Origin of the sequence: Micromonospora sp. DT178 (assembly GCF_049841695.1) — a bacterium.
Classification (GTDB): Bacteria; Actinomycetota; Actinomycetes; order Mycobacteriales; family Micromonosporaceae; genus Micromonospora.
In genome coordinates this window covers 56,168-113,838 of sequence record NZ_JBNCKV010000019.1, presented here as the reverse complement: position 1 = coordinate 113,838, position 57,671 = coordinate 56,168, and the positions used below count along the sequence as shown (strand labels likewise).

General features: G+C 74.2%; 51 protein-coding genes and 1 pseudogene (2 of these 52 running past the window's edge). 47 read left to right on the top strand and 5 right to left on the bottom strand.

The features are described from left to right. Window positions 1-39, bottom strand: partial view of a hypothetical protein gene (locus ACLQ22_RS27470; RefSeq protein WP_425694844.1) — the 5' end (the start) only. It extends 630 nt beyond the left edge of the window; only the first 39 of its 669 coding nucleotides appear in the window; it begins with the start codon at window positions 37-39; its stop codon lies off the left edge, out of view. Between the two features lie 194 nt (window positions 40-233). Here ACLQ22_RS27470 and ACLQ22_RS27465 point away from each other — a divergent pair, with 194 nt between their 5' ends. The 5 genes and pseudogenes from ACLQ22_RS27465 to ACLQ22_RS27445 all read left to right on the top strand — a co-directional run bounded on the left by ACLQ22_RS27465 (window position 234) and on the right by ACLQ22_RS27445 (window position 5,935). Beyond that, a complete protein-coding gene (locus ACLQ22_RS27465) occupies window positions 234-1,004 on the top strand; it encodes a hypothetical protein (protein ID WP_425694843.1) in 771 nt (256 codons plus the stop codon). 121 nt (window positions 1,005-1,125) lie between these two features. Then, complete coding sequence (gene aspS / locus ACLQ22_RS27460) at window positions 1,126-2,931, top strand: aspartate--tRNA ligase (protein ID WP_425694842.1); 1,806 nt, start codon at window positions 1,126-1,128, stop codon at window positions 2,929-2,931. A 148-nt stretch (window positions 2,932-3,079) separates the two neighbouring features. Beyond that, window positions 3,080-3,879, top strand: a pseudogene (locus tag ACLQ22_RS27455) (sugar nucleotide-binding protein). Between the two features lie 83 nt (window positions 3,880-3,962). Continuing rightward, complete coding sequence (locus ACLQ22_RS27450; RefSeq protein WP_425694841.1) at window positions 3,963-4,553, top strand: helix-turn-helix domain-containing protein; 591 nt, start codon at window positions 3,963-3,965, stop codon at window positions 4,551-4,553. Beyond that, window positions 4,550-5,935: an MFS transporter gene (locus tag ACLQ22_RS27445; RefSeq protein WP_425694840.1), complete on the top strand. Its 1,386-nt coding sequence runs from the start codon at window positions 4,550-4,552 to the stop codon at window positions 5,933-5,935. The genes ACLQ22_RS27450 and ACLQ22_RS27445 overlap by 4 nt, the downstream gene beginning before the upstream one ends. 13 nt (window positions 5,936-5,948) lie before the next feature. Here the strand turns inward: ACLQ22_RS27445 and ACLQ22_RS27440 are convergent, their stop codons facing one another. Continuing rightward, window positions 5,949-6,689, bottom strand: coding sequence for a GNAT family N-acetyltransferase (locus ACLQ22_RS27440; protein ID WP_425694839.1), 741 nt, complete (start codon window positions 6,687-6,689; stop codon window positions 5,949-5,951). A gap of 165 nt (window positions 6,690-6,854) precedes the next feature. Here ACLQ22_RS27440 and ACLQ22_RS27435 point away from each other — a divergent pair, with 165 nt between their 5' ends. The 20 genes from ACLQ22_RS27435 (at window position 6,855) to ACLQ22_RS27340 (ending at window position 32,359) form a co-directional block, all read left to right on the top strand. Continuing rightward, window positions 6,855-7,076, top strand: a complete 222-nt coding sequence (locus ACLQ22_RS27435) for a hypothetical protein (RefSeq protein ID WP_089000992.1) — start codon at window positions 6,855-6,857, stop codon at window positions 7,074-7,076. A 76-nt stretch (window positions 7,077-7,152) separates the two neighbouring features. Further along, complete coding sequence (locus tag ACLQ22_RS27430) at window positions 7,153-8,658, top strand: replication-associated recombination protein A (protein WP_425694838.1); 1,506 nt, start codon at window positions 7,153-7,155, stop codon at window positions 8,656-8,658. A 3,095-nt stretch (window positions 8,659-11,753) separates the two neighbouring features. After that, complete coding sequence (locus ACLQ22_RS27425) at window positions 11,754-12,377, top strand: hypothetical protein (protein ID WP_366644391.1); 624 nt, start codon at window positions 11,754-11,756, stop codon at window positions 12,375-12,377. A gap of 149 nt (window positions 12,378-12,526) precedes the next feature. After that, complete coding sequence (locus ACLQ22_RS27420; protein ID WP_089000990.1) at window positions 12,527-12,988, top strand: DUF948 domain-containing protein; 462 nt, start codon at window positions 12,527-12,529, stop codon at window positions 12,986-12,988. 27 nt (window positions 12,989-13,015) lie between these two features. After that, entirely contained in the window at window positions 13,016-13,321 is a 306-nt protein-coding gene (locus tag ACLQ22_RS27415) for a hypothetical protein (RefSeq protein WP_121395286.1), read from the top strand. Further along, entirely contained in the window at window positions 13,318-15,996 is a 2,679-nt protein-coding gene (gene alaS / locus ACLQ22_RS27410; RefSeq protein WP_425694837.1) for an alanine--tRNA ligase, read from the top strand. Before ACLQ22_RS27415 ends, alaS begins: the two co-directional genes overlap by 4 nt. Before the next feature lie 72 nt (window positions 15,997-16,068). Further along, a complete protein-coding gene (gene ruvX, locus ACLQ22_RS27405; protein ID WP_425694836.1) occupies window positions 16,069-16,530 on the top strand; it encodes a Holliday junction resolvase RuvX in 462 nt (153 codons plus the stop codon). Continuing rightward, window positions 16,527-17,729, top strand: coding sequence for an endolytic transglycosylase MltG (gene mltG / locus ACLQ22_RS27400; protein WP_425694835.1), 1,203 nt, complete (start codon window positions 16,527-16,529; stop codon window positions 17,727-17,729). Before ruvX ends, mltG begins: the two co-directional genes overlap by 4 nt. After that, a complete protein-coding gene (locus ACLQ22_RS27395) occupies window positions 17,729-18,553 on the top strand; it encodes a shikimate dehydrogenase (RefSeq protein ID WP_425694834.1) in 825 nt (274 codons plus the stop codon). The genes mltG and ACLQ22_RS27395 overlap by 1 nt, the downstream gene beginning before the upstream one ends. A 154-nt stretch (window positions 18,554-18,707) precedes the next feature. Beyond that, complete coding sequence (locus ACLQ22_RS27390; protein ID WP_425694833.1) at window positions 18,708-20,408, top strand: glycosyl hydrolase; 1,701 nt, start codon at window positions 18,708-18,710, stop codon at window positions 20,406-20,408. A 221-nt stretch (window positions 20,409-20,629) separates the two neighbouring features. Continuing rightward, complete coding sequence (locus ACLQ22_RS27385; protein WP_425694832.1) at window positions 20,630-22,558, top strand: hypothetical protein; 1,929 nt, start codon at window positions 20,630-20,632, stop codon at window positions 22,556-22,558. A 94-nt stretch (window positions 22,559-22,652) separates the two neighbouring features. Then, window positions 22,653-23,204, top strand: coding sequence for an acyltransferase (locus ACLQ22_RS27380; protein WP_121395275.1), 552 nt, complete (start codon window positions 22,653-22,655; stop codon window positions 23,202-23,204). Then, window positions 23,197-24,819 (top strand): lipopolysaccharide biosynthesis protein, encoded by a 1,623-nt coding sequence (locus ACLQ22_RS27375; protein ID WP_425694831.1) that lies wholly within the window; start codon window positions 23,197-23,199, stop codon window positions 24,817-24,819. The genes ACLQ22_RS27380 and ACLQ22_RS27375 overlap by 8 nt, the downstream gene beginning before the upstream one ends. A gap of 117 nt (window positions 24,820-24,936) precedes the next feature. Then, entirely contained in the window at window positions 24,937-26,175 is a 1,239-nt protein-coding gene (locus tag ACLQ22_RS27370) for an O-antigen ligase family protein (RefSeq protein WP_425694866.1), read from the top strand. Window positions 26,176-26,306: 131 nt separating this feature from the next. Further along, window positions 26,307-27,878, top strand: a complete 1,572-nt coding sequence (locus ACLQ22_RS27365; protein ID WP_425694830.1) for a lipopolysaccharide biosynthesis protein — start codon at window positions 26,307-26,309, stop codon at window positions 27,876-27,878. 8 nt (window positions 27,879-27,886) lie between these two features. After that, window positions 27,887-28,789 carry a sulfotransferase domain-containing protein gene (locus ACLQ22_RS27360; protein WP_121398854.1) on the top strand — a complete coding sequence of 301 codons (903 nt, stop codon included), beginning with the start codon at window positions 27,887-27,889 and terminating at the stop codon, window positions 28,787-28,789. Continuing rightward, window positions 28,786-30,045, top strand: coding sequence for a hypothetical protein (locus ACLQ22_RS27355; RefSeq protein WP_425694829.1), 1,260 nt, complete (start codon window positions 28,786-28,788; stop codon window positions 30,043-30,045). The genes ACLQ22_RS27360 and ACLQ22_RS27355 overlap by 4 nt, the downstream gene beginning before the upstream one ends. A gap of 225 nt (window positions 30,046-30,270) precedes the next feature. Next, window positions 30,271-30,753 carry a UDP-N-acetylglucosamine--LPS N-acetylglucosamine transferase gene (locus ACLQ22_RS27350; RefSeq protein ID WP_121395268.1) on the top strand — a complete coding sequence of 161 codons (483 nt, stop codon included), beginning with the start codon at window positions 30,271-30,273 and terminating at the stop codon, window positions 30,751-30,753. 74 nt (window positions 30,754-30,827) lie between these two features. Next, complete coding sequence (locus tag ACLQ22_RS27345) at window positions 30,828-31,442, top strand: glycosyltransferase (protein WP_425694865.1); 615 nt, start codon at window positions 30,828-30,830, stop codon at window positions 31,440-31,442. Beyond that, entirely contained in the window at window positions 31,439-32,359 is a 921-nt protein-coding gene (locus ACLQ22_RS27340; RefSeq protein ID WP_425694828.1) for a glycosyltransferase family 2 protein, read from the top strand. Before ACLQ22_RS27345 ends, ACLQ22_RS27340 begins: the two co-directional genes overlap by 4 nt. 8 nt (window positions 32,360-32,367) lie before the next feature. On the opposite strand, the gene ACLQ22_RS27335 is transcribed toward ACLQ22_RS27340, so the two are convergent. Continuing rightward, window positions 32,368-33,024 carry a TetR/AcrR family transcriptional regulator gene (locus ACLQ22_RS27335; protein WP_425694827.1) on the bottom strand — a complete coding sequence of 219 codons (657 nt, stop codon included), beginning with the start codon at window positions 33,022-33,024 and terminating at the stop codon, window positions 32,368-32,370. 132 nt (window positions 33,025-33,156) lie between these two features. Between ACLQ22_RS27335 and ACLQ22_RS27330 the strand changes: the two genes are divergently transcribed. The 3 genes from ACLQ22_RS27330 to ACLQ22_RS27320 all read left to right on the top strand — a co-directional run bounded on the left by ACLQ22_RS27330 (window position 33,157) and on the right by ACLQ22_RS27320 (window position 36,134). Continuing rightward, window positions 33,157-34,167 carry a hypothetical protein gene (locus ACLQ22_RS27330; protein ID WP_425694826.1) on the top strand — a complete coding sequence of 337 codons (1,011 nt, stop codon included), beginning with the start codon at window positions 33,157-33,159 and terminating at the stop codon, window positions 34,165-34,167. Between the two features lie 226 nt (window positions 34,168-34,393). Beyond that, window positions 34,394-35,572, top strand: a complete 1,179-nt coding sequence (gene aroC / locus ACLQ22_RS27325) for a chorismate synthase (protein ID WP_425694825.1) — start codon at window positions 34,394-34,396, stop codon at window positions 35,570-35,572. 58 nt (window positions 35,573-35,630) lie between these two features. Further along, the gene (locus tag ACLQ22_RS27320; RefSeq protein WP_425694824.1) at window positions 35,631-36,134 is read left to right on the top strand and encodes a shikimate kinase; all 504 of its coding nucleotides are present in this window, start codon (window positions 35,631-35,633) and stop codon (window positions 36,132-36,134) included. A gap of 167 nt (window positions 36,135-36,301) precedes the next feature. Here the strand turns inward: ACLQ22_RS27320 and ACLQ22_RS27315 are convergent, their stop codons facing one another. Continuing rightward, the gene (locus ACLQ22_RS27315) at window positions 36,302-37,030 is read right to left on the bottom strand and encodes an alpha/beta fold hydrolase (protein WP_425694823.1); all 729 of its coding nucleotides are present in this window, start codon (window positions 37,028-37,030) and stop codon (window positions 36,302-36,304) included. Window positions 37,031-37,111: 81 nt separating this feature from the next. Between ACLQ22_RS27315 and ACLQ22_RS27310 the strand changes: the two genes are divergently transcribed. From ACLQ22_RS27310 to nusB, 5 genes are all read left to right on the top strand, one after another. After that, a complete protein-coding gene (locus tag ACLQ22_RS27310; RefSeq protein ID WP_425694822.1) occupies window positions 37,112-38,077 on the top strand; it encodes a helix-turn-helix transcriptional regulator in 966 nt (321 codons plus the stop codon). 149 nt (window positions 38,078-38,226) lie between these two features. Further along, the gene (aroB, locus tag ACLQ22_RS27305; RefSeq protein ID WP_425694821.1) at window positions 38,227-39,303 is read left to right on the top strand and encodes a 3-dehydroquinate synthase; all 1,077 of its coding nucleotides are present in this window, start codon (window positions 38,227-38,229) and stop codon (window positions 39,301-39,303) included. Then, window positions 39,300-39,731, top strand: coding sequence for a type II 3-dehydroquinate dehydratase (gene aroQ, locus ACLQ22_RS27300; protein ID WP_425694820.1), 432 nt, complete (start codon window positions 39,300-39,302; stop codon window positions 39,729-39,731). Before aroB ends, aroQ begins: the two co-directional genes overlap by 4 nt. Window positions 39,732-40,504: 773 nt before the next feature. Beyond that, window positions 40,505-41,062 (top strand): elongation factor P, encoded by a 558-nt coding sequence (gene efp / locus ACLQ22_RS27295; RefSeq protein WP_121395249.1) that lies wholly within the window; start codon window positions 40,505-40,507, stop codon window positions 41,060-41,062. Window positions 41,063-41,085: 23 nt separating this feature from the next. Further along, window positions 41,086-41,496, top strand: coding sequence for a transcription antitermination factor NusB (gene nusB / locus ACLQ22_RS27290; protein WP_172896683.1), 411 nt, complete (start codon window positions 41,086-41,088; stop codon window positions 41,494-41,496). Between the two features lie 130 nt (window positions 41,497-41,626). Here the strand turns inward: nusB and ACLQ22_RS27285 are convergent, their stop codons facing one another. Further along, complete coding sequence (locus ACLQ22_RS27285; protein WP_013285505.1) at window positions 41,627-42,115, bottom strand: transcriptional regulator BldD; 489 nt, start codon at window positions 42,113-42,115, stop codon at window positions 41,627-41,629. A gap of 284 nt (window positions 42,116-42,399) precedes the next feature. On the opposite strand from ACLQ22_RS27285, the gene pyrR reads away from it, so the two are divergent. The 14 genes from pyrR to ACLQ22_RS27215 form a co-directional block, all read left to right on the top strand. Then, the gene (gene pyrR / locus ACLQ22_RS27280) at window positions 42,400-42,984 is read left to right on the top strand and encodes a bifunctional pyr operon transcriptional regulator/uracil phosphoribosyltransferase PyrR (RefSeq protein WP_425694819.1); all 585 of its coding nucleotides are present in this window, start codon (window positions 42,400-42,402) and stop codon (window positions 42,982-42,984) included. Beyond that, entirely contained in the window at window positions 42,981-43,907 is a 927-nt protein-coding gene (locus ACLQ22_RS27275) for an aspartate carbamoyltransferase catalytic subunit (RefSeq protein ID WP_121395245.1), read from the top strand. The genes pyrR and ACLQ22_RS27275 overlap by 4 nt, the downstream gene beginning before the upstream one ends. Next, window positions 43,904-45,181 (top strand): dihydroorotase, encoded by a 1,278-nt coding sequence (locus ACLQ22_RS27270; protein WP_425694818.1) that lies wholly within the window; start codon window positions 43,904-43,906, stop codon window positions 45,179-45,181. The genes ACLQ22_RS27275 and ACLQ22_RS27270 overlap by 4 nt, the downstream gene beginning before the upstream one ends. A 58-nt stretch (window positions 45,182-45,239) precedes the next feature. Beyond that, window positions 45,240-46,403, top strand: a complete 1,164-nt coding sequence (carA, locus tag ACLQ22_RS27265; protein ID WP_425694817.1) for a glutamine-hydrolyzing carbamoyl-phosphate synthase small subunit — start codon at window positions 45,240-45,242, stop codon at window positions 46,401-46,403. Beyond that, window positions 46,396-49,767 (top strand): carbamoyl-phosphate synthase large subunit, encoded by a 3,372-nt coding sequence (gene carB, locus ACLQ22_RS27260; RefSeq protein WP_425694816.1) that lies wholly within the window; start codon window positions 46,396-46,398, stop codon window positions 49,765-49,767. Before carA ends, carB begins: the two co-directional genes overlap by 8 nt. A 19-nt stretch (window positions 49,768-49,786) precedes the next feature. Next, window positions 49,787-50,806, top strand: coding sequence for a quinone-dependent dihydroorotate dehydrogenase (locus tag ACLQ22_RS27255; RefSeq protein WP_425694815.1), 1,020 nt, complete (start codon window positions 49,787-49,789; stop codon window positions 50,804-50,806). Next, a complete protein-coding gene (locus ACLQ22_RS27250; protein WP_425694814.1) occupies window positions 50,803-52,077 on the top strand; it encodes an adenosylmethionine--8-amino-7-oxononanoate transaminase in 1,275 nt (424 codons plus the stop codon). Before ACLQ22_RS27255 ends, ACLQ22_RS27250 begins: the two co-directional genes overlap by 4 nt. A gap of 109 nt (window positions 52,078-52,186) precedes the next feature. Beyond that, the gene (pyrF, locus tag ACLQ22_RS27245) at window positions 52,187-53,026 is read left to right on the top strand and encodes an orotidine-5'-phosphate decarboxylase (RefSeq protein ID WP_425694813.1); all 840 of its coding nucleotides are present in this window, start codon (window positions 52,187-52,189) and stop codon (window positions 53,024-53,026) included. A gap of 175 nt (window positions 53,027-53,201) precedes the next feature. Continuing rightward, entirely contained in the window at window positions 53,202-53,519 is a 318-nt protein-coding gene (gene mihF, locus ACLQ22_RS27240; protein WP_007458370.1) for an integration host factor, actinobacterial type, read from the top strand. 25 nt (window positions 53,520-53,544) lie between these two features. Continuing rightward, on the top strand, window positions 53,545-54,078 hold the full coding sequence (locus ACLQ22_RS27235) for a guanylate kinase (RefSeq protein ID WP_425694812.1): 534 nt from the start codon (window positions 53,545-53,547) through the stop codon (window positions 54,076-54,078). Window positions 54,079-54,122: 44 nt separating this feature from the next. Next, window positions 54,123-54,386, top strand: coding sequence for a DNA-directed RNA polymerase subunit omega (rpoZ, locus tag ACLQ22_RS27230; RefSeq protein ID WP_007075826.1), 264 nt, complete (start codon window positions 54,123-54,125; stop codon window positions 54,384-54,386). Between the two features lie 14 nt (window positions 54,387-54,400). After that, window positions 54,401-55,609, top strand: a complete 1,209-nt coding sequence (gene coaBC, locus ACLQ22_RS27225; RefSeq protein ID WP_425694811.1) for a bifunctional phosphopantothenoylcysteine decarboxylase/phosphopantothenate--cysteine ligase CoaBC — start codon at window positions 54,401-54,403, stop codon at window positions 55,607-55,609. Between the two features lie 88 nt (window positions 55,610-55,697). Then, window positions 55,698-56,891, top strand: a complete 1,194-nt coding sequence (metK, locus tag ACLQ22_RS27220; protein ID WP_121395227.1) for a methionine adenosyltransferase — start codon at window positions 55,698-55,700, stop codon at window positions 56,889-56,891. A 71-nt stretch (window positions 56,892-56,962) separates the two neighbouring features. After that, window positions 56,963-57,671: the beginning of a primosome assembly protein PriA gene (locus ACLQ22_RS27215; RefSeq protein WP_425694864.1), read on the top strand. Its footprint extends 1,346 nt past the window's final position; only the first 709 of its 2,055 coding nucleotides appear in the window; the start codon lies at window positions 56,963-56,965; its stop codon lies beyond the right edge, outside the window.

Genomic DNA, 57,671 nt, shown 5'->3' with positions numbered 1-57,671 from the left:
CCGGCGGGGGGAGTCCGTGCCGGTCGACGGCTCGGTCATGGGGATTCACCTGCGCAAGATCGAGGGGCGGTTCATTATCCCGACTCGGCGGTGACGAGGCGTTCCCGAACGGTGACGGGTTGCCGACAGCGATCTTGCCGGCTTTCTGGGATAAATACGCGCCCGTGCCCCGCCGCCACCCGTCGCACGACGCCGGACGGCGGCCGGACGGCCACCGACGTGAGGAGCACGAGATGACCTCGGACCAGCAGGGCCCCCCGCTGCCGCCGCCTCCCGTCCCGGGCGGCCCGGCCGGGCCGAAGCCGCGCGGAGGCAGCCGCTGGCCCCTGGTGGCGGTCGGCGCCGCCGCGCTGGCCGTCGTGCTCGGCCTGCTGGCCACGGTGCTGTCGCTGCGGGCGCTCGACCAGGCCAACGACGCCCGGGACATCGCCCAGGCGGCCGGGGCGGGCCGGGTGGACGAGCGGCCGGGCGCCGACGAGCCGGCGGAGACATCGACCGCTCCGGCACCGGCGACGACCGGGGCGGAGCCGCCGCCGCCGGAGCCGAGCCTCAGCGGGGGCGCCGAGCCGACGCTCGACCCGCGGACCCAGTTCAAGGAAAAGTACGTCGACGAGCGCCTCACGCTGCGGGCCAACTGCGGCACAGACCTGGACATCGACCTGGACAAGCCCGAGGTGCGGGTCAGCGACGGCGAGGAACTGCGGTTCACCGCCCGTTGCGGTGGGAACTCGTCGTACTTCAACCTGGCCAGCAGGGCGAGGGGCGCCCAGGTCGACGCCACGGCGCTCAGCGCCGCGGACTGCGACGAGCGGATCGCGAAGGGTGCCATCGGCACGGACATCAACATCCCTGCCCGCAAGGGCGTGGTGCTGTGCATCCGGACCTCCCTGACCGAGGCCCGGGAGCGCGGCGACACCTGGAAGATGGCCCTGGTGCAGGTCACCGACGTCAACGACGACGGCACGGTGGTGCTGACCGCGAAGGCCTGGGACATTCCGCTGTAGGGGCGGGAACGGACCCGCGTCGCCGGCCGGACCCCGCCTCCCTCACCCCGCAACGGGGGGCGGGGGAGGGCTGACAGAATGCCAGGGGTAACGGTGTACCGCAGATGAGGAGACGCTAGTCGTGATCCGTACCCATGACGCCGGCAGCCTGCGCGCGACGGACGCCGGCACCACGGTGACGCTCGCCGGGTGGGTGGCCCGCCGGCGCGACCACGGCGGCGTGATCTTCGTCGACCTGCGCGACGGCTCCGGCGTGGTCCAGGTGGTGTTCCGCGAGGAGGACGCGCACGCGCTGCGCAACGAGTTCTGCGTCCGGGTGACCGGCGAGGTGACCCGCCGCCCCGGGGGCAACGAGAACCCGGAGCTGCCGACCGGCGAGATCGAGGTGACCGCCGCCGAGCTGGAGGTGCTCTCCGAGGCGGCGCCGCTGCCCCTGCCGGTGGACGACCAGGTCGAGGCCGGCGACGACATCCGGCTGCGCTACCGCTACCTCGACCTGCGCCGCAGCGGCCCGGCGAAGGCGATGCGGCTGCGCTCGCGGGCCAACCAGCTCGCCCGCACGGTGCTGCACGAGCGCGACTTCCTGGAGATCGAGACCCCGACGCTGACCCGCTCCACGCCGGAGGGCGCGCGCGACTTCCTGGTGCCGGTGCGCCTCCAGCCCGGCAGCTGGTACGCGCTGCCGCAGTCGCCGCAGCTGTTCAAGCAGCTGCTGATGGTCGGCGGCATGGAGCGGTACTACCAGATCGCCCGCTGCTACCGCGACGAGGACTTCCGCGCCGACCGGCAGCCCGAGTTCACCCAGCTCGACATCGAGATGTCCTTCGTCACCGAGGACGACGTCATCGACCTCGGTGAGGCGATCGTCTCGGCGCTGTGGAAGGACCTGGCCGGCCACGAGATCTCCCGGCCGATCCCGCGCATCACCTGGCACGACGCGATGGCCCGCTACGGCTCCGACAAGCCCGACCTGCGCTACGGCGTCGAGCTGACCGAGCTGACCGACTACCTGCGCGGCACCGAGTTCCGGGTCTTCGCCGGCGCGATCGACGCGGGCGGCTACGTTGGCGCGGTCGTCATGCCCGGCGGCGCGTCGCAGAGTCGCAAGGAACTCGACGGCTGGCAGGACTGGGCCAAGGCGCGCGGCGCGCGCGGCCTGGCGTACGTGGTGCTCGACGCCGAGACCGGCGAGGCGCGCGGGCCGGTGGCGAAGAACCTCTCCGCCGAGCACCTGGGCGGGCTCGCCGACGCGGTCGGCGCGAAGCCGGGCGACGCGGTCTTCTTCGCGGCCAGCACGAACACCCGCGAGGCGCAGGAGCTGTTGGGCGCGGCCCGCATCGAGATCGCCAAGCGCGCCGGGCTGGTCGACGAGAGCGCCTGGGCGTTCTGCTGGGTGGTCGACGCGCCCATGTTCGAGCGTACGGACGAGGGCGGCTGGACGGCCGTGCACCACCCGTTCACCTCGCCGAACGCCGAGTGGGTCGACCGGTTCGAGGAGGCGCCGGACCGGGCGCTGGCGTACGCGTACGACATCGTCTGCAACGGCAACGAGATCGGCGGCGGCTCCATCCGTATCCACCGGGGCGACGTGCAGAAGCGGGTCTTCGACCTGCTCGGCATCACTCCCGAGGAGGCGCAGGACAAGTTCGGCTTCCTGCTGGAGGCGTTCAAGTACGGCGCCCCGCCGCACGGCGGCATCGCGTTCGGCTGGGACCGGGTCTGCATGCTGCTCGCCGGCGCGGACTCGATCCGCGAGGTGATCGCCTTCCCGAAGACCCGGGGTGGCTTCGACCCGCTGACCGGCGCGCCGACGCCGATCACCGGCCAGCAGCGCGCCGAGGCCGGCATCGACGCCAAGCCGAAGGCCGCGGCGGCGCCGCACACCGGCACGGCCGGCCCGGCCGCCCCGGTCGCCGACCCCACCTGACCGACGCCTCCCGGGCCCGGGCCCGGGCTCCCGGGCCCGCCCCGGCTCGCGCTCGTGTGTCGATCAAGAGGTTTGCGTCATGATCTGCGCGACGACATGACGCAAACCTCTTGATCGTCCGTGGGAGTGCAGTGCGGAGGGGACGGACATGACGCTGCTCGTGGTGGGAGCCAGCGGGTACCTCGGCGGCGAGGTCTGCCGGCGGGGGAGCGGGTGGTGGGGACGTACCACTCGGGCCGGGTCGAGGTGCCGGGCGTCGAGACGCGCCGGCTCGACGTGACGGACCGGGCCGCCGTGCGCGAGCTGGTCGCCCGCGTCCGCCCCGAAGCCGTGGTCGGCACCCCCTACCGGTACGGCGACTGGGCGGTGACCGCCGACGGGGCCGCCCACGTCGCGTACGCCGCCGCCGAGGCGGGAGCCCGGCTGGTGCACATCTCCAGCGACGCGCTGCACGCCGGACGCCCCGAGCCGTACGGCGACGACGAGCCACCCAGCCCGGTGTTCCCGTACGGGGCGGCCAAGGCGGCGGCCGAGACGGCGGTGCGCGTCCTCGACCCGGGCGCGGCGCTGGTGCGTACCTCCCTGATCGTCGGGGAGGGGAGCAAGCAGATCCAGCTCTGCCGCGACGCGCTCGCCGGCCGGGCGAGCCTGTTCACCGACGAACTGCGCTGTCCGATCGACGTCACCGACCTGGCCGCCGCCGTGCTGGAACTGCTCGGCACCGACTACGCCGGCCCGCTCAACGTGGCCGGTCCGGACGCGGTCAGCCGCGCGGAACTGGGCCTGCTGGTCGCCGCGCACACCGGCATCGACCCGGCCGGCATGAAAACCACCGCCGGCGCCGCCGCCGGCGTGCTCCGTCCGGCCGAGGTGCGCCTCGACTCCACCCGTGCCGCCGGACTGCTCCGCACCCGCCTGCGCGGAGTGCGTGAACTACTGACCCCCTGACCCGCCCGGGCCCCGTGCCGATGACGCACAGTTTCTATGCATAACTATTGTGCAGGGAAACTGTGCACAGCTATTGTGCATCCATGGAGAACGAGCGACCCACCGCCCCGCGTACCGTCCGCCTGGACGCCCGGCAGGTGCGCACCCTCGCCCATCCGCTGCGGATGCGGCTGCTCGGCACGCTGCGCGTGGACGGTCCCGCCACCGCGACCACGCTGGCCGGGAAGCTGGACACCAACACCGGGGCGACCAGCTACCACCTGCGCCAGCTCGCCGAGGTGGGACTGGTGACGGAGGACCCCGACCGGGGCACCGGCCGGCAGCGGTGGTGGCGGGCGGCGCACGACATCAGCAACTTGGAGCCGACCGACTTCGACGACGACCCGGACGCCCGGGCGGCGGTGCAGTGGATCCAGGCCGACCAGGTGCGGCTGCTGGCCGAGCAGGCCGAGCGCTGGATGGCCGTCGCACACGGCTACTCCCGGCAGTGGCGCGACGCCGCCGGGATGAGCGATGTGCTGCTGAGGCTCGGCCCGGCACGCCTGCGGGCCCTCAACGACGAGGTGTGGCAGCTGCTCCAGCGCTACCGCGACGAACCGGTGGCCGACGAGCCGGAAGCGGAGTCGGTGCTCTTCTTCCTGGCCGCCTTCCCCCGGGTGGAGGAGGGGCGGTGAGCGCGCTGTCCGTACGCCAGGTCCGGCGCCGCTTCCTGGTGCTGCACGGGCTGCGCTGGCTGCCCACCGGCCTGATGGTCCCGGTGATGATCCTGCTCATGCAGGAGCGCGGCCTGACGCTGTCGCAGATCGGCCTGGTGACGGTCGCCCAGGGCCTCGTCGTGCTGGCCCTGGAGCTGCCCACCGGCGGCCTCGCCGACGCCCTCGGGCGCCGCCCGGTGCTGGTGGTGGCCTGGCTGGTCAACCTCGGCTCGCTCGCGCTCTTCGCCGTGGCCGACTCGTTCGCGCTGTTCTTCCTGGTCTGGGCGTTGCAGGGGGTATTCCGGGCGCTCGACAGCGGCCCGATGGAGTCCTGGTACGTCGACGCCACGCTCGCCGCCGACCCGGACGCCGAGTACGAACCGGGCCTCGGCCACGCCGGCACCGTCGTCGGCGTCGCCATGGCCGCGGGCGCCCTGCTCGGCGGCGGCCTGGTCGCGCTGGGGCCGATCGGGCCCATCAGCGCGCTGACCGTGCCGGTGCTGGTCGCGATCGCGCTCCAGGCGGCGGCCCTGGTCGCCCTGTTGGTGCTGCTGGTCGAGGTCCGCCCGGGCAGCGGCGCCGGCGCGCTGCGGGCGTCGGTCGCCGAGGCGCCCCGGATGGTCGGGCAGGCGTTCGGGCTGCTGCGCCGGTCCCGGGTGCTGCTGGCCCTGGTCTGCGTGGAGTTGTTCTGGGGCTTCGGAATGGTCACCTTCGAGTCGCTCCTGCCGGTCCGGCTGGCCGAGGTGGTCGGCGACCCGGACCGGGCGGCGGCGCTGCTGGGGCCCGCCAGCTCGGCGGCCTGGCTCGCCGGGGCGGCCGGCGCGGCGCTCACCCCGCTGCTGCTGCGGTGGCTGGGCGCCGCGCCGAGCGCCGCCCTGCTGCGGATCGTGCAGGGCGCGACCATCGTCGGGATGGGCCTGCTGGCCGGGCCGGTCGGGGTGCTGGTCGCCTACCTCGCCTGCTACACCGTGCACGGGGCGTCCAACCCGCTGCACATGGGGCTGCTGCACCGGCAGGTCGACGGCCCCTACCGGACCAGCGTGATCTCGCTGAACTCGATGATGGGCCAACCCGGGTTCGCGGTCGGCGCCATCGTGCTGACCGCGCTCGCCGACACGGTCAGCGTCAGCGCCGCGATGCTGGTCGGCGCCGTGGTGCTGGCCCTCGCCGCGCCGCTCTACCTGCCGGCCTGGCGGGCCCGCCACCGCGCCCCGGCCACCGAGGCGGTCCCGGGTGCTGGTCCGGTCCCGGGTGTTGGTCCGGTCCCGGCCAGCGATGCGGTCCCGGGCGCCCGTACCGGGTCGGGTCCGGTCCCCGACGCGGTGGCGGCGCCCGCCTCCGCCCCGACGCAGGGCACCTGACAGCGCCGGGCACTCAGGCCAGGTGCACCGAGCTGCGGGCCAGGGCGCCGGTGAAGCCGAGCCGCCGGTAGAGCCGGATCGCCCCGACGTTGACGCTGTAGACGCCGAGCGCGACGGTGTCGTGGCGGGCGAGCAGGGCCCGGGTCATCGCGGCGGTCAGCGCCGCGCCCAGTCCCCGCCCCCGCAGGTCGGGGGCGACGGTCAGTCCGGCGAGGAAGCCGATGTCTCCCCGGCTGCGGTCGGCGCCGCAGGCGACGAGCCGGTCGCCGTCGCGGATGCCGTACCAGTCGACGATCCGCGGGTCGCCCGGGCGGGAGGTGGTGGTCGGGAACGCCTCGTCGATGAGGGAGGTCAGCGCCGGGTGGTCGGCTGCGGTGAGCCGGACCACCCGCTCCTCGTCGGGCTGGCGCGGCGGCGCGACGGTGGTCCAGAGGAAGTCCCACTCGTCGTGCCGGGCCACGGCCAGCCGGCCGGGCAGCGCCGCCGGGTCGAGCCGCGGCAGGTGCAACCACTGGCCGGGCCGCAGCGCGTCCCGCGCGACCAGGTCGGCGAAGAGCTCGACCGCCGGCCCGGGGGCGCCGATCGCGCCGCCGCGCGGGCCATGCTCCGCCGGCAGCAGCCAGCCCACCGAGGTGCCGCGCCGCCAGCCGCGCGGCACCTCGCCGCGGGTGAGCGCGTGCCGGGCGTACGGGTGGTGACCGGCGGCCGCCAGGATGGCGTCCCGCCCCTCCAGGACCTGGTCGGCGATGATCATGTCAGCAAGCCTAGGACGCGCTCCGGCCTCCTGCCGGCGGACCCGGCGTCCGGCCGCCGGCAAAACCTGCCCGGAGACCGTGCCGCTCCACGGTGGAGATTGGCGAGCGGACCGATTGGGTACATCCCGCGCCGACCCACTGGGAACCCCCACCGGAGGAACGCCATGCTCGCCATTCTCGCGGCGGTCGTTTTCGGCTTCGCCCTGCTCATCGACCTGCTGGACACCAACTTCGGTGCTCCCGACCTGTTCAACTGGAACACCCTCGTGCTGATCGGCCTGCTGCTGCTCTCCCTCTACCTGGCCGGGGTCGGCCGGGGCCCGCGCGGCGGTGGCGGCGGCGGTGGCGGCCGGTGGTACCGGGGCCGGCGCCCCGGCCGCGGCTGACCGCAATCGATCATCGCGGGCCCGGTCCCACGGCGTGCTTCCGGCGCCGTGGGCCGGGCCCGGTACTGTTCCCGTGATGGAGTCCGACGCCCTCTTCTCCCTCGGTGAACCCGCCGGAGCGCCCCCCACGCCCGCGGGTTCCGTCGGTGTGGACGGGTTCACGGCGGTGGGGGAGGACTCGCCGCTGCCCGTCCGGATGCGCCCGCGCAGCATCGACGAGCTGGTCGGGCAGGACCACCTGCTCGCGCCGGGTGCCCCGCTGCGCCAGCTCGTCTCGGCCACGGCGCCGATGTCGGTCATCCTCTGGGGCCCGCCCGGCAGCGGCAAGACGACCATCGCGCACCTGGTGGCGCGGGCCACGGACCGCCGGTTCGTCGCCATGTCGGCCCTCACCGCCGGGGTCAAGGACGTGCGCGCGGTGATCGAGACCGCCCGCCGCCAGCGCCGTTCCGGCGGCCCGCAGACCGTGCTCTTCATCGACGAGGTGCACCGGTTCAGCAAGACCCAGCAGGATTCGCTGCTCGCCGCCGTCGAGGACCGCACGGTCACGCTGCTCGCGGCGACCACCGAGAACCCGTACTTCTCGGTCATCTCGCCCCTGTTGTCGCGGTGCGTGCTGCTCACCCTCCAGCCGCTGGACGACGCGGCGGTGCGCGACCTGCTGCGCCGCGCGGTCGCCGACGAGCGTGGCCTCGGCGGCGCGCTCACCCTCGAGGCCGAGGCCGAGGACCATCTCGTACGCCTCGCGGCCGGCGACGTACGCAAGGCGCTGACGGCGCTGGAGGCGGCGGCGGCCTCCGCCACGGCCCTCGGCGCCGGGCGGATCGACCTCGCCACCGCCGAGCAGGCGGTCGACGTGGCGGCCGTGCGCTACGACCGGGCCGGCGACGCCCACTACGACGTGACCAGCGCCTTCATCAAGAGCATGCGCGGCTCCGACGTGGACGCCGCGCTGCACTGGCTGGCCCGGATGCTGGTCGCCGGCGAGGACGCCCGGTTCATCGCCCGTCGCCTGGTCATCTTCGCCAGCGAGGACGTCGGCATGGCCGACCCGACCGCGCTGAGCGTGGCCACCGCCGCCGCCCACGCCGTGGAGTACGTCGGGCTGCCCGAGGCGCAGCTCAACCTCGCCCAGGCGGTGATCCACCTGGCCACCGCGCCGAAGTCCAACTCGGCGACCACCGCGATCGGCGCGGCCATCGCCGACGTGCGGGCCGGCCGGGGTGGGCCGGTGCCGCGCGGGCTGCGCGACGCGCACTACTCGGGCGCGAAGGGCCTGGGGCACGGGACCGGTTACCGCTATCCCCACGACGACCAGCGCGGCGTGGTCACCCAGCAGTACGCCCCCGACGATCTCGCCGGCACCGACTACTACCGGCCCAGCCAGCACGGCGCCGAGCGCTCGGTCGCCACCCGGCTGCCGTTGCTGCGCCGTATCGTCCGGGGGCTGCCCGCTCCGGCCGCGCCCTCGGCGGCGGCGGTCGGGAGCGGTTCGGCGGACAACGGCCGCCGACAGACGGACACGGGCGGCGCCGACGCGGCGCGAGAGGGCGGCAGTGACACCGCCGGGGAGGGTCAGTAGTGAAATCGCGTGGTTCGGAGCGACCGGAGGACGGCCCCGAAGAGCGGCGCGAGTCCCGCGCCAAGGGTCGCCGCTGGGGGCGGGGCAAGGCCGAGGCCGAGCCCGAGGAGCCGATCAGCGGCGAGGAGTTCGGCTGGATCGACGACCTGCGCTCGGCCAAGCAGCAGCGCACCGAGCTGGGGCCGGACGGGCTGGAGCCCGCCTCGCCTCCCGGCCCGCGTCCGGGTGACCCGACGGCTCCCGGCCCTGCCGGGCCGCCGCCCCACCGCGGCCCCGGTCCGGCCGCCGCGCCCCCGGTACGCCGCGGCGAGGCCGAGCCTCCGCGCTCGCGCCCGGTGGACGGACCCTGGCCCGGTGCGCCGGAACCACCCCGGCCGGCCGGGCCCGCCGCCCCCGGGGCCGTCCCTCCGCACCAGCCCGTCCGTCGACCCCCGGCGGCCGGTCGTCCGCAACCCGGTCCGGACGGCCCGGACCGACGGCCGCGCCCCGTTCCGGGCGCCCCGACGGGTCCGCAGGCCGGTCCGCCGGCGGGCCCGCCCGCCGGCACCGCGACGGGCCCGCAGGCGGCTCCTCCGGCCGGCGCACCGGCCGGCCCGCAGCCGGTTCCCCCGCCGCATCCGCAGGCCGGCTTCCCGGCAGCTCCGCAGGCCGACCCGCGGACCGGGCCGCAGCCCGGTCCGGCCGCCGGCCCCACCGCCGGGCCGCCGCCCGGCACGTCCCCGCGCACCCACGCCGGCGCGCCGACCGGACCGCGTCCGGGTGCGCCGGTGCCCCCGCACTCCGACGCGCCGCACCCGGCCGGGGCGGTGCCCGGGCACCGCCCCGACGGCCGGGCGGCGGTGCCGGGCGGTACGCCGCCACCGGGTGCCGCCGGGCGGCCCGGCGGTGCCGTGGGCGCCGCCCGGGTCGGCGTCCCGGACCCCGGTGCCCCCCAGCCGCCAGCCGGTCCGCCGACCGGTGAGCTGCGTGGCGCCCCGGCCGACGCACGTGACCCCCGGTCCGGCCGGATGCGGCGGAGCCACGTCGGCGCCGGCGTGCCCGTCCCGACGGACGGCACCGGACCCGTGCCGACGGCAGCCCCGCCGGTGCCGGACGGCGACGGGGCCGACCGGGGTCGACGCCCCGGTGGGCCGACCGGCCGACGCCGCGCCGCCGAGGAAGACGTGCCGCCGGTACCCCGCTCGGGCAACGCCCCGCCGGTGCCCGGCTCGGGCAACGCCCCGCCGGTGCCCGGCTCCGGAAACGCTCCGCCGGTACCGCGCTCCGGAAACGCCCCACCCGTGCCCGGTGCGCCCGCCGCGCCTCCCGGCGTCGGGGTGCAGCCGCCCCACGACCCCGCCCCCCGCGGCCGACGCGCCGCACCCGACGACGTCGAGGTCACGGGTCGGGGCCGGCGTGCGGCCGGCGACGACGAGACCTCCAGCCGGGCCGGACGCGCTGCGGTCGGCGGTCAGCCCCCCGCGCACCGTGGGGACGACGGGGTGGTCCCGACCCCGGGCCGCCCCGCCGTCCCGGACGAGACGGAGAACCCGCCGCACGCGCCGCGCCCGGCCGACGGGGAAGCGGGGCGGCGACGCCAGCCCGGTGACTCCCGGGCCGGCCGACCGGAGCGCCCGGCCGACTGGCTGCGGCAGGCCGGCCGTGCCCACCACACCGATCCCGCCCTGCCGACGATCAAGCGGTCGGCGCCGCCCGCTCCGGGCGCTCCGTCGCCGGCGCCGCCCGGGCCGGGGCAGCACGGCGCCGGGACCGGCGACATCCCCGTGGGCCGGGCGCGGCCCGGCGCGCAGCCGCCGCGACCCACCGACGCCACCGAACCTGGGCGGTCGGCGGGCCGGGTCCGACCCGTCGCCGAGCCGCCCCGACCCGCCGACACCCCCCATCCCGGGCCGCCGGCCAGGGGCGCCGCCCGCCCCACGCCGGCGGGGCCACCGCCGCCGCCCGGCGCCCCGACCCCAGCCGGCCGGGCCCATCCCGACCCGACCCGCCCCGACCCCACCCCGGCCGGACCCGCGCGGGGTGCCGCGCGTCCCGACCCCGGCCTGGCGGGTCCCGCGCGTCCCGACCCTGGCCTGGCGGGTCCCGCGCGGGGTGCCGCGCGTCCGGACGCCGGCCTGGCGGGTCCCGCGCGTCCCGATCCTGGCCTGGCGGGTCCCGTGCGGGGTGCCGCGCATCCTGACCCTGGCCTGGCGAGTCCCGCGCGGGGCGCCGCGCGTCCCGATCCCGGCCCGGCCGGTCCCGCGCGGGGTGCCGCGCGTCCCGACCCTGGCCTTGCGGGTCCAGCGCGTCCCGACCCCGGCCTGGCGGGTCCGGCGCGTCCCGACCCCGGCCTGGCGGGTCCGGCGCGTCCCGACCCTGGCCTGGCGGGTCCCGCGCGGGGTGCCGCGCGTCCCGACCCTGGCCTCGCGGGTCCGGCGCGGGGTGCCGCGCGTCCCGACGCCGGCCCGGCCGGTCCCGCGCGGTCCGTCGCGCCGTCACCCGGCACCGCGGCCGGGCCGTCCGCGGCCGGGTCGTCCCCAGCCGCCGCGAGCCCGAGCGCGCCGCCCGGTCCGCGCCGCCCCGGGCCCGGCCCGCACGGCCCCGAGGCGCCGTCGGGCCTCGCCGGTCCGGGGGCGAACCCGTCCGCACCGGGCGGGGCCGGACAGACCTCGTCCGGCCCGGTCCGTCCGGCCGCCACTCCGTCGGGCCCGGCCCGGCCCGGCGCGAGTTCCGGTGCCGTCCGACCGCCGGCCGGCGGTCGGGACCGGCCCGAGCCGACGTCCGGCGACGGCCCCCGACCCGGCCCCGTCGGTCCGCCCGGGGTGGCCCGGGCGGCCGCCCCGGCGCCCCGCCCCGGGCCCGAGGACCGCGCCGCCGGCCGGGCGATCCCGCCACACCGCGAGCCGGGGCGGCCGGAGCCGTCCGGCGTCGCGCCCGTGCCGCCGCCGGGTGCCGCGGGCGAGCCGGTGGTGGCGCGGGCCGCCGCGGCGGTCGTACCGCCCGCCGAGCCGGCCGACGGCGCGGCGCTGCGCCGGCCAGCGGAGCCGGAGTCGCCGGACGACGACGCGGCCGGCCCCGGCGGGCTGCGCGGCGCACGGTCCGAGCTGCGTCGCCGGATGCGTGAGCGGCGGCGGCTGCGGATGGGCATCCTCGCCCTGGTCAGCGTGGTGCTGCTCGGCGCGATCCCGCTCTACTTCGGCATCCGTACGCTCAGCCGCGATCCGGTCTTCGACACCCTCGACGAGCTGGACGTGCCGGGTTGGGCGGCGGTGCAGACCGTCGACGACGTCAGTGGCAGCCGGTGGTGCCTGCTCGACTGCCGGCTGCGCGAACGCACGGCCACGTCCGAGCGGTCGCCGGCGGAGACGGCACAGGTCTACGAGCGGGCGCTGGCCGACGACGGTTGGCGGCCGTGGAAGGTGAGCCGTTGCCCCGAGCAACCGGCGAAGGGGAGCTACACGTGCTGGCGCCGGGACGAGCTGACCCTCGACCTGTGGGTGCGCGAGCCCGCCTGCGTGCCGCCCCCGGTGGACGGGGAACCGGCGGTCGTGCCGTCGCCCGACCCGGCGACCGCTGCGGAGCAGTGCTCCGGCTCGTTGGTGTCGGTGAAGGTCCGCAACGCGATCGACGACGAGCGGACCCGGCCCCAGCCCACCACCGACCCGTCACTCACCGGCGAGGATCCCTTCCCGACGGTCAGCGAGGATCCGCTCGCGACACCGACACCCTCACCGTCCTGAGCCGGTTTCCATCACGGACGGTAGGGTCTGGGGCTGGCGGACCGCCAGCTCCCGCCGGCCCCTCGCGGGTGCCGGACGGCGGTGTGGGCAGGACGGTCGCGCGTTCCGGGGGCGTCGGGTTCCCGGAACTCTGCTTGAGGAGGACAGGCGTGGGCTTTTTCGAGGTCGCGGCGCTGATCGCGGCGATCGCGTTCGCGATGCTGGTGTTGATCCTGACGCTGCCCATCCTGCGGCTGCGGCACACCGTGGACGCCACCACCCGGATGATCAACGACCTCAACGACCGGACCGCGCCGCTGCTCGGCGACGTGAACACCACCGTGAAGAACGTCAACACCGCCCTGGAGCAGGTGCAGACCTCCCTCGACGGGGTCAACCTCCAGCTCGCCAAGGTCGACACCATGACCAGCCACGCGCAGAACGTCACCGCCAACGTCGCGAACCTGGCGACCGTCGTCTCCGCCGCCGCCGCCAACCCGTTGGTCAAGGTGGCCGCGTTCGGCTACGGCGTACGCAAGGCCGCCTCCGCCCGGCGGCACGCCGAGACCGAGCGCGAGGTGCGCGACACCATCAAGCAGCAGCGGCGGGCCGCCAAGCGCGGCAACCGCTGACCCGCCACGACCAGGAGGAGCTCGGAGATGAGGCGGTTGTTCTGGCTCGGCATCGGGTTGGCCGTGGGCGTGGTGGTGGTCCGCAAGGCCACCCGCACCGCGCAGGCGTACACCCCGGCCGGCATCGCCAGCACGGTGACCGAATCCGCTGGCGGGCTGGCGGAGTCGCTGCGTAGCTTCGTGGAGGACGTCCGGATCGCGATGGCCGAGCGCGAGCAGGAGATCCACGAGGCGTTCGCCCAGGGCGAGGCGTTCGACGACCAGTTCGCCGAGCTGCGGGAGGACCCGCGCCTCGGCGACCGAGAGATCTTTCCGGAGGAACACCAGCGATGAAGACGGCGGAGATCAAGCGGCGGTACCTCGCCCACTTCGAGGCGAACGGCCACACCGTGGTGCCGTCCGCTCCGCTGCCCGCCATCAGCGACCCGAACCTGCTGTTCGTCAACGCCGGCATGGTGCAGTTCGTCCCCTACTTCCTGGGGCAGCAGACCCCGCCGTACCGGCGGGCGGTCAGCGTGCAGAAGTGCATCCGCACGCCCGACATCGACGAGGTCGGCAAGACCAGCCGGCACGGCACGTTCTTCCAGATGAACGGCAACTTCTCCTTCGGTGACTACTTCAAGGACGGGGCGATCCCGCTCGCCTGGGACCTGGTCACCAAGTCCCAGGAGCAGGGCGGTTTCGGCCTCGACCCGGAGCGGATCTGGCCGACGGTCTACCTCGACGACGACGAGGCGTTCGAGATCTGGCGTTCGGTCGGCGTGCCGGCCGAACGGATCGTGCGCCGGGGCAAGGCGGACAACTTCTGGTCGATGGGCATCCCCGGCCCGTGCGGCCCGTGCTCCGAGCTGTTCTACGACCGGGGCCCGGAGTACGGCCGCGAGGGCGGCCCGGCGGTCGACGAGGACCGCTACATGGAGTTCTGGAACCTCGTCTTCATGCAGTTCGAGCGCGGCCCGGGCACCGGCAAGGAGGACTACCCGATCCTCGGTGACCTGCCGGCGAAGAACATCGACACCGGCATGGGCCTGGAGCGGATGGCCTCCATCCTCCAGGGCGTCGACAACCTCTACGAGATCGACGAGGTCCGGCCGATCCTCGACAAGGCCGCCGAGCTGACCGGCAAGCGCTACGGCGCGCACTCCGGCCAGGTCGCCAGCGAGTCGCACCCGGACGACGTGCGGCTGCGCGTCATCGCCGACCACGTGCGCACCGCGCTGATGCTGATCGGCGACGGCGTCACCCCCAGCAACGAGGGGCGCGGCTACGTGCTGCGCCGCATCATGCGCCGGGCGATCCGGTCGGTGCGGCTGCTGGGCTGGCAGGAGCGGGCGCTGCCCGAGCTGCTGCCGGTGGCCCGGGACTGCATGGCCCCGTCGTACCCCGAGCTGGCCGCCGACTTCGACCGGATCGCCGACTACGCGTACGCGGAGGAGGACGCCTTCCTGTCCACCCTGCGGGCCGGCACCACGATCCTGGACACGGCGATCGCCGAGACCCGCACCGCCGGGAAGCAGGCGCTGTCGGGCGAGAAGGCGTTCCAGCTGCACGACACGTACGGCTTCCCGATCGACCTGACCCTGGAGATCGCGGCCGAGCAGGGCCTGGCGGTCGACGCCGAGGGCTTCCGCCGGCTGATGGCCGACCAGCGGGCCCGCGCCAAGGCCGACGCCCAGGCGCGCAAGACCGGGCACACCGACCTGTCGGCGTACCGGTCGGTGCTCGACTCGGGCGGCCCGGTGCGGTTCACCGGCTACGGCGAGGTGTCCCGGGAGTCGACGGTGCGGGCGGTGCTCGGCGTCGACGGCCCCCGCCAGGCGGCGGTCGAGGGCGACACGATCGAGCTGGTGCTCGACGCCACCCCGTTCTACGCCGAGGGCGGCGGGCAGCAGCCCGACCTCGGCATGATCACGGTCGGTGGCGGCCAGGTCGAGGTGCTCGACGTGCAGCAGCCGGTGCCCGGGCTGATCGTGCACCGGGCCCGGGTGCTGCGGGGCGAGGTGCGGGCGGGGGAGACCGGCTACGCCGAGATCGACACCACCCGCCGGCGGGCCATCTCCCGGTCGCACACCGCGACGCACCTGGTGCACCAGACGATGCGCAACTTCCTCGGCGAGTCCGCCACCCAGGCTGGTTCGCTGAACGCGCCGGGCCGGCTGCGGTTCGACTTCAACACCCCGACGGGCGTGGCGCCGAGCGTGCTGCGCGACGTGGAGCAGCAGGTCAACGAGGTGCTCCTCGCCGACCTGGAGGTGCACGCCTTCATCACCTCGCTGGACGAGGCGCGGCGGATCGGCGCGATGGCGCTGTTCGGCGAGAAGTACGGCGAGGAGGTGCGGGTCGTCGAGGTCGGCGACTACGCCCGGGAGCTGTGCGGCGGCACCCACGTCTCCCGTTCCGGCCAGCTCGGCCTGGTCAAGATCCTCTCCGAGTCGTCGATCGGCTCCGGGGTGCGCCGGGTCGAGGCGCTGGTCGGCATGGACGCCTTCAACTTCCTGGCCCGGGAGCACCTGCTGGTGTCCCGCCTCGCCGAGCTGTACCGGGTGCCCAACGACCAGGTCGCCGACCGGGTCGAGCAGACCGTGACGCAGCTGCGCGACGCCGAGAAGGAGCTGGAGAAGCTGCGGGCCCAGCTGGTGCTCGGCGGCGCGTCGGCGCTCGCCGCGCAGGCGAAGGACGTGCGGGGCGTCGCGTACGTGGGCACCGAGGCGCCGGAGGGCGCGGCCGGCAACGACGTGCGGACCCTCGCCCAGGAGATCCGGGGCAAGATCGACCCGGCGCGGCCGGCGGTCGTCGCGGTGGCGGCCCGGGCCAACGGCAAGGCGTCGCTGGTCGTCGCGGTGAACCCGGCCGCGCGCAGCCGGGGCCTGGCCGCCTCCGACCTGGTCAAGGCGGCCTTCTCCGGGCGCGGCGGGGGCAGTCCCGACCTGGCCCAGGGCGGTGGCCTGCCGGCCGCCGAGGCGCCGAAGTTGCTGCTCACGGTCGAGAAGGCGATCGCCGAGGCGTGATGCGCGCTGGCAGCGGCCAGGGCGGACCCGCGCGGTCCGCCCTGGTTCGCCATTTCGAGGGAGTCACCGGCCGTGAGTGAGTTGTCCCGGGGAGTCCGGCTCGGGGTGGACGTCGGGCAGGTGCGGGTGGGGATCTCCCGCTCGGACCCGCACGGCGTGCTGGCCACCCCGCTGGTGACCCTCGCCCGCGACCTCACGGCCGCGCCGGACGCGGTGCCGGCCGACATCGCCGCGCTCGGGGCGCTGGTGGTCGAGCACGAGGCGGTGGAGGTCGTCGTCGGCCTTCCGGTCAATCTCGCCGGCAAGCACGGTCCCGCCGCCGTACACGTGAAGGCGTACGCTGACCGACTGGCCGATGTAATAGCGCCCGTTCCGGTGGCGCTCACCGACGAGAGGATGTCCACGGTCGTGGCGTCTCGTAGGCTTGCCGAGCGTGGTGTCCGAGGTAAACGGCAACGGGCGGTGGTCGACCAGGCTGCCGCGGTGGAGATTCTGCAGAGCTGGCTGGACGCGCAGCGGAGGCGGACGCGATGATGGACGATCTTGACCTCGGGTTCGACGAGCAGGACCGGGGTGAGAAGGGCAAGCACCGGCGCGGTGCGGTGCGCAAGCGCAAGGGCGGCTCCGGCGGCGGTGGGCGGGGCAAGACGGTCCTTGCGCTGCTGCTCGCCTTCGTTCTGCTGGGCACGATCGGCGGCGGCGCCTTCTACGGCTTCGACCGCGTTCAGAGCTACTTCGTCACCCCCGACTACGACGGCACGGGCACCGGCGAGGTGACGGTCGAGATCAAGCAGGGCGCGCTGATCGCCGACATGGCCGACGCGCTGGTCACCGCCGGCGTGGTGAAGAGCGCCAAGGCGTTCATCGAGGCCGCCGAGGCGAACGCCCGCAGCAAGAACATCCAGCCGGGCACGTACAAGCTGCGCAAGCAGATGAGCGGCGAGAGCGCCGTCACCGCGATGCTCGACCTGAAGAACCGGATCGTCAACGGGGTCACCATCCCGGAGGGCCGGACGGCGAAGAACGTCTACAAGCTGCTCTCCGAGAAGACCAAGATCCCGGTGAAGGACTTCGAGGCGGCGGCGAAGGACCCGATCGCGCGGGGCGTGCCGGACTGGTGGTTCAAGCGCAGCGACAACAAGAAGGTCAAGCCGTCGATCGAGGGCTTCCTCTACCCGGACACCTACGAGATCCCGCCGAAGGCGACCGCCGAGAGCATCATCGAGCTGATGGTCGAGAACTTCCTCAGCGTGACCCAGGAGATGCAGTTCGCCGACCGGGTGCAGAAGGAGCGCGGCGGCATCAGCCCGTACGAGGCGCTGATCGTCGCGTCGCTGGCGCAGGCCGAGGCGGGGAACAAGGACGACCTGGGCAAGGTCGCCCGCGTCGCCTACAACCGGGTGTTCGGCGACTTCCAGTGCAACTGCCTGGAGATGGACGTCACGGTCAACTACTACCTGGAGCTGACCGGGCAGAAGACCAAGACGTCCGGGCAGATGACGGCCGCCGACCTGGACAACCCGAAGAACCCGTACAACCGCAAGCTGAGGGGCCTGGTGCCCACCCCGATCAACAACCCGGGCAAGCAGGCCATGGAGGGTGCGATGGACCCGCCGGTCGGCAAGTGGCTCTTCTTCGTGGCGATCGACAAGGAGGGGCACTCCGAGTTCGCCGAGACCTACGAGGAACACCTGAAGAACGAGGCCAAGGCCAAGGAGGCCGGGATCATCTGATGACGGACGCACGGCGGGCGGGGGTGCTCGGCAAGCCGATCGCGCACTCCCTCTCCCCGGTGATCCACAACGCCGGCTACGCGGCGGCGGGGCTGGCCGGGTGGTCGTACACCCGGATCGAGTGCGCGGCGGCGGAGCTGCCGGACGTGGTCGCCGGCCTCGGCCCGGAGTGGGCCGGGCTGTCGGTGACCATGCCCGGCAAGGAGGCGGCGCTCGCGGTGGCCGCCGAGGTCTCGCCGCTCGCCGCTGCCGTCGGCGCCGCCAACACGCTGGTACACCGCCCGGACGGCTCCTGGTACGCCGACAACACCGACGTGGTCGGCATGGTCGAGGTGCTCGCCGACGCCGGGGTGCGCCCGGGCGCGACGGTGACCGTGCTGGGGGCGGGCGGCACGGCCCGGGCTGCGGTGGCGGCGGCGGGGCGGCTCGGCGCCGCTGCGGTGACCGTGGTGGCCCGCCGCCCGGCGGCGGCCGAGGAACTGCGCCCGGTGGCCCGCGCCGTCGACGTGGAGATGCGCGCGGCGGCCTGGGACGACGCCGTGAGACGCCTCGACGCGGACGTGGTGGTCGCGACCGTGCCGAAGGGGGTCGCCGATCCGCTCGCCGGGCCGGCCGCCTGGCGGCCCGGCGCGGTGTACTTCGACGCGCTCTACGACCCGTGGCCGACGCCGTTGGCGGCGTCGGCCCAGGATGCCGGCTGCCGGATCGTCTCCGGGATCGACCTGCTCCTGGCCCAGGCGGTGGGCCAGTTCGAGCACTTCACCGGCGTCGCCGCGCCCCGGGCCGCGATGGCCGCCGCGCTGGCCGCCGCCCGCGCCGCCTGACCTACGGCTCCGGGGCGGGAGTGTCCCCTGTGGTCATCCAGGGCATCCTTAGGCGACGGTTAAGACGCGCTTAGGTCCGACTGTCGTCCCCACGTCACGCCGTGGCCGTGGTTACGCTGCTGACCGTCACCGTCCGACACACAGGGAGTACTCCTTGAGCAGGCACGGACTGCACCGCATCCCCCGGCACGCCGGCCCACGACGCAAGGCCCTCGTCCTCGGCGTGGCCGGCGCCACCGTGGTGGCCGGGATCGTGGCCACCACGATGCCGCTGCTGGCCGCCGACGACCTGTCGATCCGGGCGACTGCGGACACCACGGCGACCATGGTGCCGCAGGACGGCGACAACGGGGCGAAGACGACGCTGGCGACCTGCGCGGTCCGCTGCGACGGCAACCCGCGGGGCGGCCGGGAGGCGGTCGTCCAGTTCGCGGTGACCACCCTGCCGGCGACGGCGGTCAACGTGCGGGCCACGCTGCGGATGCACGCGTGGCAGGAGTTCCCGGCGACGGTGACCGCGCACGCCTCCGCGGTGGACGCCCGCGCGGCACGGCCGACGCCGATGCTGCCCGGGGCGGTGCTCGACACCGTCTCCGGCGTGGCGAAGGGCTTCAACGAGTGGGACGTCTCGGCCCTGGTGAAGGGCAACGGCGCCTGGACGGTCTCGCTGGAGCAGACGGGCCTGGAGACCAGGATCTACTGGGCGTCGACGGAGAACCACAATCCCGACCTGCGTCCGCGCCTGGAGATCCGCTACGACGTCGGCACCCGGCCCACGCCGGCGGTGACCAGCGCCGCGCCGTCGCCGAGCCGGACGGTCGCGCCGAGCCCCGCGCCGCGGCCGACGCCCAGCGCCAGCCCCACCCGCGCCACCCCGAGCCCGTCGGCGAGCCCTTCGACCGGTACGGACCGGTGCGGCGAGGTGTCGAGCAGGCTGGTGCCCTCCTGCGGCGCCTGGTGGGGCATGTACTCCCCGTCGAGCGCCGGCGACGGCTGGGACCACGGCGCGGCGGTCGCCGAGGTGGAGGCGCAGGTCGGGCGGAAGTTCGACATCGTGCACCGCTACCACGACTTCTCCAACGCCGGCAGCAACGGCGCCTTCCCCGACGCCTACCAGCGGCAGCAGATGCGCGAGGGGCGGCTGATGTTCTTCGCCTGGGAGTCGCGGATCTTCTCCTCCGGCACGGTGCTGACCTGGCAGGACGTCTACAGTGGCCGGTACGACGCCACCATCGACGCGGTCGCCGGCCGGATCCGCGACACCGGCGTGCCGGTGTTCATGGGCTTCGACCACGAGCCGGAGGACGAGCCGGCCAAGGGCAGTGACGCCGACTTCGTCCGCGCCTGGCGGCACGTGCACGACCGGTTCGCCGCGGCGGGCGCCGACAACGCGGTCTGGGTCTGGACGATGATGGGCTGGTCGGGTCACTACGACCGCTACACCGGTCTCTACCCCGGTGACCGGTACGTCGACTGGGTGGGCTACGACCCGTACAACTTCCACGTCTGCAACGGCAGCAAGGTCTGGAAGAGCCCGGCCACCACCATCGGCGGCTTCTACCGCTGGCTGGACGAGCACCGCGTCGGGGTCGGCAAGCCACGGATGCTCGCCGAGTTCGGCACCAACTTCGACGCGGCCGACCCGGACGCCAAGCGGCGTTGGTTCGAGGAGTTCCCGGCGGCGCTGAAGGCGCACCCGAAGATCAAGGCGGCGATCTACTTCAACTCCCCGGGGATGACCCGCCGGTCGAGCACCTGTGACATGACCATGAACCACGACGCCTCGTCGGTGGCGGGGTTCGCCCGCGCCGGCCGCGACAGCTACCTGCGGCAGCCCACCGGGGGCGCTCGCTGACACCGCGCGTTCACACTTTTACCCCAAGTGATACGGGCGAGTCGGACATCCGACTTGCTGTGTGCGGTGTCATGTTGCTGATGCAGTGACCGCCCAATCGGCGGATATCGCCAGGCTGGGTCGACCAGGCACGCTACGCGGGTTCTCTCCCGACATGGAGGCGTAGCGTGCCCGACATCCCGCTCTCTCGGCGATCCGCCGGACTCCGCACCCGGGCGGCGGTGGTCGCACTCGTGACCGCAGCCGCCGTGCTGGCCGTCCCCACCGGGACTTCCGCCGCCGTGGTGCCGGCGCCCGAACCGGCGACCCTGGTCTCGGCGAATCCGGCCGACGCCACACCGCACGCCAGGGACGGCGAGACCCGCGCCTTCGCGCAGGTCGGCTCCACCGTGTTCGTCGGCGGCAGCTTCACCCAGATCCGGCAGACCGCCAGCGCGGCGTGGACCACCCAGCGCTACCTCTTCGCGTACGACCGGGCCACCGGCACGATCTCGACCAGCTTCCTGCCGGTGCTGGACGGGGCGGTCAACACGCTGGTCGCCGGGCCCGGCGGCACGGTGATCGTCGGCGGCACCTTCAAGACCGTCAACGGCGTCTCCCGCAAGAACCTGGTGGCGCTCAACCCCACCACGGGCGCGATCGTCGACAGCTGGGTCGGCCGCTCCGACGGCGGCACCGTCCGCGACCTGGCGCTGCACGGCAACTGGCTCTACGTGGCCGGGGCGTTCAACTGGCTCAACGGCACCGCGCACGCCGGCCTCGGCCGGCTCAACGCCACGACCGGCGTGATCGACCCGACGTTCAACGTCAACGCCACCGTCGGGCGCCACCAGACCACCTCGTACGTCTGGACGCTCGACGTCTCCCCGGACGGCGGCACCCTGGCCGTCGGCGGCAACTTCATGTTCCTCAACGACCTGCCGCGCAACCAGATGGCGCTTGTCGACCTCTCGGGCACCCCGACCGTGCTCGACTGGAGCACGGAGAAGTTCGTGCCGCCGTGCGCGGCGCCGGCGACCTTCGTGCACTACGTGCAGGACGTCAAGTTCGGTGGCGACGGCAGCTGGTTCGTCGTCGGCACCAACGGCGGCGCGGGCTGGCCGGCCGCGTACTGCGACGCGCTGGTGCGCTTCGAGACGGCGGCCCGGGGCACTGGGCAGCTGGGCACCTGGGTCGACTACACCGGCAACGACACCATCACCTCGGTCGAGGTGGCCGACAACGTCATCTACCTCGGCGGGCACTTCCGCTGGCTGAACAACCCGAACGCCAGCGACGTCGCCGGCAACGGCGCGATCGACCGGCTCGGCATCGCCGCGGTCACCCCGGCCACCGGCATGCCGGTCAACTGGAACCCCCGCCGCAGCGGCAGCGCGTCGATGCCGGCCGGCACCAGCAACTGGGGCTCCTCGGTGCCGGTGCTCTGGCGCGGCAGCGACGGCCTCTACTTCGGCCACAACTCCGACGGCATGGGCAACGAGTACCACGGCCGGCTCGGGATGTTCCCGCTGACCGGCGGGCGCACCATCACCCCGAAGAACGCGCCGACCGCCGCCACCGGCAACCTCTACGTCGGCACCGGCGCGGGCGAACTGGCCAAGGTGCCGTTCGACGGCGCCAGCCTGGGCACCCCGACCACGGTCAGCCAGCCCAACTACACGGCGGCCGGCGCGACCTGGCGGGTGGCCGACCGGATCTACTGGTCGCACACCGTCGCCGGCACCCCCACCGGCAGCCGGATCGACATCTCGCTGTTCAACGGCGGCGCGATCGGCGCGCCGTGGGAGGCGTCCGGCTACAACGACTGGTTCAACCCGGCGCTGATGACCGGCGCCTTCTACCTCGACGGCCGCCTCTACTACACCCGCACGGGCGCCAACGGTCTCTACTACCGCTACTTCGAGATCGACGGCAACTACCTCGGCGCCACCGAGTTCACCCTGCCCACCACCGGGGTCACCTGGTCGGCCGTGCGGGGCATGGCCTGGGTCGCCGGCCGGGTCGTGTACGGTGCCACCGACGGCACGCTGCGCAGCGTGCCGTTCGACCCGACGGCCGCCCCGGCGGTCGACGGAACGGCGGCGACGGTGGTCCCGGCGGCCGCCGGCGTGACGTGGTCAACGCCGTCGACCTTCTTCTCCGTGCAGTGACGGTCGACTGTTCGTAACGGAACATCGGTAGATTGTTCACGTTGGGCCGGCGACGGATCAGCCGTCGCCGGCCCGCACGACGTGGGGAGGGTCGTTGGTCGGCGCGGGTGGCAACCGCAGAGGGCTCGCGGTGCGGGTCGTCTTCGCGGTCAAGCGCGGCTGGTACACGCTGCGCTATCCCCGGCTGACGCTGGGTCGGGGCGTGGAGATCCGCGGCCGGATCCGGTTGCGCCGGGGCGTACGGGTGAGCATCGGTGACCGCACCCGGATCAACAAGCTGGTCCGCTTCGCCGGCCCCGGCGAGGTGCGCGTCGGCGCCGACTGCCTGTTGAACGCCACCTGGATCGGCACCTGGACGTCGGTCACGATCGGCGACCGGTGCCTGCTCTCGGACTGCGAGCTGCTGGACAACGACTTCCACAACCTGCCTCCCGAACAGCGGCACGACCCGCCCGTCCCGGCCACCCGCGCCCCGATCACGATCGAGGACAATGTGTGGATCGGGGCGCACGCCCTGGTGATGAAGGGCGTGCGGATCGGCCGGGACAGTGTCGTGGGCGCCGCCACGGTGGTCCGTACGGACGTGCCGCCGCGGGTCGTGGTCGCTGGAAATCCACAACAGACGGTGAAGAAGTTCCATGACTGACGCTTCCCCCGGTACCTGGCCCACGGACGTCCCCGCCGGCGGTGGCGGCACACCGGGCCGCACCGTCACGCTGACCGACCTGCTGCGCGTCCCGCTGCACCGGATCCGTCTGGTCGGGGCCGTCGCCGCGATCGGCCTGCTCGCCGCGCTCGGCTACGTGGTGCTCGTACCGGCCGCCGTGAGCGCCAGCGCGGTCGTGGCGGTCCGCCCCGTCGTCACCGACGCGTTCACGCCCAGCGGCGCCAACGCCGACCGCGCGGTGAACATGAACGTGGAGAGCGGCATCGCCACGGGCACCGACGTGGTGCAGCGGCTGGCCGACTCGGGGGACCTGGACCCGCGCGAGGTACGCGACGCGCTGGAGGTCGAGGTGCCCACCGGCGGGCAGATCCTGCGCTTCGTCTACCAGGCCCCCACCGCCGAGCAGGCGGTCGAGGGCGTCAACCTCGCCGCCCAGGCCTACCTCGACGTGCGCCGCACGATGTACGAGAAGCAGCGCGAGGAGATGCTGCGCTCGTACGACGAGAGCATCGCCAAGGTCGCCGCCCAGCAGGCCGCCCTGCAGAAGCGCGTCAACAACGCCCGGGAGGGCGCCGTCGACGCCGCGGTGACCGAGCTGACCGGGATCAACAACCAGCTCACCCAGCTCAACGCCGCGCGCACCGAGATCGCCGCGGTCGACGTCAACCCCGGCTGGGTCACCCAGACCGCCGAGCGGGCCCTGGCCTCCTCCGCCGGCAACCGCCCGCTCTACCTGCTCGCCGGCCTGCTCGGCGGGACGCTGCTCGGCGTGGTGCTCGCGTACGCCTGGGAGTCGATGGACCGGCGGATCCGGTCGGTCGACGACGGCCGGGACGCCATCGGGCTGCCGCTGCTCGGCACGGTCCGCAGCCGCCGGTGGCGCGGCGGCAAGGAGGCGGTCGACGCCGACATCCGGTACGTGGCGATGGCCATCGCCGAGCGGGTGCGCCAGCCCGCGCGGGTGTCGCTGCTGACCGCCCGCGAGGAGGACCCCACGGCCATCACCGCCGGGCTGGCGGTGGCGCTGGCGGCCGTCGGCCGGGAGGTCTTCGTCGCCGACGACAGCGGGCGCGCCGAACGGCTGCGCACCAACGTGCTCGCCGACCGGGAACGGCTGCCCGCCACGGCGGACCCGTCCCGCCCGCTCGTCCCGAAGCCCCGGCCGGCCGGCTCGACGACGGACGGCAAGAGCGGCGGCACCCCGGAGCCGGCCGCGGCCCGACGGCCGTCGCCGCACCCGATCGGCGCCCGCCCGTCCACCGACCCGGACGCCACGCTGACCCTGCCCCGGGTCACCTCGACGGCGACCGGCGGGAACGGCAAGGTGGCGAGCACCGACCCGGTGACCGTGGGCGCGGGCAGCGTCCGGTTCGGCACCTGGCGGCAGGGCGCCGACCACAGCCTGGTGCTGTTCAACGCCCCGCCGGCCGAGTCCGACGAGCGCGGGGTCGCCGTCGCCCGGCAGGGCACGGCGGTCGTGGTGGTCGAACAGGACCGGACCCGGCAGGGCGACCTGCGCCGCCTCGTGGAGCGGCTGCGCGCCGCCGGGGTCACCCCGCTCGGCTTCGTGTTGACGCGCAGCGGCCGGGGCTGATCCGTGCCGGTCACCCGCGCGCCGGCGACGACGGAGCCGGGCGGCGGCCCGGGCGCCGCCGCGTCGCTGCCGCAGCCGCCGCCCCCGCCACGGTTGCCGCTCTGGCCGCTGGCGTTGATGTTCGGCATGGTGCCCGTGTGGTGGCTGGCCGGCGCGTTCTACCTCGGGTGGCCCCTGCTCGGGGCGCTGCTGTTCGCGCTGCTGTTCATCCGGGGCCGGGTGCCGTTGCCCCCGGCCGCCGGGATCTGGCTGCTGTTCCTGGCCGTCGTGGTGGTCAGCGCCACCCAGTTGCAGACGCCGGCCTCGGTGCTGACGTTCGCCCTGCGGCTCGCCTTCTACCTCACCGCCCTCGTGGTGGGCGTCTACGTCTACGCGGTCACCCGGGAACGCCCCGACCAGGTCGCGGTCCTCGTTCCGCTCTGCGCCTTCTGGTTCGGGCTGGTCGCGTTGGGCTGGCTGGGCGTGCTGGCACCCCGGTTCGCGCTGACCACCCCGGTGGAGGTGCTGCTCCCGGGCGGGGTGGCCAACACCCCGTTCATCCAGGACATGGTCCACCTCACCACCGCGGAGTACAGCGCCCGGTCGTTGAACCCGATCTACCGGCCGGCCGCGCCGTTCGCGTACACCAACAACTACGGCAGCGCGTATGCGATGACGCTGCCCTGCGTCGTGGCCTTCACCATGCTGCGCCGGCGCGGCGTGCTGCGCTGGGCGCTGCTGGCGTCGCTGCCGCTGTCGTTGGCGCCTGCCTTCCTCACGCTCAACCGGGCGATGTTCCTCAGCCTCGGCGCCGGGCTGGCGGTGCTCGGCCTCCGGGCCGCACTGCGCGGCAACGTCCGGGTGGCCGCGTCGATCGTCGGGGTGGTGGTCACCGGTGGCCTCGTCACCCTGTTCATCCCGGTCACCGAGCTGATCGGCAACCGGGTCGAGTCCAGCGACACCAACACCGACCGGCTCTCCCTCTACGTGGAGGTGATCCGACGGGTACGGGAGTCGCCCTGGCTCGGCTACGGCGCGCCGGTGAACGTCGACACCGTCAGCGCCGAGGCGCCGATCGGCACCCAGGGGCAGCTGTGGATGGTGCTGTTCAGCCACGGCGTCCCCGCGCTGCTGTGCTTCCTCGCGTGGTTCGTGGTCGCCGCGCTGATCTGCGCCCGGGCCACGTCCGCCGCCGGGCAGTGGCTGGCCGTGGTGCCGGTGGTCTGCCTGGTGCAGATCCCCTTCTACGGCATGGCCAACCAGAACCTCGCGGTCGCCTTCTTCGCGGTCGCCTTCGCGATGGCGCTCACCGAGCGGGAGACCGCCGCCCGCCCGTACCGCCCCCGTCTCCCGCGCCCGGAAGCGGTACCCGCATGACCGCCGCCACCCACCCGCCCTCCGGTCCCCACCCGGCCTCCGCACCGAACGGACCGGCCCCGGCCGCCGTGCCAGATGGGCCGGCCCCGGACGGGGCGAACCGGGCCGGGGCGATTCCGGGCGGCCCCGCCGTGCCCGGTGGGACCGCCCGGGCGTCCGGCGACGACACGGAGACCCGCCGCAGCGTCCGCAGCGGCGTCGCCGGGCTGATCGGCGCGGCCACCAGCGGACTCTTCGGCTTCCTGCTCGCGGTCGTCATCACCCGCGGCTACGGCACGGTCGGCTCCGGGGCGTTCTTCGCCGCGATCGGGGTGGTCACCGTCGCCACCGCCGTGTGCACCCTCGGCGCGGAGACCGGGCTGATGTGGGCGCTGCCCCGCCGGCGCCTCGGCGCGCGCGGCGACGCCGCCCGGGTGCTCCCGGTGGCGCTGCTCCCGCCGCTGCTGGTCGCGGTAGCCGTCGCCGTGGGCGGGGTGCTCGCCGCCGACGCGCTCGCCCCGCGCCTGCTCGGCGGCTCCGGCGTCGACGGCGCGGCCCTGCTGACGGCGAGCTTCGCCGCGGTGCCGGTGGTGGTGGCGATGACGCTGCTGCTCGCCGCGCTGCGCTGCGCGCGCCCGATCCGGGCGTACGTCGGGGTGCAGTTCTTCCTGCTGCCGGTGGCCCGGCCCGTGCTGGTCGGCGCGGCGGCCCTGGCCGGCGGGGGCCTGCTGGCCGGCATGACCGGCTGGCTGGTGCCGGCGGCGCTCGCCCTGCTGGCCTGCCTGACGCTGGTGGCCGGCCCGCTCGGCGTCGGCCGGGGCGCGGCGCTGCGGCCCGCCGCGGGCGACTGGTCGGCGTTCTGGCGCTTCGCGCTGCCCCGGGCGGCGTCGGCCGCCATCGACGCCGGCAACATGTGGGTGGGCGTGCTGCTCACGTCGGTGCTCGCCGGGCCGGCCGACGCCGGCGTGTTCGGCGCCGTCGGGCGCTACATCCTCGCCGGCCAGCTGGCCATGCAGGGGCTGCGGGTGGCGGTGTCGCCGCAGTTGTCCCGGCTGCTCGGGCGCGGGGACCGGGCCGCGGCGGCGGCCGTGCACCGGCAGTTGACCACGTGGGGGCTGGTGCTGTCCTGGCCGGTCTACCTGCTGCTGGCCGTCTTCGGGCTGGCCTTCCTCCAACTCTTCGGGCCCGAGTTCACCGCCGGCGCCACCGCGATGACCGTGCTCGCGCTGGCCATGCTGGTCAACACCGGCGTCGGCAACGTGCAGAGCCTGCTGCTGATGGGCGGGCGCAGCGGGCTGCACCTGGCCGCCACGCTGGCCGGGCTGCTCGTCACCGTCTCCCTCGGCCTCTGGCTGATCCCGGCGCACGGCGCGACCGGGGCGGCGCTGGCCTGGGCGCTCGGCATCGCCACCGAGAACGTCACGGCGGTCGTCTGCGCCCGGGTCGTGGTCGGCCAGCCGCTGGTCGACGCGGCGATGCTGCGGGCCGGGGCGGCCACCGTCGCCGGGGTCGGGGCCGCCGCGGCGGTCGGGGTGCTGGCCGGCGGCCGGGGGATCGGCGGCCTGGCCGTGGCCCTGGGCGTGCTGGCCGCCGGCTGCGTCGGCTTGTTGACGTTGCCCCGGGTGCGGCACCGCATCCGGGTGACCATGGTGCAGGTCCGTGGGCGGCAGGAGGCGGCCCCGGCCGCCACCGGGCGCGCCCCGGAGGAATCGAAGGGCAGGTGAGGTGTGTCGTGCCGTCCATCCGAGACCGGGTGAAGCAGCTCGTACCGACCCAGGTGACGGAGCGGGTGCGGGAGTCACTCGTCGACTACGGGGTGCGGACCAGCGACCGGCGACCGCTGCCGGACTTCCTCATCATCGGCACGAAGCGGGGCGGCACCACCTCGCTGTGGAACTACCTGATCCAGCACCCGCTGGTGCCCCGGCTCTTTCCGGCCTGGAACACCAAGTCCTCGCACTACTTCGAGGAGCACTGGCGCCGCGGCGAGGCCTGGTACCGCTCGCACTTCCCGACGCAGCGCCACCGGGAGGCGCTGGAGAAGCGGCACGGTGGGCCGGTGCGCGTCGGCGAGGCGGCGCCGCTGTACATGTTCCACCCCCTCGCGGCGCAGCGGGTCGCGGCGCTGATGCCGTCGGTGCGGCTGATCGTGCTGCTGCGCGACCCGGTGGAGCGGGCGTACTCGCACTGGAAGGAGCGGCGCACGCACGGCATCGAGCCGCTCGACTTCGCCGCCGCGCTGGCCGCCGAGCAGGAGCGCACGGCGGGGGAGCGGGAGCGGCTGATCGCGGAGCCGGAGTACTTCAGCGAGCCGTACGACTGGTACACCTACCGGGCCCGGGGCCGCTACCTGGAGCACCTGGAGCCGTGGCTGGAGCGGTTCGACCGGGAGCAGATCCTCTTCCTGCCCAGCGAGGACCTCTACCGCGACGCCCGGTCGACCTACCGTCGGACGCTGGACTTCCTCGGCCTGCCCCCGCACGACCTGCCCGACTTCAAGGTCTACAACGACCGCCGCTCGGCGCCGCTGGAGCCGGCCGTGCGCGCCGAGCTGACCGAGTACTACCGCCCGTACAACGACGCGTTGCGGCAGCGGTTGGGGCTGGAGCTCGACTGGCCGGACCGGGCCCCGTGACGGCGCCGGCCACCGCCGCCGACCCCCGTTCGCGTACCGACGGGCTGGGCTGGGTCACCCGGGCCGTGTTCGGCGACGAGCGGATCGCCCTGACCGTGGACGCCCCGCCGCCGCCCGGGTACCGGGCCGTCGCCCGGTACGCGGTCGTCCCGTCGCTCACCCGGGCCCGGTTCCTGCTGCCGCTCGGCGCACCCCGGGCCACGGCCGCCTCGCTGCTGGCGTACAACGCGCTGCGTCCGCCGAAGGTGCGGGCGGTGCGGGCCGGGCTCGGCGTGCTGGCGCGGGTCGGCGCGGTCGACCTGGCCCGGTTCCCCCGGCTGACGGTGTCGCTGCCCGAGCGGGTCGCGGCCGACGAGGCGCTGCTGGCCGGGCGGTTGGGCGCCGCGCTCGGCGCGCCGTCGGTCTACGCGGCCTGCGGGGTCCGCCCGCCGGACCCGAACCACAAGCCCACCCTGCAACTGTTCGGCGCGGACGGCCGGGCCCTCGGCTACGCGAAGATCGGCTGGAACGGGGCCACCCGGGCGTTGGTGACCGCAGAGGCGGCGGCCCTGCGCGAGCTGCCGGCGGTGACCGGCGTGCCCGACCATCCGGCGGCGCCCCGGCTGCTCGCCGAGACGACGGCCGCCGGGCAGGTGGTCGCGCTGGTCGAGCCGCTGCCACCGGCCGTGCGGGGGGTGTCGGCCGGCGAACCGCCGCGGATCGCGGCGCTGCTGGCCGTGGCCCGCCGGGGCCGCCCGCCGGCCCCACCGCGCGCCGTGGCCGGGTCGGCGTTCCTGGCCCGGCTCGCCGCCGAGGCCGCACGCGCCGCCGCCGGCACGCCGGACGGGGCCCGGGCGGTCGCCGCCGTCGCCGCCCTGACCGGCCGGCACGGCGACACGGCCGTCGAGTTCGGGCACTGGCACGGCGACTGGGTGCCCTGGAACCTCGGCGTGCACGCCGGCCGCCTCGTCGCCTGGGACTGGGAGCACAGCGGGCCGGACGTGCCGCTCGGCTTCGACCTGGCGCACGACGCGTTCCAGCGGGCCTTGGTGCTGCGGGGCGAGCCCGCCGCGGCGGCGGCGCGGGCCGTCGACGCCCACCTCGACCGGTACGGCGCCGACCTCGGGCTCGCACCGGCGGCCCGGCGGCTGGTGGCCGACGCCTACCTGCTGGAGATGTGGCTGCGCACCTGGCGCCTCGCCGACGCCGGCGCGGGCTGGAACGCCGCGCTGCATCCCGCCCTGCTGGACGTCGTCGAGAAACGACATAGCGGCTGATCCGCCGAAATCGCCGGAGCCGACGGTCCGTCGTCGACTCCGGATAGTGACGAAGAAGCTCCAGGTCGTGACGATCTCGATACCGATGGTCGGTGCGGCGCACCCGATCCGCCATCCGCGGAGATCGACTTGTCGCCCGGTCGCCCTATTTCACCAGGCGGGGGACGTGTGATCTGCTGTCGCGTGGCGACCACCGAACGTCCAAGCGAACTTGTGGGGAGTCGCGTGGAAACGACAACCGAGGATGCCGGCGAGCCCGGAGTCCTGCTCCTGGTGGGCTCCAGCGGCGGCCACCTGGCCCAACTGCTCGCCCTTCGCCCGTGGTACGAACGCTGGCGGCGGTGCTGGGTCACCTTCGACACACCCGAGGCGCTCTCGCTGCTGGCCGGCGAGGAGCTCGTCCCGGCGCACCACCCGACCACCCGCAACGTGCCGAACCTGCTGCGCAACGCCGTACTCGCCTGGCGGGTGCTGCGGTCGCGCCGGGTCGCCGCAGTGGTGACCACCGGCGCCGGGGTGGCCGTCCCGTTCGTGGTGCTGGCCCGGCTCCGGCGCGTACCGACCGTCTACATCGAGGTGTACGACCGCATCGACACCCCGACCCTGACCGCCCGGCTCTGCCGGCCGTTCCTCTCCGCGATGCTCGTGCAGTGGGACGAGCAGCGCCGGCAGTACCCGGAGGCCACCGTCGTGGGGACCCTGTTGTGAGCGCCGAGAGCACCGGAACCGCCCCCGCGCACCGCGTCGCCCCCGGCCGCCCCCGGCCGGCGGGCGCCAACCGGGTGCCCCGGCCGCGCGACCCCGGCGACCTCGTCCGGGCCCGGCTGCTGGTCGCCGTCGGCACCGACAAGCATCCGTTCGACCGCCTGGTCGGCTGGCTGGAGGAGTGGCACCCCGCCGTCGCCGAGGACGTCGGGCTGACCGTCCAGCACGGACACACCCGGGCCCCCGGGGTGCCCGGGGCGATGCCCTTCCTCGGCCACGACGAGCTGCAGACCGCGATGGCCGAGGCCGACCTCGTGGTCTGCCACGGCGGCCCGGCCACCATCCTGGAGGCCCGCCGGCACGGTCACCTGCCGATCGTCGTCCCACGGGACCCGACCCGGGGCGAACACGTCGACGACCACCAGCAGTTGTTCGCCCGCCGCCTGGGCGCGGCCGGCATGGTGGCGCTCGCCGAGACCCGGGAGGCGCTGTTCGAGGCGCTGACCGCCGGCCTCGCCGACCCGTCGCGGTTCGCCGTCGCGGCCGACCCGGACGCGTCCCGGGCGCGCCGCGCGGCGGTCGAGCAGGTGGGACGGATCGTGGAGGACCTGGTGGCCGCGTCGACCGGACGACGGCAGCGGACGAGGTGGCGGCCGTGGGCACGGCCCGGCCGGAACGGAGAGCGGCGATGACCGAACACCCGAGCGTGAGCGCGGTGGTCCCCACCCGGGACCGCCCGGAGCTGCTCCGGGCCGCCGTGCGCGCCATTCTCGACCAGGACCACCCCGGCCCGATCGAGGTGGTGGTGGTCTACGACCAGTCCGAGCCGGACGCCTCGCTGGCCGAGCTGTCCCGCCCGGACCGGCTGGTCCGGGTGATCCGCAACGGGCGCGCCCCCGGCCTGGCCGGCGCCCGCAACTCCGGCGTCCTGGCCGCCACCGGCGAGCTCGTCGCGTTCTGCGACGACGACGACGAGTGGCTGCCCGGCAAGCTGCGCGCCCAGGTCGAGGCGCTCGCCGCCCACCCCGACGCGGAGTTCGTCAGCTGCGGCATCCGGGTCAGCTACGACGGGCACACCGTCGACCGGGCGCTGCCGAAGGACTCGGTCACCCTGGCCGACCTGCTGCGGGACCGGATGACGGAGCTGCACCCGTCGACCTTCCTGATCCGCGCCGCCGCGCTGCGCGACGGGTTCGGGCTGGTCGACGAGGAGATCCCGGGCAGCTACGCGGAGGACTACGAGTTCCTGCTCCGGGCCGCCCGCAGCGCGCCGCTGGTCAACCTGCGCACGCCGTACGTGCTGGTGCGCTGGCACAAGCGGTCCTACTTCGCGCAGCGCTGGGACACCATCTCCGAGGCGTTGCAGTGGCTGCTGGAGCGCTACCCCGAGTTCGGCACCCAGCCTGCCGGCGAGGCGCGGGTCACCGGGCAGATCGCCTTCGCCCGTGCCGCGTCCGGCGACCGGCGGGGCGCGATGCGCTGGGCCCGGCACACCATCCGGCGCAACCCGCGCGAGCCGAGGGCGTACCTGGCCCTCGCCGTGGCCGGGCGGATGCTCCGCGCCGACGCGGTGCTGCGTACCCTGCACAAGCGCGGCCGGGGCATCTGAGCGCGCGTTCAGGGCCGGGTGCGGCGCTCGGCGGCGTCGAACGCGGGCGCGAGCGGGGCCAGCGCCGCGCGGAGCTGGTCGGGCAGTGAGCCGGAGGGCACGACCAGTCCTCCGGCGGCGAAGCCCTCGGCGGCTCCTGCGTTCCCGGCCGGCTGGAGCCAGCCTTCCAGTGCGATGCGAACCGCCGCGGCCACGCTCGCCGCGAGAACGCGGGCTGTGTGCGCTCCGGCGTCACCCAGGCGTTCGGCGATCGCTGCCGTGAGAGGGGGCTCGATGCCGGTGGTGGTGTCGAGGAACGCGTCGCGCAGCGCGGTCCGGGTGGTGATCAGCAGCAGCGCCTGGTATTCGTGCTCGCCGGTGTTCGCGTACTGCTCGACCACTGCTTCGGTGACGGCGTCGGCCAGGCGCGTTCCTGCGGGCCGGGCCGTGACCGCCGCCGCGATGCGCGCCTCCCGGTCCGCGGTGACAGCGGAGACGATCGCCTGCTCGCGGCTGGCGAAGTAGTTGTTGTAGGTGCGCGGCGAGACTCCGGCCGCCTCGGCGATGTCCTCGACCCGCACCTGGTCCGGTCCGTGCTGCACGGCCAGGCGCAGGGCCGCCTCGCGTAGCGCCTCGCGCGTGGCCTGCTTCTTCCGCTCCCGCAGCCCTGGTGGTGGTGTCGTCACGGTGTCAGCGTCCCACGCAGGGCTGCGTACGCGCAAAGTTGCGCGTAAGTAAACTTGCGTGCGCGCACCTTTCCTGCCAGGCTCGACCCGACCGGGACCGACAGGGAGGACGCCACCATGCGCGCAAGAGGAATGACCTACGACACCGGATTCGTCGTGCACGGCCAGACGTCCCGCGAGCACTTCGACCTTGCGGTGGTCCGGCGCGAGCTCGCCATCATCCGCGACGACCTGCACTGCAACGCGGTCCAGATCATCGGCGGCGACCCGGATCGACTGGAACTGGCCGCCGGTGCCGCCGCCGAACTCGGCCTGGAGGTCTGGTTCTCGCCCTATCCGCTGGAGCTGGATCCGCAGCAGATCCTCACGCTCTTCCGCGACTGCGCCGAGCGAGCGGAACGGCTCCGGCAGCAGGGGGCCGCAGTCGTGTTCGTCGCAGGGGTCGAGCTGAGCGTGATGAACCGCGGGTTCCTGCCCGGCGAGAGCCCCGAGGACCGGGTCGAGCGGCTGATGAGACAACCCGAACGGCGGGCCGAAGCCATCCGCGAACTCGGCGTGCGCATCAACGCATTCCTCCGCGACGCCGTGGCCACGGTCCGCGACCGCTTCCAGGGCAGGCTCACCTACGCATCCATCCAGTTCGAGCAGGTCGACTGGACTCCCTTCGACATCGTGACGTTCGAGCTGATCCGCTCGGCCGAGGTCGCCGACCAGTTCCGGGACGCGGTGCGCATCCTGGCCCAGGGACCGAAGCCGCTCGCCATCACCGGATTCGGCACCGCGGCCTACCGCGGCGCGGGAGACCGCGGTGGGCGAGTGCTGGAAGTGGTCGAGCACGACCCGGAGACCAGGGCCCCGGTACGGCTGAACGGCGTATACGAGCGTGACGAGGCCGGCCAGGCCACCTATCTGAGCGAACTCCTGGAGATCTTCGAGACCGAGGGCGTGGACAGCGCCTTCGTGTTCCTGTTCGCCCTGCCTGGCTACCCGCACCGCCCGGACGGCGACCCCAGGGACGACCTGGACCGGGCCGGCCTGGGCATCGTCAAACTCCTCGAAGGGCGCCGTGGGCAGACCTACCCCGACATGGAATGGGAGCCCAAGGCCGCCTTCGCGGCAGTGGCACAGCGCTATCGGAGGTGACAGGCCCGGAGCAGATGGAGCTGAGGCCGGTACGAGTCACCCCGCGCCGCCCCGGGATCGCCTCCCGCGTGCGGCCTGGCCCGGCCCCGGGGCGCGCGGGTCCTACCGGCGGGTGTGCCCGGGCGGCGGGCCACCCGGCGGTCGCGCCGGTGCCCGCCGCGTCCGCAGGGCGGGACGTGGCGGGCACCGCACGGCGGCGGGCACCGGGCGTGACAGACTGACCGCTGTGTTGCGCTGGTTGACTGCAGGGGAATCGCACGGTCCCGCCCTCGTCGCGATGCTGGAGGGCGTGCCCGCCGGCGTCGAGGTGACCACCGGGGAGATCGCCGGTGAGCTGGCCCGGCGGCGGCTCGGCTACGGCCGGGGCGCGCGGATGTCGTTCGAGCAGGACGAGGTCGAGATCATCGGCGGGCTCCGGCACGGGGTGACCCTCGGCAGCCCGGTCGCGATCCGCGTCGGCAACTCCGAGTGGCCCAAGTGGCGCACGGTCATGGCGGCCGATCCCGTCGACGCGGAGGAGCTCGCCAGCCAGGCCCGCAACGCGCCGCTGACCCGCCCCCGCCCGGGCCACGCCGACCTGGCCGGCATGCAGAAGTACGGCCACACCGACGCCCGGCCGATCCTGGAACGGGCCAGCGCGCGGGAGACCGCCGCCCGCGTCGCCGTCGGCACGGTCGCCAAGGCGCTGCTCCGGCAGGCCCTCGGCATCGAGATCGTCTCGCACGTGGTGGAGCTGGGCCCGGTCGCCGCCAAGCCGGGGCTGCGCCCCACGCCCGCCGACGCCGCCCGCATCGACGCCGACCCGCTGCGCTGCCTCGACCCGGAGGCCAGCGCCCGGATGGTCGCCGAGGTCGACGCCGCGAAGAAGGCCGCCGACACCCTGGGTGGCGTGGTCGAGGTGCTGGCGTACGGGGTGCCGCCGGGCCTGGGCAGCCACGTGCAGTGGGACCGCAAGCTCGACGCCCGGCTCGCGACCGCCCTGATGTCGATCCAGGCCATCAAGGGCGTGGAGATCGGCGACGGCTGGCAGCAGGCGCGCTCCCGTGGCTCCGAGGCGCACGACGAGATCATCCCCACCGCCACCGGCGTACGCCGGGTCACCGACCGGGCCGGCGGGCTGGAGGGCGGCATCACCACCGGCGAGCCGCTGCGCGTGAAGGCCGCGATGAAGCCGATCTCGTCGCTGAACCGGGCCCTGGCGACGGTGGACGTCACCACCGGCGAGCCGGCCACCGCGATCAACCAGCGCTCGGACGTCTGCGCCGTGCCCGCCGCCGCCGTCGTCGCCGAGGCGATGGTGGCGCTGGTGCTGGCGGAGGCCGCCACCGAGAAGTTCGGCGGCGACTCGGTCGCCGAGATCCGCCGCAACCTGGCCGGCTACCTCGACGCCCTGGTGATCCGGTGAGCGCGGGGCGCGCGGCGGATCGACGGGCGAAGCGCGCAACCGGCCGGCGGTGCCGCTGATGGCGCCGGTCTGCGTGCTGGTCGGGGCGCCCGGCTCCGGCAAGACCACGGTCGGGCTGGCATTGGCGGAGCTGCTCGGCGTGGAGTTCCGCGACACCGACCTGGACATCGTCCGGCTGGCCGGCAAGCCGATCCCCGAGATCTTCATCGACGAGGGCGAGGACCACTTCCGTACCCTCGAACGGGCGGCGGTGGCGGCGGGGCTGGCCTCGTGCGAGGGCGTGCTCGCCCTCGGCGGCGGCGCGGTCCTCGCCGAGGAGAACCGCGCGGCCCTGGTCGGGCACCCCGTGGTCTACCTCTCCGTCGAGCTGTCCGACGCGGTGAAGCGGGTCGGGCTCGGCATGGGCCGCCCACTGCTGGCGATCAACCCCCGGGCGACGCTGAAATACCTGCTGGACCAGCGCCGCCCCCTCTACGCCGAGGTGGCCACCGCGACGGTCGTCACCGACGGGCGGTCCCCGGCGGAGATCGCCGCCGAGATCGCCGCACTCCTCAAGAGCTGAGCCGCCGCGCTCCCCAGGGGCTGAGCCGCCGCGTTCCTGAAGCGCTGAGCCGCCGCGCTCCCCAGGGGCTGAGCCGCCGCGCTTCCGCTGCGGCGCTGGACCGGGACACGTGCCCGGTCCGGCCGCCCGCATCCCGCATGCCGCCTGTGGCGGAGCGCCGGTGGCCGTCAGTCGCGGGCGATGCGGTCGAGCACGTCGGCCAGGCCCTCCGGCTCGCTGAGCATCGGCCAGTGCCCGGTGGGCAGCGCGTGCAGTTGGCCGCCGGCCAGCCCGGCGAAGAACGGGTGGCCCTGCGCGATCATGCCCTCGACCACCTCGAGCGGGAAGGTGCTGGCGACCAGGGCGGTCGGCACCGCGTGCCCGCCGGTGCGGCGCACCGGATCGGTGGCGGCGCGCAGCGGGTGGGCGGTGGCGCGCCGGCGCAGCAGCGCGAGCGCGGCGGAATCCAGCCCGGCCAGGTTCTCCGGGTCCTCCGCCGGATCGAACGCGGGCGGTGGCAGCAGGTGCCCGTCGCCGATCTCGGCGCGCAGCCGCTCCTGCTCCTCCGGCGGGTTGCTGTCGAACTGCGACATGCCGTCCGGCATCGGCCCGCTCTCCACGTAGACCACCCGGGCGATCCGCTCTCCGACGCGGTCCGCCGCCTGGGTCACCGGCAGCCCGCCGCCGGAGTGCCCGACCAGCACCACGTCGTGCAGTTCCTCCACCTCGATCAACCGGACGATGTCGGTGGTGTGCGTCTCCAGGCCCACCTCCGGGCCGGCGAGGTGGGCGCGCTCGGCCACCCCGGTCAGCGTCACCGGGTGGACCTCGTGGCCCCGGTCGCGCAGCGCGGCGGTCACCTCGCGCCACGCCCAACCGCCCAGCCAGAAACCCGGTACCAGCACGAACGTCGCCATCCGCGACCTCCCTCTCTCGTCGTCCGGGACCACCGTACGATCGAATCCGGACGCTTTCCGCCCGCTTTACAGGAGTGGCCCGTGGCACATCCCGCCGCCAGGGTGCTCGGCATGCTCGAACTGCTCCAGAGCCATCACCGGCTCACCGGGGCGGAACTGGCCCGCCGGCTGGGGGTGGACGGGCGCACGGTGCGCCGCTACGCCGCGACCCTGGCGGAGCTGGGCGTCCCGGTGACCGCCGAGCGGGGCCGCCACGGCGGCTACCGGCTGCGCCCCGGCTACAAGCTGCCGCCGCTGATGCTCACCGACGACGAGGCCGTCGCCGTGCTGCTCGGTCTGGTCGCCGCCGAGCGGCTCGGGCTGGGCACCGAGGAGCCCGCGACCGCGACCGCGCTGGCGAAGATCCGCCGGGTGCTGCCGCCCACGCTCAGTGACCGCCTCGCCGCAGTGCAGGAGCACCTCGACTTCACCCTGCGCCGCGCGGTCCCGGGGGCCCGGCCGGCGACCGCGACGCTGCTCACCCTCGCCGACGCGGCCCGGCACCGGCGCCGGGTACGGCTGGACCACCGTTCCTTCTCCGGCGCGGCGACCCGCCGCGAACTCGACCCGTACGGCCTGGTCTTCCACGCCGGCCGGTGGTACGTCACCGGTCACGACCACCTGCGCGGGGAGGTACGCACGTTCCGGCTGGACCGGATCGGGGAGGTGGAGTCGGGGGAGGAGACCTTCACCGTCCCCGACGGCTTCGACCCGGTGGCCCGGGTGACCCGCGCGCTGGCCCGTGTGCCGTACGCCCACGACGTCGAGGTGCTGCTGGAGACCGACCTGGCCGCCGCCCGACGCCGCCTCCCGCCGAGCGTGGCCGAGCTGAGCGCGACCGCCGACGGCGTGCTGCTGCGCGCCCGCGCGGAGAGCCTGGGCGGGATGGCCCAGCTGCTCGCCGGGCTGGGCTACCCGTTCACCGTGCTGCGTCCCGACGCCCTGCGCGACGAGGTCGCCGAGCACGCCCGCCGGATGGCCGCCTGGGCCGTACGGGTGCCCGGGTGAACCCTCCGCCGACGTGACCGGCCCGTGCCGCCTCAGGGAGCCACGAGGATGAAGCGGGCGACCGCAAGGACGGCGGGCCGGCGCGAGCGGATGGCCACGAAGTGGACAGTTCCCGCCCGGGACCGGGCGGCTGGACTAGGCTGCCGGCGATGGACGAGGTGACCCGGATCCCGGTCGGCGGCGAGCGCCCGTACGACGTGCTGGTGGGACGCGACCTGCTCGACGCGCTACCCGGGCTGCTGCCGGACGCGACCCGGGTGGCGGTGCTGCACGCGCACCCGCTCAGGGAGTTGGCCGACGCGATCGGCGGGCGGCTGCGCGCCGCCGGCGTCGCGCCGCTGCTGATCGAGGTGCCGGACGCCGAGGCGGGCAAGCGCATCGACGTCGCGGCGACCTGCTGGGACCGGCTGGGCGAGGCGGGTTTCACCCGTACCGACGCGGTCGTGGGCGTCGGCGGCGGCGCGGTGACCGACCTGGCCGGCTTCGTCGCGGCCTGCTGGCTGCGCGGGGTGCGCTGGGTGCCGGTGGCGACCTCGCTGCTGGGCATGGTCGACGCGGCGGTGGGCGGCAAGACCGGGATCAACACCGGCGCCGGCAAGAACCTGGTCGGGGCGTTCCATCCACCGGTCGGCGTCCTCGCTGACCTGGCGACGCTGGACAGCCTCCCGCAGGCCGACCTCGCCGCCGGCCTGGCCGAGGTGGTCAAGTGCGGCTTCATCGCCGACCCGGTGATCCTCGACCTGGTGGAGCGGGACCGGGCGGCGGTCACCGACCCGACCGGCCCGGTGACCCGCGAGCTGATCGAGCGGGCGATCCGGGTGAAGTCCGACGTGGTCTCGGGCGACCTGCGCGAGTCGGGCGTGCGGGAGGTGCTCAACTACGGCCACACCCTGGCCCACGCGATCGAGAAGGCGGAGGGCTACCGCTGGCGGCACGGCCACGCGGTGTCCGTCGGCGTCGTCTACGCCGGTGAGTTGGCGCGGCTGGCCGGGCGGCTGGACGCCCCCACCGCGGAACGGCACCGGACGGCCATGGCGGCGCTCGGGCTGCCGACCAGCTATCCCGCCCAGGCCTGGCCCGGACTGCTCGCCGCGATGCGGGTGGACAAGAAGACCCGGGGCAGCCAGCTGCGTTTCGTCGTGCTGGACGGGCTGGCCCGGCCGGCGATCCTCGAGGGCCCCGACGACGAGCTGCTGGAGGCGGCCTACCGCGAGGTGGCCGCGTGAAGGTCCACGTGCTGAACGGCCCGAACCTCGGCCGGCTCGGCACCCGACAGCCGGACGTCTACGGGGCGACCACCTACGCGGATCTGGTGACGCTCTGCGAGTCGACCGGGCGGGAGCTCGGCCTCGACGTGACGGTGCGGCAGACCGACGCCGAGCACGAGCTGCTGGGCTGGCTGCACGCCGCCGCCGACGAGGGCGCCGCCGTGGTCCTCAACCCCGCCGCGTGGTCGCACTACTCGTACGCGGTCCGGGACGCCAGCGCCATGCTGCGCGGGCCGCTGGTCGAGGTGCACATCTCCAACATCCACGCCCGCGAGGAGTTCCGGCACCACTCCGTGGTGTCGGCGGTGGCGACCGGGGTGATTTGCGGCCTCGGCGTCGACGGCTACCGCTTGGCCCTGCACCATCTGGCCGCCCTGCATCGCTGAGGCCGTCACCCCGCCACCGACCCGTGACCGTCCCGCCGCCCGCCGCCCGCCGCCCGCGCCTGTCGCACGCGAGTCGGCGAGATGCGCGCCGACGCCGCGCTTCGGATGCTGTGACGGTGAGTAACATCTCCCCTCGTTACTGTGGGTCACCGTCCGCGCGGTGCTCGCTCGCTGCCCTCCGGGCGCTTTGCTCTGCATCCGGATTCGCACCAGCCTGTTGAGCTGGGGTTTCTTGTCGGCGGCGAATCCTCGTCGAGGACGGGAAGGTGACCATGCGTAACTGGTGCGTCCGCAGGTGCAGAGCAAACGGGAGCGCAGGAAGTTCCCGGCGGGGAAGCCTCGGCTCACGGAGGGTGATATGTCGGCACGCCTTGTTGCCGGCAATCCCGCGACGTTGCCGGATCGGCGGCGGGGCGAGGTGGCCGGGGCCAGCGGGGCGAGGTGGCCGGGCCGGTGGGGCGACGTGGGCTGGGGCCGGTGGGGCGGCGTGGTGGGACCGGTGGGTGACGTGGCGGGACCGGCGGGAGCACCCGGAGCGGCGGCGGAGAGCGGTGGGAGGCGGCGGTAAGTGTCGCGGGCGGCAGGAGGATGCCGGAAAGGTCGCGGGCGGGCTGGCAGGCAGGCAGGGGAGGGTGCCGGAAAGCGCCGCAGGCGGGCGGCGGGAGTGCGGCGGAAAGGGTGGCAGGAGGGTGGCGGGAAGCGGCGGGCAGCGGCGTTCGGCGCAACTAGTAGACTTGCCAGGTCTGTCCGCCAATTGATGATCAAGGCAGGAAATGGCCACCACCAACGACCTGAAGAACGGCCTGGTACTCAACCTCGACGGAGAACTCTGGGCCGTCGTCGAGTTCCAGCACGTCAAGCCCGGTAAGGGTGGTGCGTTCGTGCGTACCACCCTGAAGAACGTGCTGTCCGGCAAGGTGGTCGACAAGACCTTCAACGCGGGCACCAAGGTCGAGACCGCGACCGTGGACAAGCGCACCATGCAGTACCTGTACGCGGACGGCGAGGACTACGTCTTCATGGATCTGGAGACGTTCGACCAGATCAACGTGCCGGGTGCCACCGTCGGCGAGGCGGCGAACTACCTGCTGCCCGAGGCCGAGGCGACCGTGGCCACCCACGAGGGTGTCCCGCTCTACATCGAGCTTCCGACCAGCGTCGTGCTGGAGGTCACCTACACCGAGCCGGGCCTGCAGGGCGACCGGTCGACCGGCGGCAACAAGCCGGCCACCGTCGAGACCGACGCGACGGTCCAGGTGCCGCTCTTCATCACCACCGGCGAGAAGATCAAGGTCGACACCCGCGACGGCCGTTACCTCGGCCGCGCCTGATGGCCGAGGGTCCCAAGCAGCAGATGCCTGCGCGTCGCAAGGCGCGCAAGCGGGCACTGGACGTGCTCTTCGAGGCCGACCTACGGGACCGTCCGCCGGTCGAGGTGCTCGCCGGCTACATCGAGCGGATCGAGAAGCCCCGGCCCGAGCACCTGGGATACGCGGTGAGCCTCGTCGAGGGGGTCGCCGCCCACCTCGACCGGATCGACGAGGTGATCGCCAGCTACGCCGAGGGGTGGACGCTGGACCGGATGCCGGCGGTCGACCGCAACCTCGCCCGGATCGCGGTCTACGAGCTGCTCTACGTCGACGAGATCGACGACGCGGTGGCCATCAGCGAGGCCGTCGAGCTGGCCCGGCAGATGTCGACCGACGACTCGCCGCGGTTCCTCAACGGCATCCTCGGCCGCATCGCCGAGTACGCCACCCGCTGACGCGGCGCACGTCACAGCCGACGTGCGTCACACCCGGCGGGTGACGGCGGGCGGGGGACGCGACACGAACGACCGTACGACGACGAGAAGGGCCCGTGCCGTCCGGCACGGGCCCTTCCTCGCGGTCGGGTCAGCTGGCGAAGAACGCCCGCGGGTCGGCGACCAGCACACCGTGCTCGGTGAGCCGCTCGATCAGGCCGGACGGCGAGGCGTCGTACACGATCGCGAGCGCGCGCAGGTCGTCGGCGCGGATGGAGAGCACGCGGCCGTTGTAGTCACCGCGCTGCTGCTGGATGGCACGCGCGTACCGGGCGACGTAGGCCAGGTCCTCGGAGGCCTCGTCGTACAGCCGCTCCAGGTCGAGGACGATCTTGCTGGTGGGCTCGTGGCGAACCCCGCTGCCGTCGGGCAGCAGCTCCGAGACGGGAACGCGGTAGAAGTCGGCCAGCTCGGCCAGGCGCGACACCGTGACGGCGCGGTCACCGCGCTCGTAGGAGCCGACCACCACCGCCTTCCACCGCCCGTTCGACTTCTCCTCCACGCCCTGCAGGGACAGGCCCTGCTGCTGGCGGATGGAGCGCAGGCGGGCGCCCAGAGACTTGGCGTATTCAGAGGGCATTAAACACTCCCAGTGCTGCTCGGGGTTCTCCCAGCGATCGCTACGGAGCGTGACGGTACGGGGATTGGCACAACTGGTCAAGTGGTCGTGACCTTACCGTTGGGATCACCGGGGGAGTTGTCCCCATTTCGCCGGGCTGACCAGGGGGTCAGTGGCCGGCGGCGGCCAGTGCGGTGACCACTGGTAACGTGGCGGGAAGCCCCGGTCCGGGCCGCTCGCGTCCCGGTACCGGCATCCGACGTCCTTTAACGACCCGTCCCGTGAGGCGGGGAAGGAGGTCCGCCGTGGCCTACCCACCTGCTGCCCAGTCGCCGCCGCCGCGACAACCCTCGGTGAAGGTGATCCTCGCCAGCGCCGACGTCCAGCGCGTGGTCGACCGCATCGCCCACCAGATCCTGGAGAAGACCCAGGGCGCCGAGAACACGGTGCTGCTGGGCATCCCCACCCGGGGCACCCCCCTCGCGAGGCGGCTCGCCGCCCGGATCAGCACCTTCGAGGACGTGACCGTCCCGGTGGGCGTGCTCGACATCACCCTCTACCGCGACGACCTGCGCCGGCACGCCACCCGCGCGGTCGGGCCGACCCAGGTGCCGCCCGGCGGCATCGACGGCAAGCGGGTCGTGCTCGTCGACGACGTGCTCTTCTCCGGCCGCACGGTGCGGGCCGCGCTCGACGCGCTCAACGACGTCGGCCGGCCGGCGTCCGTCCAGCTCGCCGTCCTGGTCGACCGCGGCCACCGCGAGCTGCCGATTCGCGCCGACTACGTCGGCAAGAACATCCCGACGTCCCTCGCGGAGAGCGTGAAGGTCACCCTCGCGGAGACCGACGGCACCGACGAGGTCAGGTTGTACGGGGGTGCCCCCTCATGATCCGGCACCTGCTCTCGGGCGCCGACCTGGACGCCGCCACCGCCACCGAGATCCTGGACACGGCCGCCGAGATGGCCACCGTCGCCGGCCGGGAGGTCAAGAAGCTGCCCGCGCTGCGCGGGCGCACCGTGGTGAACCTCTTCTACGAGGACTCCACCCGGACCCGGATCTCCTTCGAGGCAGCGGCGAAGCGGCTCAGCGCCGATGTGATCAACTTTTCGGCCAAGGGCTCCAGCGTCACCAAGGGTGAGAGCCTGAAGGACACCGCGCTGACCCTCCAGGCGATGGGGGCCGACGCCGTGGTCGTCCGGCACCCCGCCTCCGGCGCCCCGCACCGGCTCGCCGACTGGGTCGACGGCTCGGTGGTCAACGCCGGCGACGGCACCCACGAGCACCCGACCCAGGCGCTGCTCGACGCGTACACGATGCGCTCCCGGCTGGGGCGGCTGGCCGGCCTGTCGGTCGCGGTGGTCGGGGACGTCCTGCACAGCCGGGTGGCCCGCTCCAACGTCCTGCTGTTGTCCACGCTCGGCGCCAAGGTGACCCTGGTCGGGCCGCCGACGCTGATCCCCGTCCACATCGCGCAGGCCCTCGCGCCCGGCACCGACGTCTCCTACGACCTCGACGCGGTGCTGCCGCAGTCGGACGTGGTGATGATGCTGCGGGTGCAGCGCGAGCGGATGAACGCCTCCTACTTCCCGTCCGCCCGCGAGTACGCCCGCCGCTACGGCCTGGACGGCCCGCGGATGCGCCGGCTGCCCGAGCACGCGATCGTCATGCACCCCGGACCGATGAACCGGGGGATGGAGATCACGCCGGAGGTCGCCGACTCGCCCCGCTCCACCATCGTCGAACAGGTCGCCAACGGGGTCTCCGTGCGGATGGCCGTCCTCTACCTGCTGCTCGGGGGGAACAACCGGTGAGCTCGTACCTGATCTCCAACGTCAGCGTCGTCGGCGCCGCGCCGACCGACGTGCTGATCCGCGACGGCGTCGTCGCGGCCGTCGGCGCCGGACTGGACGCGCCGGAGGCGACCGTCGTCGACGGCACCGGGCTGGTCGCCCTGCCCGGCCTGGTCGACCTGCACACCCACCTGCGCGAGCCCGGCCGGGAGGACGCCGAGACCGTCGAGTCCGGGTCCCGGGCGGCGGCGCTCGGCGGCTACACCGCGGTCTGCGCGATGGCCAACACCTCGCCGGTGGCCGACACCGCCGGCGTGGTCGAGCAGGTCTGGCGGCTGGGCCGGGAGGCCGGGCTGGTGGACGTGCAGCCGATCGGGGCGGTCACCGTCGGCCTGGCCGGCGAGCACCTCGCCGAGCTGGGCGCGATGGCCGACTCGGCGGCCCGGGTGCGGATCTTCTCCGACGACGGGCACTGCGTCGCCGACCCGAGGCTGATGCGCCGGGCGCTGGAGTACGTGAAGGCGTTCGACGGGATCATCGCCCAGCACGCCGAGGAGCCCCGGCTCACCGAGGGCGCGCAGATGCACGAGGGCGAGGTCTCGACCCGGCTCGGCCTGACCGGCTGGCCGGCGGTCGCCGAGGAGGCGATCATCGCCCGGGACGTGCTGCTCGCCGAGCACGTCGGCAGCCGCCTGCACGTGTGCCACGTCTCCACCGCCGGCAGCGTGGAGGTGCTGCGCCAGGCCAAGGCCAGGGGCGTCCGGGTCACCGCCGAGGTCACCCCGCACCACCTGCTGCTCACCGACTCCCGGGCCGAGACCTACGACCCGGTCTACAAGGTCAACCCGCCGCTGCGCACCGCGGCCGACATCGCCGCGCTGCGGGCGGCCCTGGTGGAGGGCGTGATCGACATCGTCGCCACCGACCACGCGCCGCACGCGGTGGAGGACAAGGAGTGCGAGTGGGCGTACGCCCGGCCGGGCATGCTCGGCCTGGAGACGGCGCTGTCGATCGCCCTCGACGTGCTCGGCCCGCAGTGGGACCTGATCGCCGAGCGGATGTCGCGCACCCCGGCCCGGATCGCCGGGCTGGAGGGGCACGGCCTCGACCCGGCACCCGGCGTGCCGGCGAACCTGACCCTGGTCGACCCCGCCGCCCGCCGCACCATCGAGCCGGCGGAGCTGGCCAGCCGTAGCCGCAACACCCCGTACGCCCGCATGACGCTGCCGGGTCGCATCGTGGCGACCTTCCTGCGCGGCGAGCCGACGGTCCTGGACGGAAAGGCCCTCAAGTGATCCGAGCGAGGAGTGCAGCGGAGCGGAGCCCCGCAGTCCGGATCGAAGGAGACGCAGCATGACCCGCAGACAATCGGCGATCCTCGTCCTGGAGGACGGGCGGACGTTCCACGGCGAGGCGTACGGCAGCGTCGGGGAGACCTTCGGCGAGGCCGTCTTCAACACCGGCATGACCGGCTACCAGGAGACGCTGACCGACCCGTCCTACCACCGTCAGGTGGTGGTGCAGACCGCCCCGCACATCGGCAACACCGGCGTCAACGGCGAGGACGACGAGTCGGGCCGGATCTGGGTCGCGGGCTACGTGGTCCGCGACCCGGCCCGCATCGGCTCCAACTGGCGGGCCACCGGCGGGCTGGAGGAACGGCTGGCCGCCGAGGGCGTCGTCGGCATCAGCGGCGTCGACACCCGGGCGCTGACCCGGCACCTGCGCGAGCGCGGCGCGATGCGGGTCGGCATCTCCAGCGTCGAGACCGACCCCCGGGCGCTGCTGGCCCGGGTGCGGCAGGCCCCGGAGATGGTCGGCGCGGACCTGTCCGCCGAGGTCACCACGGCCAAGCCGTACGTGGTGGCGGCCTCCGGCGAGCACCGGTTCACGGTCGCCGCGCTGGACCTGGGCATCAAGCGCAACGTCCCGCGCCGGCTCGCCGCCCGCGGGGTCACCACGCACGTGCTCCCGGCCGGCTCCACGATCGACGACCTGCTCGCCACCGGCGCGGACGCGGTCTTCTTCTCGCCCGGCCCGGGCGACCCGGCCACCGCCGACGGGCCGGTGGCCCTGGCGCGGGAGGTGCTGCGCCGCAGGGTGCCGCTGTTCGGCATCTGCTTCGGCAGCCAGATCCTCGGCCGGGCCCTGGGCTTCGGCACCTACAAGCTCGGCTACGGCCACCGGGGGATCAACCAGCCGGTGCTCGACCGGGTCACCGGCAAGGTCGAGGTGACCAGCCACAACCACGGCTTCGCGGTCGAGGTCCCCGGCGCGGGTCACGGCGCGGTCGTACCCGATGCGGTGATCGAGACCGAGTTCGGTGGCGTCCAGGTCAGTCACGTCTGCCTCAATGACAACGTGGTCGAGGGGCTGCGGGCGAAGGACGTGCCCGCCTTCACCGTCCAGTACCACCCGGAGGCGGCGGCCGGTCCGCACGACGCGGACTACCTCTTCGACCGCTTCGCCGAGCTCATCGAGGGCCGGACCCAGAGCGAGGGGCGCACACATGCCTAAGCGGACCGATCTCAAGCACATCCTGGTGATCGGCTCCGGGCCGATCGTGATCGGGCAGGCCTGCGAGTTCGACTACTCCGGCACCCAGGCCTGCCGGGTGCTGCGCAGCGAGGGGATCCGGGTCAGCCTGGTCAACTCGAACCCGGCGACGATCATGACGGACCCCGAGTTCGCCGACGCCACGTACGTCGAGCCGATCACCCCGGAGTTCGTCGAGCTGGTGATCGCCAAGGAGCGTCCCGACGCGATCCTGCCCACCCTCGGCGGGCAGACCGCGCTGAACACGGCCGTCGCCCTGCACGGGGCGGGCGTGCTGGAGAAGTACGGCGTGGAGCTGATCGGCGCCAACATCGAGGCGATCAACCGCGGCGAGGACCGGCAGCTGTTCAAGGACATCGTCGCCAAGGCCGGCGTACGCCTGGGGCTCGACGACCCGGCGGGCCTGGTGCCCCGCTCCCGGGTCTGCCACTCGATGGCGGAGGTCGAGGCCACGGTCGCCGAGCTGGGCCTGCCGGTGGTGATCCGGCCGTCGTTCACCATGGGCGGCCTCGGCTCCGGCATGGCGCACACCCCGGAGGACCTGGCCCGCATCGCCGGTGACGGGCTGGCCGCCAGCCCGGTGCACGAGGTGCTCATCGAGGAGAGCGTGCTCGGCTGGAAGGAGTACGAGCTCGAACTGATGCGCGACCGGCACGACAACGTCGTGGTGGTCTGCTCGATCGAGAACGTCGACCCGATGGGCGTGCACACCGGCGACAGCGTCACCGTCGCCCCGGCCATGACGCTCACCGACCGTGAGTACCAGCGGCTGCGCGACCTCGGCATCGCGGTGCTGCGCGAGGTCGGGGTGGACACCGGCGGCTGCAACATCCAGTTCGCCGTCAACCCGGCCGACGGCCGGATCGTGGTGATCGAGATGAACCCCCGGGTGTCCCGGTCGTCGGCGCTGGCCTCCAAGGCCACCGGCTTCCCGATCGCGAAGATCGCCGCGAAGCTGGCCATCGGCTACACCCTCGACGAGATCCCCAACGACATCACCCTGAAGACCCCGGCGGCGTTCGAGCCGACCCTGGACTACGTGGTGGTGAAGATCCCCCGGTTCGCGTTCGAGAAGTTCCCGGGCGCCGACCCGGAGCTGACCACCACCATGAAGTCCGTCGGCGAGGCGATGAGCCTGGGCCGCAACTTCAGCGAGGCGCTGAACAAGGCGATGCGGTCGCTGGAGACGAAGGCGGGCGGCTTCTGGACGCTGCCCGACCCGGCCGGCGCGACGAAGGAGAACACCCTCGACGCGCTGCGGATGCCGCACGACGGCCGGCTCTACACCGTCGAGCGGGCGCTGCGCCTGGGCGCGTCGATCGCCGAGGTCACCGCCGCGTCCGGCGGGATCGATCCCTGGTTCCTGGACCAGATCGCCGCCCTCGTCGAGCTGCGCGCCGAGATCGTGGACGCCCCGGTGCTCGACGGCGAGCTGCTGCGCCGGGCCAAGCGGGCCGGCCTGTCGGACCGGCAGCTGGCCGCGCTGCGCCCGGAGCTGGCCGCCGAGGACGGCGTACGGACGCTGCGGCACCGCCTCGACGTCCGCCCGGTCTACAAGACGGTGGACACCTGCGCCGCCGAGTTCGAGGCGACCACGCCCTACCACTACTCGACGTACGACCAGGAGACGGAGGTCGTGCCGTCGGCCCGGCCGAAGGTGATGATCCTGGGTTCCGGGCCGAACCGGATCGGTCAGGGCATCGAGTTCGACTACTCGTGCGTGCACGCGGTACAGGCGTTGCGAAGCGCGCCGCTCGGCGGGGCGGCGGGCTCCGGCTACGAGACCGTGATGGTCAACTGCAACCCGGAGACCGTCTCCACCGACTACGACACCGCCGACCGGCTCTACTTCGAGCCGCTCACCTTCGAGGACGTGCTGGAGGTCTGGCACGCCGAGGACTCGTCCGGCCGGGCGGCCGGCGGGCCGGGTGTGGTCGGGGTGATCGTCCAGCTCGGGGGGCAGACCCCGCTGGGCCTGGCGCAGCGGCTGAAGGACGCGGGCGTGCCGGTCGTCGGCACCTCCCCGGAGTCGATCCACCTGGCCGAGGAGCGGGGCGCGTTCGGGGCGGTGCTGGCCCGGGCCGGGCTGCGCGCGCCGGCGCACGGCATGGCCACCTCGTACGACGAGGCGAAGGCGATCGCCGACGAGATCGGCTACCCGGTGCTGGTCCGGCCGTCGTACGTGCTGGGCGGGCGGGGCATGGAGATCGTCTACGACGACGCCACGCTGCGTGACTACATCGGGCGGGCCACCGAGATCTCGCCGGACCACCCGGTGCTGGTGGACCGCTTCCTCGACGACGCCATCGAGATCGACGTGGACGCGCTCTGCGACGCCGACGGCGAGGTCTACCTCGGCGGGGTGATGGAGCACATCGAGGAGGCCGGCATCCACTCCGGCGACTCGTCCTGCGCGCTGCCGCCGATCACCCTGGCGGGCTCGCACGTGGCCCAGGTGCGCCGCTACACCGAGGCGATCGCCCGGGGCGTGGGCGTGCGGGGCCTGCTCAACGTGCAGTACGCGCTGAAGGACGACATGCTCTACGTGCTGGAGGCGAACCCCCGCGCGTCCCGGACGGTGCCCTTCGTCTCCAAGGCGACGGCGGTGCCGCTGGCGAAGGCGGCGGCCCGGATCGCGCTGGGCGCCACCATCGCCGAGCTGCGCGCCGAGGGGCTGCTCCCGGCGACCGGGGACGGCGGCTCGCTGCCGGCCGGCGCCCCGATCGCGGTCAAGGAGGCGGTGCTGCCGTTCAAGCGGTTCCGCACCCCCACCGGCAAGGGCGTGGACTCGCTGCTCGGCCCGGAGATGAAGTCCACGGGCGAGGTGATGGGCATCGACACCGCCTTCGGGCACGCCTTCGCCAAGTCGCAGTCGGCCGCGTACGGCTCGCTGCCGACCGCCGGGAAGATCTTCGTCTCGGTCGCCAACCGGGACAAGCGCGGCATGATCTTCCCGATCAAGCGCCTGGCCGACCTCGGGTTCGAGATCGTCGCCACCACCGGCACGGCGGAGGTGCTGCGCCGGCACGGCATCGCCTGCGAGCAGATCCGCAAGCACTACGAGTCCGGCGGGGGCGAGGACGCGGTGTCGCTGATCCTCGGCGGCGACGTGGCGCTGGTGATCAACACTCCGCAGGGCTCGGGCGCGAGCGCCCGCTCGGACGGCTACGAGATCCGCAGCGCCGCCGTCACGGCGGACATCCCGTGCATCACCACGGTGCCGGGCGCGGCGGCGGCGGTGATGGGCATCGAGGCGCGGATCCGGGGCGACATGCAGGTCCGTCCGCTCCAGGAGCTGCACGCCGCCCTGCGGGCCGCCGAGTGACCGCCCCGGCGAGCGCGCGGTGATGTTCGAGCGGATCGTGCGGCCCGGGCTGTTCCGGATCGGCGGCGGGGACGCCGAGGCCGCGCACGAGTGGACGCTGCGCCGGCTGGCGGAGCTGTCCGGGCGGCCGGCGGCGCTGGCCGTGCTGCGGGCCCGCTACGCCGTCCGCGCGCCGCGCACGGTGTTCGGCGTCGAGTTCCCCAACCCGGTCGGGCTCGCCGCCGGGATGGACAAGGACGGCGTGGCGCTGCCGGCCTGGCCGGCGCTGGGCTTCGGCTTCGTCGAGGTCGGCACGGTCACCGCGCACCCGCAGCCGGGCAACCCCCGGCCGCGGCTGTTCCGGCTGCGCGACAGCGAGGCCGTGGTGAACCGGATGGGCTTCAACAACGCCGGCGCCGAGGCCCTCGCGGCCCGGCTCGCGGCGCTGCCCCGCCCGATCGGGGTGCCGCTGGGCATCTCGCTGGGCAAGTCCAAGGTGACCCCGCTGGACGAGGCGGTGGAGGACTACCTCGCCTCGTACCGCGCGCTGCGCGGGCACGGTGACTACTTCGCGGTCAACGTCTCCTCGCCGAACACCCCGGGGCTGCGCTCCCTGCAGGACCGGGCGCACCTGGACGCCATCCTGGCGGCGCTGGTGGGGGAGAAGCCGGTGCTGGTGAAGATCGCCCCGGACCTCATCGAGCCGGCGATCGCCGAACTGCTGGAGGTCTGCCTGGCCCGGGGCGCCGCCGGGGTGATCGCCACGAACACCACGCTGGCCCGCGACGGCCTCGCCCCGGCCGACCGGGCGCGCGGCGCGGAGACCGGCGGCCTGTCGGGTCGCCCGCTCGCCGACCGCGCCCGCGAGGTGGTCGCCTTCGTGCACCGGGAGGCCGGCGGCCGGCTGCCGGTGATCGGCGTCGGGGGCGTCGTGGACCCGGACGCGGCGGCCCGGATGTTCGACGCCGGCGCCGTCCTGGTGCAGCTCTACACCGGCTTCATCTACCGCGGCCCGGCCCTGGTCCGCGCCGCCGTCCGCGCCACGGGGACGGGCGGGTGACCCCCGAGGAGATCCTGGCCGCCGACCGGGCGCACGTGTGGCACCCGTACGCGGCCCTGCCGCCGGCGAGCGCGCCCCACGTGGTGGAGGGCGCGTCGGGCGTACGGCTGCGGCTGGCCGACGGCCGGGAGCTGGTCGACGGGATGTCGTCGTGGTGGGCGGCGATCCACGGCTACCGGCACCCGGTGCTCGACGCGGCGGTGACCGACCAGCTCGGCCGGATGAGCCACGTGATGTTCGGCGGGCTCACCCACGCCCCGGCGGTCCGCCTGGCGGCCACCCTGGTCGAGCTGGCCCCGGACGGGCTGGAGCACGTCTTCCTGGCCGACTCCGGCTCGGTCGGCGTCGAGGTGGCGATCAAGATGTGCCTGCAGTACCAGCGGGCCACCGGCCGGCCGGAGCGCCGCCGGCTGGGCACCTGGCGGGGCGGCTACCACGGCGACACGTTCCACCCGATGAGCGTCTGCGACCCGGAGGGCGGCATGCACCACCTCTGGGGCGACGTGCTGCCCCGGCAGGTATTCGCCCCCGTGCCGCCCGGCGGCTTCGACACCCCGCCCGATCCGGCCTACGAGGCGGCCCTGGTCGAGGCGGTCGAGCGGCACGCCCACGAGCTGGCCGCGGTCGTCGTGGAGCCGGTGGTCCAGGGCGCCGGCGGCATGCGCTTCCACCACCCGCACTACCTGCGGGTGCTGCGCGAGGTGACCCGGGCGCACGGGGTGCTGCTGATCTTCGACGAGATCGCCACCGGCTTCGGCCGCACGGGCGCGATGTTCGCCGCCGAGCACGCCGGGGTGGCGCCCGACGTGATGTGCGTGGGCAAGGCGCTCACCGGCGGGTACCTGACGCTGGCCGCCACGCTCTGCACCGCGGAGGTCGCCCGGGGCATCTCCGCCGGCGGGGTGCTGGCGCACGGCCCGACGTTCATGGGCAACCCGCTGGCCTGTGCGGTCGCCAACGCCTCTCTCGGCCTGCTGCGGGCCGGGGACTGGGCGGGGCAGGTGGCACGGGTGCAGGCGGGCCTGCGGGCCGGCCTGGAGCCGTTGCGCGGCGCGCCGGGGGTGGCCGACGTGCGGGTGCTCGGCGCGATCGGCGTGGTCCAGCTGGACCACGAGGTGGACCTGCCGGCCGCCACCGCCGCGGCGGTCGCCGAGGGGGTCTGGCTGCGGCCGTTCCGCGACCTGGTCTACACCATGCCGCCGTACGTCACCGACGACGCCGACGTGGCCCGGATCGCCGCCGGGGTCGCCGCCGCGGTGCGGGCCGGCTGAGCCGCCGGTCACGGTCCGGCGGGAGTACGCGGGCGGCGCGCGCCGCCCGCGACAGGAGCGTGCCCCCGGCGGCGGACGCCCCGGGTGCCGAGGAGAGGGAGAGAACCGGATGGAGAGCTTCGGCGCCCGCCTGCACCGGGCCGTCACCGAGCGGGGTCCGCTCTGCGTCGGCATCGACCCGCACCCGGGGCTGCTGGCCCGCTGGGGGCTCGATGACGATCTCCGAGGGCTTGACCGGTTCGCCCGGACGGTCACGGAAGCCCTCGGTGACCGGGTCGCGGTGATCAAGCCGCAGTCGGCCTTTTTCGAGCGGTTCGGCTCGAAAGGTATCGCGATTCTTGAGTCAACTATCCGACAGTTGCGCGATGCCGGCTCGCTCGTTCTGCTGGACGTCAAGCGCGGCGACATCGGCTCGACCGTCGCCGCGTACGCCTCGGCGTACCTCGATCCATCCAGCCCGGTCCATGTGGACGCGGTGACCGCGAGCCCGTACCTCGGTGTCGGCGCGCTCGCGCCGATGTTCGAACTGGCCGCCGAGCACGGCGGCGGGGTCTTCGTGCTGGCGCTCACCTCCAACCCCGAGGGCGCCGCCGTGCAGCGCGCGCGCACCGCCGACGGACGCACCGTCGCGCAGGCCGTCATCGACGAGATTTCCCAGCTCAATGCGGGTGCGCAGCCGCTCGGCAGCGTCGGGCTGGTGGTCGGCGCGACCATCGGTGACACCGGTCATGACCTCTCCGCCGTGAACGGTCCGCTGCTCGCCCCGGGCCTCGGGGCGCAGGGCGCCACCGCGGCCGATCTGCGCGTCGTCTTCGGCTCCGCGCTGCCCGCGGTGCTGCCCTCGTACTCCCGGGAGGTGCTGGGCGCGGGCCCGGATCCGGACGCGCTGCGGGCCGCCGCCGACCGTGCCCTGAGCGGCTGCCGGGCCGCCCTCGCCGCTGGTGACTGACTGACGGCTCGGTCACCTTTGTAAAGATCATCGCGCGTCCACGTTGCCGAATGCGCCGTCGACCGCTAGTTTTCCCCGCGCTGGGAACCATGGACCCCTTGGTTCACAGCGACACCACGTTTCACAGATGCGGCGGTGCGTCCCGCCCGTCGCGATAGGGACCTGAGGAGAACTGGTGCCGCTCCCGTCACTGACCCCCGAACAGCGCGCTGCCGCGCTGGAGAAGGCCGCGGAGATCCGCAAGGCCCGTGCTGAGCTGAAGGAGCAGCTCAAGCAGGGCAAGACCACCCTCGGAGCCGTCCTCGAGCGTGCCGAGTCCGACGACGTCGTCGGCAAGCTCAAGGTCTCCGCCGTGCTGCAGGCGATGCCGGGTATCGGCAAGATCCGGGCCACCCAGATCATGGAGAAGCTCAAGATCGCCGACAGCCGTCGCCTGCGTGGCCTCGGCGAGCAGCAGCGCAAGGCACTGCTTGGAGAGTTCGCCGCCAACTGAGCCTGGCTGCGTGTAGAAACAAGCAGTGAGCACGGATGACGAGGCGCGCCCGGCGGCTCGGCTCACTGTCCTGACGGGGCCTTCGGGCTCCGGCACGGAGAGTGTCGTCGAGCGCGTCCGGGCGCGTTCTCCGTCCGTGTGGGTTCCGGTGCCGGCCACCACGCGATCCCGCCGGGAGAGCGAGCTGGACGGCGTCGACCGGCTCTTCCTGACCCCCGCCGAGTTCGACCGGATGGTCGCCGCCGGGGAGCTGCTGGAGTGGAGCCGGGCCGGGCCCCACCGGCGCGGCACCCCCCTCGAACCGTTGCGCTCCCGGCTCGCCGCCGGTCAGCCGGTGCTGATCGGCCTCGACCTGGCCGGCGCGCTGCTGGTCCGGGCGGTGCTGCCCGACGCCCGGCTGGTGCTGCTGCACCCGCCGGGGAACCTCCCCCCGCAGGCCACACCGGCCGCGTTCGAACACACCCTCGCGCACGACCTCACCGGGCGGGTCGTCGACGAGCTGGTAGGCTTGTCCGGTTCTTCTTTCCTGGCTCCGGCGCCACCGCACACGCGCGGTTGACCGCCAGCACCGCCACGCGGTGCGATAGACGCAGAGGTTAATTCGTGGGATCCATCGCAAACCCCGAAGGCATCACCAACCCGCCGATCGACGAGCTCCTCGAGAAGACGACCTCGAAGTACGCGCTGGTGATCTTCGCCGCCAAGCGCGCGCGCCAGGTCAACGCCTACTACAGCCAGCTCGGTGAGGGTCTGCTGGAATACGTCGGCCCGCTGGTCGAGACCACGCCGCAGGAGAAGCCCCTCTCCATCGCCATGCGCGAGATCAACGCGGGCCTGCTCACCGCCGAGCCGACCGACCAGCCGTAATCCGCCCCGCGTCGATGTCCCCCCGGATCGTCCTCGGGGTCGGCGGTGGCATCGCCGCCTACAAGGCGTGCGAGCTGCTGCGGCTCTTCACCGAGTCGGGCCACCAGGTCCGGGTCGTGCCGACCGCGTCGGCGTTGCGCTTCGTCGGGGCCCCGACCTGGGCCGCGCTCTCCGGCCAGCCCGTCGCCGACGACGTCTGGTCGGACGTGCACGAGGTGCCGCACGTCCGGCTCGGTCAGCAGGCCGACCTGGTGGTGGTCGCGCCGGCCACCGCCGACCTGCTGGCCAAGGCCGCCCACGGCCTCGCCGACGACCTGCTCACCAACACGCTGCTGACTGCCCGCTGCCCGGTGGTGCTGGCGCCGGCCATGCACACCGAGATGTGGGAGCACCCGGCCACCGTCGCCAACGTCGCGACGTTGCGCTCCCGGGGCGTGCGCGTCGTCGAGCCCGCCGTCGGCCGGCTCACCGGCGCCGACACCGGCAAGGGCCGGCTGCCCGACCCGGCGGAGATCTTCGCCGTCGCCCGCCGGGCCCTCGCCCGGGGCGTCGGGGCGCCCGCCGACCTGACCGGGCGGCACGTGGTGGTGACCGCCGGCGGCACCCGTGAGCCCCTCGACCCGGTCCGCTTCCTGGGCAACCGCTCCTCGGGCAAGCAGGGCTACGCCTTCGCCCGCTGCGCGGTGGCCCGGGGCGCCCGCGTCACGCTGATCTCGGCCAACGTCTCGCTGCCCGACCCCGCCGGCGTCGACCTGGTCCGGGTCGGCACCACGGGCGAGTTGCGCGACGCCACGCTGGCGGCGGCGGCCGACGCCGACGCGGTGGTGATGGCGGCGGCTCCGGCCGATTTCCGTCCCGCGACCTACGCGCCTGGCAAAATCAAGAAGTCGGACGACGTCAGCGCGCCCACCATCGAGCTCGTCACCAACCCGGACATCGCTGCCGAGCTGGGCCGGCGTCGTCGCCCGGAGCAGGTGCTGGTGGTGTTCGCCGCGGAGACGGGCGACGCCGAGGCCAACGGCCGGGCCAAGCTCGCCCGCAAGCGGGCCGACCTCGTCGTGATCAACGAGGTCGGGCACGACAAGGTCTTCGGCGCCGAGACCAACGCGGCGACCGTCATCGGCGCGGACGGTTCGGTCAGCCGAATGCCCGAACGGTCCAAGGAGGATCTCGCCGACGGCGTCTGGGATCTCGTGGTGGCCCGGTTGCCCGGCCGTTCCTGACGGCTGGAACCGGGCACGACCGAAGGGGCCAGGCTCTGACGCGGATGATTAAACTGCCGCGGAACGACTTCCACAATTTAGGAGTGCCGTGACACGCCGCCTCTTCACTTCCGAATCGGTCACGGAAGGCCACCCGGACAAGATCGCCGACCAGATCAGCGACGGCATCCTCGACGCCCTGCTCACCGAGGACCCGCGCAGTCGCGTCGCGGTGGAGACCCTGATCACCACCGGTCAGGTGCACATCGCGGGCGAGGTGACCACCAAGGCGTACGCCGACATCCCCACGATCGTCCGCCGGACCATCCTCGACATCGGCTACGACTCGTCGAAGAAGGGCTTCGACGGCGCCTCCTGCGGCGTCAGCGTCTCCATCGGCGCGCAGTCGGAGGACATCGCGCAGGGCGTCGACAACGCTTTCGAGCTGCGTACCGGGGCGTCGGAGAGCGCGCTGGACGCGCAGGGCGCCGGCGACCAGGGCATGATGTTCGGCTTCGCCTGCTCCGAGACGCCGGAGCTGATGCCGCTGCCGATCGCCCTGGCGCACCGGCTGGCCCGGCGGCTCTCCCAGGTCCGCAAGGACGGCACGATCCCGTACCTGCGCCCCGACGGCAAGACCCAGGTCACGATCGAGTACGAGGGGCTGCGCCCCGTCCGGCTCAACACGGTGGTCGTCTCCAGCCAGCACGCCGCGGACATCTCGCTGGACTCGCTGCTCACCCCCGACGTGCGCGAGCACGTCATCGCCCCGGAGCTGGAGAGCCTCGGGCTGGACACCGAGGGCTACCGGCTGCTGGTGAACCCGACCGGCCGGTTCGAGATCGGCGGGCCGATGGGCGACGCCGGCCTCACCGGTCGCAAGATCATCGTCGACACCTACGGCGGCTACGCCCGGCACGGCGGCGGCGCGTTCTCCGGCAAGGACCCGTCGAAGGTGGACCGCTCGGCGGCGTACGCGACGCGCTGGGTGGCCAAGAACGTGGTCGCCGCCGGCCTGGCCGAGCGGTGCGAGGTGCAGGTCGCGTACGCGATCGGCAAGGCCCACCCGGTCAGCCTCTTCGTCGAGACGTTCGGCACCGAGACCGTGCCGGTCGCCTCGATCGAGAAGGCCGTCTCCGAGGTCTTCGATCTGCGCCCGGCCGCCATCATCCGGGACCTCAACCTGCTCCGCCCGATCTACCAGCAGACCGCCGCCTACGGCCACTTCGGCCGGGAGCTGCCGGACCTGACCTGGGAGAGCACCGACCGGGCCGCCGACCTCAAGTCGGCCGCGGGAGCCTGACCGGCACCAGGCGCAGCGACCGGCGACCCGCGGACGGGTCGCCGGTCGCTCGTGTCTGCGTCGACGTCCCCCTGGCCCACCTGGACCGCCCGTTCGACTACCTCGTCCCGGCCGAGCTGGACGCCGACGCCGTCCCCGGCGTTCGCGTGAAGGTCCGCTTCGCGGGGCAGCTCGTCGACGGCTGGTTGCTGGAGCGGGCCGACGACTCCGGGCACACCGGCCGGCTGGCGTACCTGGAGAAGGTCGTCTCGCCCGAGCCGGTGCTCGCGCCGGAGGTCGCCCGGCTGGCCCGGGCGGTCGCGGACCGCTACGCCGGCAGCCTCGCCGACGTGCTCCGCCTCGCCGTTCCGCCCCGGCACGCCCGGGTGGAGAAGGACGTCCGCGCCCGCGCCGCCGCCCCCGACGTGGACCCCGCCGTCCCCGGCGCGGGTCCCGCCGTCCCCGGCGCGGACTCCGGCGTTCCCGGCGTGGACTCTGCCGTCCCCGGCGTGGACTCCGGCGTTCCCGGCGTGGACTCTGCCGTTCCCGGCGCGGGTCCCGCCGTTCCCGGCGCGGGTCCCGCCGTCCCCGACGTGGGTCCCGACCCGTGGCGGGACTATCCGGCCGGGCCGGCCCTGCTGCGGGCGCTCGCCGACGGGCGGGCCCCCCGGGCGGTCTGGTCGGCGCTGCCGGGGGAGGACTGGCCCGCCCGGTACGCCGAGGCCGTCGCCGCCACCGTGGCCGGCGGCCGGGGCGCGGTGGTGGTCGTCGCCGACAACCGCGACCTGGACCGTCTCGACG

What these genes read in the sequence shown, in the direction of transcription:
- ACLQ22_RS27465 (WP_425694843.1), top strand. Translation starts at nt 234, where the DNA reads ATGACCTCGGACCAGCAGGGCCCCCCGCTGCCGCCGCCTCCCGTCCCG.
- ACLQ22_RS27450 (WP_425694841.1), top strand. Translation starts at nt 3,963, where the DNA reads ATGGAGAACGAGCGACCCACCGCCCCGCGTACCGTCCGCCTGGACGCC.
- ACLQ22_RS27440 (WP_425694839.1), bottom strand. Translation starts at nt 6,689, where the DNA reads ATGATCATCGCCGACCAGGTCCTGGAGGGGCGGGACGCCATCCTGGCG.
- ACLQ22_RS27435 (WP_089000992.1), top strand. Translation starts at nt 6,855, where the DNA reads ATGCTCGCCATTCTCGCGGCGGTCGTTTTCGGCTTCGCCCTGCTCATC.
- ACLQ22_RS27430 (WP_425694838.1), top strand. Translation starts at nt 7,153, where the DNA reads ATGGAGTCCGACGCCCTCTTCTCCCTCGGTGAACCCGCCGGAGCGCCC.
- ACLQ22_RS27425 (WP_366644391.1), top strand. Translation starts at nt 11,754, where the DNA reads ATGCGTGAGCGGCGGCGGCTGCGGATGGGCATCCTCGCCCTGGTCAGC.
- ACLQ22_RS27415 (WP_121395286.1), top strand. Translation starts at nt 13,016, where the DNA reads ATGAGGCGGTTGTTCTGGCTCGGCATCGGGTTGGCCGTGGGCGTGGTG.
- alaS (WP_425694837.1), top strand. Translation starts at nt 13,318, where the DNA reads ATGAAGACGGCGGAGATCAAGCGGCGGTACCTCGCCCACTTCGAGGCG.
- mltG (WP_425694835.1), top strand. Translation starts at nt 16,527, where the DNA reads ATGATGGACGATCTTGACCTCGGGTTCGACGAGCAGGACCGGGGTGAG.
- ACLQ22_RS27395 (WP_425694834.1), top strand. Translation starts at nt 17,729, where the DNA reads ATGACGGACGCACGGCGGGCGGGGGTGCTCGGCAAGCCGATCGCGCAC.
- ACLQ22_RS27375 (WP_425694831.1), top strand. Translation starts at nt 23,197, where the DNA reads ATGACTGACGCTTCCCCCGGTACCTGGCCCACGGACGTCCCCGCCGGC.
- ACLQ22_RS27370 (WP_425694866.1), top strand. Translation starts at nt 24,937, where the DNA reads ATGTTCGGCATGGTGCCCGTGTGGTGGCTGGCCGGCGCGTTCTACCTC.
- ACLQ22_RS27340 (WP_425694828.1), top strand. Translation starts at nt 31,439, where the DNA reads ATGACCGAACACCCGAGCGTGAGCGCGGTGGTCCCCACCCGGGACCGC.
- ACLQ22_RS27330 (WP_425694826.1), top strand. Translation starts at nt 33,157, where the DNA reads ATGACCTACGACACCGGATTCGTCGTGCACGGCCAGACGTCCCGCGAG.
- ACLQ22_RS27320 (WP_425694824.1), top strand. Translation starts at nt 35,631, where the DNA reads ATGGCGCCGGTCTGCGTGCTGGTCGGGGCGCCCGGCTCCGGCAAGACC.
- ACLQ22_RS27315 (WP_425694823.1), bottom strand. Translation starts at nt 37,030, where the DNA reads ATGGCGACGTTCGTGCTGGTACCGGGTTTCTGGCTGGGCGGTTGGGCG.
- aroB (WP_425694821.1), top strand. Translation starts at nt 38,227, where the DNA reads ATGGACGAGGTGACCCGGATCCCGGTCGGCGGCGAGCGCCCGTACGAC.
- efp (WP_121395249.1), top strand. Translation starts at nt 40,505, where the DNA reads ATGGCCACCACCAACGACCTGAAGAACGGCCTGGTACTCAACCTCGAC.
- nusB (WP_172896683.1), top strand. Translation starts at nt 41,086, where the DNA reads ATGCCTGCGCGTCGCAAGGCGCGCAAGCGGGCACTGGACGTGCTCTTC.
- ACLQ22_RS27285 (WP_013285505.1), bottom strand. Translation starts at nt 42,115, where the DNA reads ATGCCCTCTGAATACGCCAAGTCTCTGGGCGCCCGCCTGCGCTCCATC.
- ACLQ22_RS27275 (WP_121395245.1), top strand. Translation starts at nt 42,981, where the DNA reads ATGATCCGGCACCTGCTCTCGGGCGCCGACCTGGACGCCGCCACCGCC.
- carA (WP_425694817.1), top strand. Translation starts at nt 45,240, where the DNA reads ATGACCCGCAGACAATCGGCGATCCTCGTCCTGGAGGACGGGCGGACG.
- carB (WP_425694816.1), top strand. Translation starts at nt 46,396, where the DNA reads ATGCCTAAGCGGACCGATCTCAAGCACATCCTGGTGATCGGCTCCGGG.
- pyrF (WP_425694813.1), top strand. Translation starts at nt 52,187, where the DNA reads ATGGAGAGCTTCGGCGCCCGCCTGCACCGGGCCGTCACCGAGCGGGGT.
- coaBC (WP_425694811.1), top strand. Translation starts at nt 54,401, where the DNA reads ATGTCCCCCCGGATCGTCCTCGGGGTCGGCGGTGGCATCGCCGCCTAC.